At 43.5% G+C, this 57,671-nt stretch carries 47 protein-coding genes (1 of these 47 running past the window's edge); 8 read left to right on the forward strand and 39 right to left on the reverse strand.

Going from position 1 to position 57,671, the window contains the following annotated elements; genetic code table 11:
* From AB4Z45_RS21860 to AB4Z45_RS21870, 3 genes are all read right to left on the reverse strand, one after another.
* A partial coding sequence (locus AB4Z45_RS21860) for a manganese catalase family protein (RefSeq protein WP_441911530.1) occupies positions 1–362 on the reverse strand: 362 nt, incomplete at its 3' end.
* A 43-nt stretch (positions 363–405) separates the two neighbouring features.
* Positions 406–669 (reverse strand): spore coat protein CotJB, encoded by a 264-nt coding sequence (locus AB4Z45_RS21865; protein WP_144376813.1) that lies wholly within the window; start codon positions 667–669, stop codon positions 406–408.
* Positions 670–671: 2 nt separating this feature from the next.
* Positions 672–896 (reverse strand): spore coat associated protein CotJA, encoded by a 225-nt coding sequence (locus AB4Z45_RS21870; protein WP_076269558.1) that lies wholly within the window; start codon positions 894–896, stop codon positions 672–674.
* Positions 897–1,101: 205 nt separating this feature from the next.
* On the opposite strand from AB4Z45_RS21870, the gene AB4Z45_RS21875 reads away from it, so the two are divergent.
* Positions 1,102–1,977 (forward strand): arylamine N-acetyltransferase family protein, encoded by an 876-nt coding sequence (locus AB4Z45_RS21875; RefSeq protein WP_441911531.1) that lies wholly within the window; start codon positions 1,102–1,104, stop codon positions 1,975–1,977.
* Positions 1,978–2,078: 101 nt separating this feature from the next.
* Here the strand turns inward: AB4Z45_RS21875 and AB4Z45_RS21880 are convergent, their stop codons facing one another.
* The 9 genes from AB4Z45_RS21880 to AB4Z45_RS21920 form a co-directional block, all read right to left on the reverse strand.
* Positions 2,079–2,357, reverse strand: coding sequence for a DUF2277 domain-containing protein (locus tag AB4Z45_RS21880; RefSeq protein WP_441911532.1), 279 nt, complete (start codon positions 2,355–2,357; stop codon positions 2,079–2,081).
* Positions 2,358–2,469: 112 nt separating this feature from the next.
* Positions 2,470–3,360 (reverse strand): glycoside hydrolase family 43 protein, encoded by an 891-nt coding sequence (locus AB4Z45_RS21885; protein ID WP_441911534.1) that lies wholly within the window; start codon positions 3,358–3,360, stop codon positions 2,470–2,472.
* Between the two features lie 221 nt (positions 3,361–3,581).
* The gene (locus tag AB4Z45_RS21890; RefSeq protein WP_441911535.1) at positions 3,582–6,521 is read right to left on the reverse strand and encodes a GAP1-N2 domain-containing protein; all 2,940 of its coding nucleotides are present in this window, start codon (positions 6,519–6,521) and stop codon (positions 3,582–3,584) included.
* On the reverse strand, positions 6,521–7,780 hold the full coding sequence (locus AB4Z45_RS21895) for a TRAFAC clade GTPase domain-containing protein (protein ID WP_076269553.1): 1,260 nt from the start codon (positions 7,778–7,780) through the stop codon (positions 6,521–6,523). Before AB4Z45_RS21895 ends, AB4Z45_RS21890 begins: the two co-directional genes overlap by 1 nt.
* A gap of 14 nt (positions 7,781–7,794) precedes the next feature.
* Complete coding sequence (locus AB4Z45_RS21900; protein WP_441911536.1) at positions 7,795–8,430, reverse strand: beta-mannanase; 636 nt, start codon at positions 8,428–8,430, stop codon at positions 7,795–7,797.
* A gap of 23 nt (positions 8,431–8,453) precedes the next feature.
* The gene (locus tag AB4Z45_RS21905; RefSeq protein ID WP_339208231.1) at positions 8,454–9,740 is read right to left on the reverse strand and encodes a VWA domain-containing protein; all 1,287 of its coding nucleotides are present in this window, start codon (positions 9,738–9,740) and stop codon (positions 8,454–8,456) included.
* Positions 9,741–9,797: 57 nt separating this feature from the next.
* Entirely contained in the window at positions 9,798–12,221 is a 2,424-nt protein-coding gene (locus AB4Z45_RS21910; RefSeq protein WP_441911537.1) for a transcription initiation factor TFIID, read from the reverse strand.
* A 2-nt stretch (positions 12,222–12,223) separates the two neighbouring features.
* Positions 12,224–15,613: a tubulin-like doman-containing protein gene (locus AB4Z45_RS21915; RefSeq protein ID WP_441911538.1), complete on the reverse strand. Its 3,390-nt coding sequence runs from the start codon at positions 15,611–15,613 to the stop codon at positions 12,224–12,226.
* Between the two features lie 24 nt (positions 15,614–15,637).
* Positions 15,638–17,413 carry a vWA domain-containing protein gene (locus AB4Z45_RS21920; RefSeq protein ID WP_441911540.1) on the reverse strand — a complete coding sequence of 592 codons (1,776 nt, stop codon included), beginning with the start codon at positions 17,411–17,413 and terminating at the stop codon, positions 15,638–15,640.
* 153 nt (positions 17,414–17,566) lie between these two features.
* Between AB4Z45_RS21920 and AB4Z45_RS21925 the strand changes: the two genes are divergently transcribed.
* The gene (locus tag AB4Z45_RS21925) at positions 17,567–17,722 is read left to right on the forward strand and encodes a hypothetical protein (protein WP_179089849.1); all 156 of its coding nucleotides are present in this window, start codon (positions 17,567–17,569) and stop codon (positions 17,720–17,722) included.
* On the forward strand, positions 17,719–18,672 hold the full coding sequence (locus AB4Z45_RS21930) for a hypothetical protein (protein WP_441911542.1): 954 nt from the start codon (positions 17,719–17,721) through the stop codon (positions 18,670–18,672). The genes AB4Z45_RS21925 and AB4Z45_RS21930 overlap by 4 nt, the downstream gene beginning before the upstream one ends.
* A 283-nt stretch (positions 18,673–18,955) precedes the next feature.
* On the opposite strand, the gene AB4Z45_RS21935 is transcribed toward AB4Z45_RS21930, so the two are convergent.
* The 7 genes from AB4Z45_RS21935 to AB4Z45_RS21965 all read right to left on the reverse strand — a co-directional run bounded on the left by AB4Z45_RS21935 (position 18,956) and on the right by AB4Z45_RS21965 (position 29,608).
* Positions 18,956–20,290, reverse strand: a complete 1,335-nt coding sequence (locus AB4Z45_RS21935; RefSeq protein ID WP_441911543.1) for a multi antimicrobial extrusion protein MatE — start codon at positions 20,288–20,290, stop codon at positions 18,956–18,958.
* Positions 20,291–20,635: 345 nt separating this feature from the next.
* Positions 20,636–22,051, reverse strand: coding sequence for an alpha-L-fucosidase (locus tag AB4Z45_RS21940; RefSeq protein WP_441911545.1), 1,416 nt, complete (start codon positions 22,049–22,051; stop codon positions 20,636–20,638).
* 27 nt (positions 22,052–22,078) lie between these two features.
* Positions 22,079–23,788, reverse strand: a complete 1,710-nt coding sequence (locus tag AB4Z45_RS21945; RefSeq protein WP_441911546.1) for an ABC transporter substrate-binding protein — start codon at positions 23,786–23,788, stop codon at positions 22,079–22,081.
* 120 nt (positions 23,789–23,908) lie between these two features.
* The gene (locus tag AB4Z45_RS21950) at positions 23,909–24,808 is read right to left on the reverse strand and encodes a carbohydrate ABC transporter permease (RefSeq protein WP_076269537.1); all 900 of its coding nucleotides are present in this window, start codon (positions 24,806–24,808) and stop codon (positions 23,909–23,911) included.
* A gap of 21 nt (positions 24,809–24,829) precedes the next feature.
* Positions 24,830–25,714 carry an ABC transporter permease gene (locus AB4Z45_RS21955; protein WP_441911637.1) on the reverse strand — a complete coding sequence of 295 codons (885 nt, stop codon included), beginning with the start codon at positions 25,712–25,714 and terminating at the stop codon, positions 24,830–24,832.
* 317 nt (positions 25,715–26,031) lie between these two features.
* Complete coding sequence (locus AB4Z45_RS21960) at positions 26,032–28,269, reverse strand: helix-turn-helix domain-containing protein (RefSeq protein WP_441911548.1); 2,238 nt, start codon at positions 28,267–28,269, stop codon at positions 26,032–26,034.
* 616 nt (positions 28,270–28,885) lie between these two features.
* Entirely contained in the window at positions 28,886–29,608 is a 723-nt protein-coding gene (locus AB4Z45_RS21965; protein WP_076269536.1) for a ThuA domain-containing protein, read from the reverse strand.
* A gap of 195 nt (positions 29,609–29,803) precedes the next feature.
* On the opposite strand from AB4Z45_RS21965, the gene AB4Z45_RS21970 reads away from it, so the two are divergent.
* The gene (locus AB4Z45_RS21970; protein ID WP_441911549.1) at positions 29,804–30,742 is read left to right on the forward strand and encodes an AraC family transcriptional regulator; all 939 of its coding nucleotides are present in this window, start codon (positions 29,804–29,806) and stop codon (positions 30,740–30,742) included.
* Between the two features lie 58 nt (positions 30,743–30,800).
* Here AB4Z45_RS21970 and glgD read toward each other — a convergent pair whose 3' ends face one another.
* The 3 genes from glgD to AB4Z45_RS21985 all read right to left on the reverse strand — a co-directional run bounded on the left by glgD (position 30,801) and on the right by AB4Z45_RS21985 (position 34,297).
* Positions 30,801–31,913, reverse strand: a complete 1,113-nt coding sequence (gene glgD, locus AB4Z45_RS21975; RefSeq protein WP_076269534.1) for a glucose-1-phosphate adenylyltransferase subunit GlgD — start codon at positions 31,911–31,913, stop codon at positions 30,801–30,803.
* 11 nt (positions 31,914–31,924) lie between these two features.
* The gene (locus AB4Z45_RS21980; protein ID WP_441911550.1) at positions 31,925–33,073 is read right to left on the reverse strand and encodes a glucose-1-phosphate adenylyltransferase; all 1,149 of its coding nucleotides are present in this window, start codon (positions 33,071–33,073) and stop codon (positions 31,925–31,927) included.
* A gap of 408 nt (positions 33,074–33,481) precedes the next feature.
* Positions 33,482–34,297 (reverse strand): alkaline phosphatase family protein, encoded by an 816-nt coding sequence (locus AB4Z45_RS21985; RefSeq protein ID WP_441911551.1) that lies wholly within the window; start codon positions 34,295–34,297, stop codon positions 33,482–33,484.
* Between the two features lie 271 nt (positions 34,298–34,568).
* Between AB4Z45_RS21985 and AB4Z45_RS21990 the strand changes: the two genes are divergently transcribed.
* Positions 34,569–35,183: a methyltransferase domain-containing protein gene (locus AB4Z45_RS21990; protein ID WP_441911553.1), complete on the forward strand. Its 615-nt coding sequence runs from the start codon at positions 34,569–34,571 to the stop codon at positions 35,181–35,183.
* A 100-nt stretch (positions 35,184–35,283) separates the two neighbouring features.
* On the opposite strand, the gene AB4Z45_RS21995 is transcribed toward AB4Z45_RS21990, so the two are convergent.
* Positions 35,284–36,678: an alanine/glycine:cation symporter family protein gene (locus tag AB4Z45_RS21995; protein ID WP_441911555.1), complete on the reverse strand. Its 1,395-nt coding sequence runs from the start codon at positions 36,676–36,678 to the stop codon at positions 35,284–35,286.
* A gap of 235 nt (positions 36,679–36,913) precedes the next feature.
* Entirely contained in the window at positions 36,914–37,402 is a 489-nt protein-coding gene (locus tag AB4Z45_RS22000; protein WP_441911557.1) for a hypothetical protein, read from the reverse strand.
* 159 nt (positions 37,403–37,561) lie between these two features.
* Between AB4Z45_RS22000 and AB4Z45_RS22005 the strand changes: the two genes are divergently transcribed.
* Complete coding sequence (locus AB4Z45_RS22005; RefSeq protein WP_441911559.1) at positions 37,562–37,888, forward strand: antibiotic biosynthesis monooxygenase family protein; 327 nt, start codon at positions 37,562–37,564, stop codon at positions 37,886–37,888.
* 97 nt (positions 37,889–37,985) lie between these two features.
* Here AB4Z45_RS22005 and AB4Z45_RS22010 read toward each other — a convergent pair whose 3' ends face one another.
* Positions 37,986–38,696: a response regulator transcription factor gene (locus AB4Z45_RS22010; RefSeq protein WP_441911560.1), complete on the reverse strand. Its 711-nt coding sequence runs from the start codon at positions 38,694–38,696 to the stop codon at positions 37,986–37,988.
* Between the two features lie 15 nt (positions 38,697–38,711).
* A complete protein-coding gene (locus tag AB4Z45_RS22015) occupies positions 38,712–39,860 on the reverse strand; it encodes a sensor histidine kinase (RefSeq protein ID WP_441911561.1) in 1,149 nt (382 codons plus the stop codon).
* A gap of 335 nt (positions 39,861–40,195) precedes the next feature.
* Between AB4Z45_RS22015 and AB4Z45_RS22020 the strand changes: the two genes are divergently transcribed.
* Positions 40,196–40,528 carry a response regulator transcription factor gene (locus AB4Z45_RS22020; protein WP_441911563.1) on the forward strand — a complete coding sequence of 111 codons (333 nt, stop codon included), beginning with the start codon at positions 40,196–40,198 and terminating at the stop codon, positions 40,526–40,528.
* A 107-nt stretch (positions 40,529–40,635) separates the two neighbouring features.
* Here AB4Z45_RS22020 and AB4Z45_RS22025 read toward each other — a convergent pair whose 3' ends face one another.
* The 5 genes from AB4Z45_RS22025 to AB4Z45_RS22045 form a co-directional block, all read right to left on the reverse strand.
* Positions 40,636–42,507, reverse strand: coding sequence for a flagellin N-terminal helical domain-containing protein (locus AB4Z45_RS22025; RefSeq protein WP_441911564.1), 1,872 nt, complete (start codon positions 42,505–42,507; stop codon positions 40,636–40,638).
* A 251-nt stretch (positions 42,508–42,758) separates the two neighbouring features.
* A complete protein-coding gene (locus AB4Z45_RS22030) occupies positions 42,759–43,727 on the reverse strand; it encodes a proline dehydrogenase family protein (protein ID WP_441911566.1) in 969 nt (322 codons plus the stop codon).
* Positions 43,728–43,809: 82 nt separating this feature from the next.
* On the reverse strand, positions 43,810–44,616 hold the full coding sequence (locus AB4Z45_RS22035) for an AraC family transcriptional regulator (protein ID WP_441911568.1): 807 nt from the start codon (positions 44,614–44,616) through the stop codon (positions 43,810–43,812).
* Positions 44,617–44,739: 123 nt separating this feature from the next.
* On the reverse strand, positions 44,740–45,069 hold the full coding sequence (locus AB4Z45_RS22040) for a carboxymuconolactone decarboxylase family protein (protein WP_441911570.1): 330 nt from the start codon (positions 45,067–45,069) through the stop codon (positions 44,740–44,742).
* Between the two features lie 2 nt (positions 45,070–45,071).
* Positions 45,072–45,482, reverse strand: a complete 411-nt coding sequence (locus AB4Z45_RS22045; protein WP_441911572.1) for a tautomerase family protein — start codon at positions 45,480–45,482, stop codon at positions 45,072–45,074.
* Positions 45,483–45,592: 110 nt separating this feature from the next.
* On the opposite strand from AB4Z45_RS22045, the gene AB4Z45_RS22050 reads away from it, so the two are divergent.
* Positions 45,593–46,480 (forward strand): LysR family transcriptional regulator, encoded by an 888-nt coding sequence (locus AB4Z45_RS22050; RefSeq protein WP_441911573.1) that lies wholly within the window; start codon positions 45,593–45,595, stop codon positions 46,478–46,480.
* A gap of 605 nt (positions 46,481–47,085) precedes the next feature.
* Here the strand turns inward: AB4Z45_RS22050 and AB4Z45_RS22055 are convergent.
* From AB4Z45_RS22055 to AB4Z45_RS22090, 8 genes are all read right to left on the reverse strand, one after another.
* On the reverse strand, positions 47,086–48,903 hold the full coding sequence (locus tag AB4Z45_RS22055; protein ID WP_441911575.1) for a glycoside hydrolase family 35 protein: 1,818 nt from the start codon (positions 48,901–48,903) through the stop codon (positions 47,086–47,088).
* A gap of 45 nt (positions 48,904–48,948) precedes the next feature.
* Complete coding sequence (locus AB4Z45_RS22060; protein WP_441911577.1) at positions 48,949–50,190, reverse strand: alpha-L-fucosidase; 1,242 nt, start codon at positions 50,188–50,190, stop codon at positions 48,949–48,951.
* Between the two features lie 123 nt (positions 50,191–50,313).
* A complete protein-coding gene (locus tag AB4Z45_RS22065) occupies positions 50,314–51,699 on the reverse strand; it encodes an ABC transporter substrate-binding protein (protein WP_441911579.1) in 1,386 nt (461 codons plus the stop codon).
* 122 nt (positions 51,700–51,821) lie between these two features.
* Positions 51,822–52,610 carry a carbohydrate ABC transporter permease gene (locus AB4Z45_RS22070; RefSeq protein WP_076269617.1) on the reverse strand — a complete coding sequence of 263 codons (789 nt, stop codon included), beginning with the start codon at positions 52,608–52,610 and terminating at the stop codon, positions 51,822–51,824.
* A 63-nt stretch (positions 52,611–52,673) separates the two neighbouring features.
* Complete coding sequence (locus AB4Z45_RS22075) at positions 52,674–53,612, reverse strand: carbohydrate ABC transporter permease (RefSeq protein ID WP_441911581.1); 939 nt, start codon at positions 53,610–53,612, stop codon at positions 52,674–52,676.
* Positions 53,613–53,820: 208 nt separating this feature from the next.
* On the reverse strand, positions 53,821–55,416 hold the full coding sequence (locus AB4Z45_RS22080; RefSeq protein WP_441911639.1) for a response regulator transcription factor: 1,596 nt from the start codon (positions 55,414–55,416) through the stop codon (positions 53,821–53,823).
* Between the two features lie 7 nt (positions 55,417–55,423).
* Positions 55,424–57,139 carry a sensor histidine kinase gene (locus tag AB4Z45_RS22085; protein ID WP_441911583.1) on the reverse strand — a complete coding sequence of 572 codons (1,716 nt, stop codon included), beginning with the start codon at positions 57,137–57,139 and terminating at the stop codon, positions 55,424–55,426.
* Between the two features lie 78 nt (positions 57,140–57,217).
* Positions 57,218–57,671, reverse strand: the 3' portion of a protein-coding gene (locus tag AB4Z45_RS22090) for an alginate lyase family protein (protein WP_441911585.1). Its footprint extends 1,709 nt past the window's final position; 454 of the gene's 2,163 nt are visible here — the last part of the coding sequence; the start codon falls outside the window, past its right edge — the gene reads right to left on this strand; its stop codon occupies positions 57,218–57,220.

Raw genomic sequence — 57,671 nt, forward strand, 5'->3', positions numbered from 1 at the left:
TTCGCTTGAATATAGGTAGCCGTAAACGGTACGCCTCCCGCGTTCTCATAAAACAAAGCACTGTCGTGGGCCACATAATGAGCACCTAGACCAGCAGCCTTTAACTGCTCAGGCGTTGCATCTTTTGTCAATTTATATATCATTGTAGCAATCATTTCCAAGTGTGCAAATTCCTCAGTGCCTATATCTGTTAGCAATCCAATGACTTTATCCGGAATCGTGTACCTCTGGTTTAAATACCGAAGCGCTGCTGCAAGCTCACCGTCAGCACCGCCATATTGCTCCATTAGAAACTTAGCCATCATTGGATCGCATTTATTTACGCGAACGGGATATTGCAGTTTTTTCTCATAAACCCACATGTACGGTGCCTCCTCTAGTTTTCCTACTAGCCCTATCCACTATTTATACCTGCCACGGCCATGGTGTATCATTCCATGACCAAGGGTTGGTGGAGAAGCTTTGGCCAAAATGCTTTAAAGGCCCGTACTTCGATTCATACTGCTGTACAATAGGCAATCTTAGCTGTGCGAACTGATTGTATTGATGTATGGCATTGGAATCTGTAGGATGAGTATCCAAATATAAATTCAGCTCCACGAGTACAAAATCTACCGCCTGCAAATCATGCAGCAGCTTGTAATACTCTTCATCAAGTATGATCGCCACCGTCAATCACCTTCTTCCTGTCTGTCGTTTTTCGGATCATATGGGCTATACAACATAGGCCAGAGTGTACCATATCTCAATGCTTCATGAGGTGAAAACTGAGGTAAATTGGGCGGTTGAAAGGTAATAAATAATTGAGGCGGCGTGCTGAAGCTTTTTACTTTTATAGGCGGGCAGGGATCTAAAGGGCTAATAAACGGCTTATAATAACGCACCTGATTATTCACGCAGATGTCTCCTCTCGGTATGCTCTTCAAAAAAGTATATGTATAAGGGCTTGGTCATCATGACTAACCATTCATTGAATGACGCTGTACCGGTACAGTCTTTGCATTTCAACATTGTTCTCTAGATCTTTCTCGTTTAGGATGTGATAAAGGCAATTAAATAAAGAAGCTCAAAACCATGTTTGAGCCATAGAGGTGAATCGTTATGGAACCGTTGACGAAAGAAGAAATAAAAGCTTATTTAAGCAGGCTTGGCATCTCAGAAATTCAGGAGCCAACCAAGGCATTTCTATTTGAGCTTCATAGAGCCCATGTAAGAGTTTTTTCTTGGCAAACCATTGATGTTTTTGCAGGTAAGCCCGCAGGGATTCACATCAAACAATCCGTCCCGCTCCTTATCCATGGCAGAAGCGGATATTGTTTTCATTTAAATGGCGCATTTAGCCATCTTCTGCGTTCATTAGGCTACAAGGTTTCATTCCACCGGGCTGGCGTACAGCCACTAGGTGCCGAGCCTCGTATCAACTCGTTTCACCTTGGACTAACCGCTCACTTGTTGAACGAAAACAACGAAGAAGAGAAATGGATTATTGATGTTGGATTAGGCGATATGCCTTTTGAGCCGCTGCCTCTTCTTGCTGGAACGTATAACCAAAACCCTTTTATTTATAAAGTAACAGAATCTCTTGTTGTTCCAAATGGATGGCGCTTAGAGCATGATCCATCTGCGTCATTTGTTGGCGTGGATTATGATTCTACCGTTTTGGCGGATATGACAGAGTTTGAGCCCAAGCATGAGCATTACAGCCGCTCCGCAGAATCTCCATGGATCAATATGTTTTTAATTCGAAATAGACATGCTGGCGGAAGCAATGAAATAAGGGGCTGCATTTGGAATGAACGAGGAACTGACGGTGTGAGGCAGACAGAATTAGTGAGTCAATTCCAGTGGCTCGAGGTGTTGGGTGAGGTTTTTGAAGAAAAACTCGTCAACTACAGCCGTCAAGAGCGGGATGAACTATGGAAAAGAATACAGCTTGCTCATGAACAATGGAAAATAGCAAAAGCCTCATCATCATAACAAAAAAGGCTTTTACTATCTCCTTATATGTGTCCTAATCAAATAAACCTCAGAGAATTCTGAGGTTCATTTGACTATAAGTGGTATAAGAACTCCAACCGCTAAGCTTCCGCCGTACTGAATCTTTTGGCATTTCTTGCGCGGGCACGCTCGATTTCGACCTCTCGATCACGCGGCTCAGCTTGGGTAACTAGCGTGTCGAGCAATTTCTGAGCAGCCGCAGCCACCTCTTGGATCGCAACATTGAATGCTTCTTCATTGGCTTTCGATGGCGACTGATATCCCGATAGCTTTCGAACAAACTGGAGCGAAGCGGCAGCTACTTCCTCTTCTGTTGCCGGTGGATCGAAGTTAAATAACGTTTTAATATTTCGGCACATCACGCTCTTCCTTTCAACATTTTATTTTGCCTGACATCTCTAGTTGCAAGCAAATACAAGCCTTTTAACTTCGATAATAGCTCTTCTATATAAACTTTTCAAGCGATAACAACTACCAAGCATTTGTCATAACTATCGGTTTTATCTCCCCGTCAGCAATAATCATTTTATCTATACAGAGCATACGATTACCCGCTTCAGGGTCACCAATAATACGGCGATGATAAACAATGAGCCATTCATCACTCTCAGGCAAATGAAGGAACCCATGATGTCCTGGCCCTTCCGCAATTGGCTCTTGTCGCTCAAGCACGATGCCCTTATTTTCGAATGGACCCAAAGGATTCTCACTCACGCCATACGCAACGCAATAAGAACCGTTCACCCAGTCTCCTTGCGACCACATGAGGTAATACAGTCCATCCTTCTTTATCATACAAGGTCCTTCAACATAACCATCAGGCGTAATGGAGAGAAAGGTTTCTCCATTTTCAAGTGGAATGAACCCCGTCATGTCATCATTCATTTTCGCTACATTGCAATGACGCCAGCCGCCATAATATAAATAGATCGTACCATCATCATCCTTGAACAAATGAGCATCAATCGGCTGAGCGGAATGAATGAATCGATCAATGAGCGGTTTTCCCAGATATCCTCTGAATGGTCCTTCAGGACGGTCAGATACGGCTATCTCCAAACCGCCGATTTCATCGTTGCTTTGGATATCGTTTGTTGCAAAAACCAAATAATATTTTCCTCGTTTCCGGATAATCGTAGGTGCCCAAACCGCTCTCCACATCCATGGAAAGTCTAACATTTCAATAATGCTCTCATGCTTCTCCCAATGGATCAGATCGCTTGAGCTGAACGCATCCAAATTCAATTGCTTCGTATATTCCGTAATGGACCTGGTCGCATAAATCCAATGCTTGCCTTCATACGTTCTCGCTTCAGGATCAGCATACCAGCCTGGGACTATCGGATTATTAATACCTTTCATCGAAAAACAGCTCCTTGTTCGTGTTGTAGTACCGATATTGTAAAATATTGCAGACCCTATGTCTCTATCATAAATTCAACTTTCCTATCCACTTTTATGACATTAATCATTTTCATCATTTTAATAGCCGATTAGCTAAAAAGAAAAAAAGGGTCGTCCCAGCAGTAGTAAAACTACTAACGGAACAACCCTTTCCTATTCTTATAAAAACGTTGCTTTGTTTATGGCGCAACAACACGCAGAACGGAAATCTCATACTTCGATTCACCGACTGTGACAATGCTTTTCTCCGGTATATCAACCTGCTTACCGAGGTTAACTACAACCCGGTTCGTATAGTCTGCTTCATTTATTGCAGTATTGCTCGGTTGCTCCGTCTGAGAATCGGTAGCTGTCGGCAGTGAATCAGTTTCAGCCGGCGTTGGCGTCGGCGCTGGCTTATCGGATTCTTTGGCAATCGAATCCGTTGTTTCCGACGTCTGTGACGAGCTTTCAACTTGATTCCCTTCCGTGCTGCTATTCCCTGTATCCGCTTTGCAATCAGATGCAACTTCAAGTGTGGCGTACGCAACCGCTTCTGCACCCGGCGTTTCTACCGTCAATGAGCTAGGCTTAAACAGTCCGCAGGCTGCTGCTTCCTTAAATGCGAAGACGAGGGTGGTGGCAGCCTTCTTCCCCTCTGTTGCAGCATTTTGCTCTACGTATACGATTGTATCCGGCTGGGTAATGCTCGGTTCAGGAGTCGTTTCAGGCAAAACAGCACCACCAGGCTTCACATCATCCTTGCCGCCAAAGGCAAACATAATGCCGGCTACAATTAGTACAATACCTATAGCTGATAACGATGTTATAAACGTCGATTTACGATTCCTGCGAAAAAATTTAGTCAGCGGTGAGGATAACTCGCGCTCCGCCTGTTTATATACACCTTTAAGAATAGGGCCTGCTTTGTCAAAATGCTGCTTCCAATTGGCTCGTTTCTTAAATGCATCCCGGTCATGTTTTGTGAAATAGCTGACTACTGCAGTTACATAGGCAGGGACAAAACCTCTCGAGCGCATGAAACTAGGATGTTTTTCTGCCCATCGGAAGAACAGGTATACCGTATCTTTTTGAGCCGCATTTTGCTGCAAATAGTTAAGGAGCGCGGCATAATCCACTGATTCCATATCCGAACTGCGAAGAAACAATAGCACGAGACGCGGAAACTCAGCTAACTCCAGCTGATTGGCAAGCAATCGGCGACCAACGAGCTGCACCCGGTCAATCTCTGCTGGGGATAGATTTTCGAATAAATCTACCGTTGGCTCCGGGAATGCGAAGCATTCGTAAAGCGCCTGCAGCTCAAGCGCTGCTGATTTCTGCCTCGGATCGTTCAGCTGTCCATTCCATTTTTTCAGCTGCTCCTTTGATTTGAGAAACTCGCCCAGCATGAGCTGATCCTTCGTCAATCTTTCCATATCAAGTTCAATTAACATTGCTCGATAAGCCGCAAGCTCGAGCTCCGTACAAAACTCTACCGCATCATGAGATGGCAGCTGTTTTCGCACGCCAAACTTGCCTTCACTTGCTAAGCTGCGCAATTGCTCAAGCGCTTTGCTCGTCGCTGGCAGCGAGTGGCGCTCCCGTTTCAGCTTCTCGATGAGCTGCTGGCGGACCAGCACAAAAAAGTCTTCATCACCGTACAGCTTAGGATGAGCATTGCCCCACTGCTCAATGAGCTGCAGAACACTTTTGGCTCCAGCAGCTGCTTTAAGCTTTTGCCCGAGGAATGGAATAAATAAGTTTGCACTTAGCTTCGCATCTACTAAGACTCTTGTGAAAAAAGCTATGCTAAAGGCAGGATTGCTTTCAATTGCTGCATAGAAGGAAGCCGCCGCGTCTTGCTCACTCTGCTTTCTTGCATTTAGCAATGCTAAAATGAAAAAGGAAACCAGCTTATTTTCGATATGTTTGCCTTCAATTTGATAGTATTGCGTAAACGCATCTACAATGAAGGTTTCCGGCACTACTCCTTGCCTAGCACGGTCAAACTCAAAATCAAATCGAGACAGAAATAAATCATTCAAGCGCATCTTGGCATCCAATGCGCCGGATGGCTGCAAATAATCCATCAAGCTCCGCATTACCGCGCTTTTATGCGATTCATATAACTTTTCGTTGCCTTCCTCGATTTGGTAAACGACGCATAGCTCATGATAACTGACTGCTGCGAGTTCGCGCTCCTCCCCCATATCTGCCAGCATCAGCTCAGCGAATTGAAAGAAGCTATCCGTACGGTCAGGACGATCCAAGTTATCCCATGCAAAATCCAAAAAAGGCTGATCTATACCGTCCAGATCAACATTCATCATTCGGTCGTTGCCGAAATCAAACGTAAAATCCTTCTCGATGCTGCGATCCCCATGGCGGAGGCTTCCTTGCTCTACGAACGTAAGATGAACCGATTTGCGGCTTACAGGCTCTTTCGCATAGGTGATGAAACCAAGCTGTTTGCGGAAGGCGTAGGGTAAACTCGCATATAGCACACCAAGCAGCTGTTTTGCCTTGTCCGGCAGCTGTTTGATTGGTACATCAAGTGAAACATAGATCTTTTTCTTACCCCCGACTGCTGCCATTACCGCATAGAGCAGCTGTTTAAACGATTTTTCTGAAATGTTCAGCAAAGAAAGGATGGAACGTGCAGACGGCTTAATCGCTGCAACACTTTGAATCGGAAGCTCTAGCAGCTCTGCTATTTCCGTACCGCTGTCAATATTATATTGATCTGCGAAAGCGGCTTGCAGCCAGTTCATATAATCACTTGCAGGCTTGCTGCTATGACCGCTTGGAATAATAAAGTTATGCGTAAAAAACGCGCTGCGCAGACCCGTGAAGTCGGCTGCCTGATAAACGCTTCTGCCAAGCAGCACATCGCCATTATCCAAATGAAGCAAGTGCATCGTCTCTGGATACGCGGAACCGTCCTTCTCACCGCGGGTAGCCAGCTCAGTCGGGGCATCATAAACACAAAACGGATGAAGCACTTTTTTGACAAATGATGCTTCCAAACCGCTTGATTTGGCGATCGTGTCATAACCTTCCGTGGATCTGAAAATGCCGCGTCTTTCCCGTGCATACATCTGCTGCTGAATCATCCTGCTGGGCGTAGAATCGCGCACTATTCTCTTCTCCCCTCAATGAAGTTCAGCTTATAAAGCAGCCAAATGAAGGGCTCGTCTACCCGAATGGGACTGACGACGGTTTGCAGCTTCTGATCGACGGGATTGCTGCCGAGTGCGGAAACCGCATAATAAGCCGTATCCTTAAAATAAACATCCATCGTACCTTTAAAGGGACGATCAACCTTCTCGATGAAACGGCGGATTTCTCCATCAATATTTTCAAACTCGGTCAGGTTAAAATAATTGCGATGCACCATGTTGTTGAAAATATTGCTGTTCGATTTAATATATTCACCATCTTCATCCTTTAGCGAATGAAGCATATCGCTCTTCGTTAAAACGACGGCAGTCGGAATATCCGTTTTGTTGTTTTCCTGATAAGCAATAAAGTCGCCAAACATCGTCAGAACAACGTCGCGCGGCTCGTCGTATTGGGAAACCCAAACACCTGGCTTATCGCCCAGATTCATTCTAATTTTCTCGCGAATGGAGCGAATTTGCAGCGGATCTACCATCAGCAAAATGCCTGCTGAATTTTTGATATGCTGACCATGCAAACCAAGATAATCCTGCTCTACCATACCCTCGCCAGCGACATCAAAAAATACGAGTGTGAGCGGTGGCTTCGATTCATCTTTAAAAACAAATTGAAAAATAAAAGGCTCCTGCATCTTTTCCTTTTGGGTAGACGCAAGCAGATCGCCGCGCTCAAACAGCGGCTCCTCGTAATAGGTTCGGAATTTCCGGCTAATTTCAGCGTTAAGCGGCATGCAGGCTGCATTAAAATGGTCCGCTGTCGTGTTCTGCAGCGTATGTATCAACGCGGTCATATACACCGACTTGCCTACTTGTGAAGCGCCAATGATTGAAATAATATTGCTCGGCACCTTGCCTGCCGTTACTGGAATTTCGTTGTGGCATTTTGGACAAAGTCTTCTGCGTGTCAGCTCGCCATAGCGGTCATTTATTCCAATCAATACATGGTCTGAGTAAATCCGATGCTCTTCAGGCACGTCGTTTGGATAGAGCACCGCTTCCATATCGTGTACAGAATCAAGGCCAAAACGCTCACGATACTTATTCAGCTCATCATCTTCTCCAAGCGCATAATCCTCATCATCCTCACGGGAATGCGAAGCGCGGAACACAACCTCATCCGGTGTAAATTTACTAAAACAATAGGGGCAAACAATATCATAAAACAAAGGCCTTTGCTTTGCTTCCGGCTTTTTCTTGAAAAGATCGAAAATACCCATGCGATCTTCCTCCTTTATACTGAAATCAATTCGTACATCTGTCCAGACGTTCGGCCATCCGTGAAAAACAATCGTATAAAATCCTGTTTGCCAACCTCAATGGCAGGCAAAACGGTTTTTCCAGCTGCGAAAGGCGCAACGAACGGATACAGCATGCCGTCTTCTTTATTCGCAGGGTAGCTGCCCTGCTTTTTCACATAACAAAGTACGTCTTTCCCAATCGGTACCTCTGTTGAAACTTGAATTTGAATCGTTTTGAACTTTCTGAACAAACCGCTCTTATTTGTAATCGAATAATGAATTTTAGCTCGGCCAGCACTTATTTCAATGCTGTTCTCGTGATTAGGCTGAAGGATGAGCTGAGGACCGCCGCTCCTTTCCAGTGCGGCATATACCGTAAAGACAAAACGTCCGATGCCCTCTAATCGGCTATGATAGCCATTATTCGCTTTATATTCTGCCTTCGTGTACAACTTGACAGTTCCTATATCCACGGGGCTTTCCGCCGCCTGCTCAGCCGGCGTTTTCCCAATGTAGACCGCTTCTATACCGCCCGGCCAAATCCAGCGCAGCGTGCAGCGGTCCTCCTCGAGCACGCGAGTTAAACCGCTGATGATCGGAGAACCATCCTCTGCATCGATAAACCGCATTTTATATCCGCCTCCCGCATCGTTTAAAATCCATGACTGCGGCTGTCCTTCGTCCGTTCGCCTAACGCCTTAGTGGACTGATCTCTATTGCTGTTTTTTCTGCCGCCATCATAACGGTTTGTACTGTTATTATCCCTTATCGGAACAACAAGTGTGAAAATGCTAATAATGGCTGCCAGCACAAGAACAGCGAATAGACGTGATAAACCGTCAGAGAGCATATCCCCGGACAAGCCGGAGTCCAAAATGAAGCCTGCCAGCAAACCGCCTACAATACCGCCCGCCCCAAAGCTTAATGCCAAAAACCGGTTGTCGAAAAACAATCCAAGCGACATCCCTAAAGCTGCACCGATAATGGCTAATGATAAAATACGAAGCAGTGTATACAGCGTACTGTCCGCAAGCGATCCCGTTCTTTCGGTTAAGAGCGTCCGATTATCGATTGTATTGTAAATATTTTGGAATACGAGCGCCAGTCCGTTCGCTTCCGACACATCATAATAGCTACCATTGGTGGAATCGGCTATTTGCTGCAGCAAGGCAGAGCCTTTGGAATCTGCAACGCTAAGGCCTACCGTATTAATAACAATTTGCTGCTCTTGGAATTGTGCAATTTGCTTATTGATATCGGATTCGCTGAAACCGTCCGACAATAGAATGACCATTGTCCCGCGCCCAGCCTTTTCCTTATCCTTAATCGTCTTCATTGCTTCGCCAAGCGCTAGACTAAAATTTGTACCGCCGTCCGTCGGCTCAAGTGAGTCGATTGCGGCATTTACTTTATCTTTCTCTTCCTGTGTGCTTACTTTAACAAAGGGCTGTATCAATTGTGCAGTATTGTGAAATGCAACCACCGCCACACGCTTATCGCTTTCCATGTTTTGAATCAATTGCTTCGCAGCCGAATAACGCTCGTTATCAGGATCGGTCTCCAGCATGCTTCCTGAATTATCGATGACAAGCACAATATCCTTTACCTGCTTCGCACCGCCAAAATGTGCGCCGTAAATAAATTGCAGCAATCCGCCGACTGCAAACAGCAGAACTAGCGTCGCCGGTACGAGCAGCTGCCACGATAATCCGGTATAACGCTGACGCCACGAAGTTCCGTTCAAACGAGGCGATATCATTTCAGCAATCAGGCAGGCCAGTCCAATGCATAAAGCAAGAACGCCAAAGTATAGCCCAACGACGGCAAAGCGCGGCCAGATTTCCGACAGCGCCCCCAGTATGATTTCCCCGATGACGAATCCTACTGCACCTCCTATCAAGCTGAACAGTAAGAGAAGCCCATTTATTTTTCGTTGCATAATAACAGCACCCTTTCTACTTGCTAGTGGACCGCAGCAATTGTTGATGTATATCGGTCAGCGAAGATCAGGCAGCAGGGCAGGATCAAGCGTGTGAAATTCGTACCCATTTTGCAAATAGGTCTCATAATACACTTTGCCGTTTCGATAATACATCAAATCTTCTAAATGAAAGCCGCCCATAATATTCAACTTTTCTACACCGCTGCTGCGCTTCTCATGTACACACCCCAGCTTGTAAATGCGCGAAGATTCGTCAACGCCAAGTGCATATCGGATAAACTCACTCTCGCGATCTCCGAACAAATACTTTTCCTCATAACGATGCTCATGTGTATAGTCGAGAAGACGAATATGAACGACTGCATGCTCTTCCAGAGTCCGGTATAATCGGTTGAATAGCTCGTCCCTTGATAAAGCTTTACGATTGCTGTATGCAACGGATACATTTGCACGCAGCAGCAGCTCCTCCTCGAAGGTCTGTGCAAAAGGCTCTGCTGTCAAAATGTACTTTCGGCAAATCTCCATTAATCGCTCCAGAAACGCGGAATCTCCCTGCTGCAGGAGCTCCGTCATATTGCCGAGAAACCGTTCCTCAAAAAATATGAATGCGCCGCGTTTCTCTTCAATATCCTTCATGACAGCCGCAGTCACTCGCTCATAATACTCGAAGATGTTCTGTCCGATATAATCATCCGCTGAACGGATACTGTGCTGAGCCGCCGCATTCAGCGTTTCCTCTAGCAGCGCCATCTGTTCTACGCGAATACGGTATTTCTCATGAAGACGCTCCAGCTCAGCAGCAAATTTGCGGTACAAAGCAAGCTCAGTCTCAAGTCGTAAAAGCTGCCATTCCAGCCGGTACACCGCATCAAAAAAAGCGCGTATAAAGGATCGAACATTTTGCTTGTCCATAAATGGAAGACGCTGAAATTTCAAATCATCCACACGTTGTTCGCGGATTCGACCCAGCTCATCCTGAGCAATATCAATCTCTCTGACCAAATCGCGCATTCGAGCGCGAACAGCTGTCATGACGCTGTCAGCCTCATTTTTCTCGTCTGTCCATTTGGCAACCTGGAAGAAGCTAAACAATGGCTGATCTTTCATATTACGGTTTACAATGGCTCGCAGCTCATCTGAAGCCTTCACATAACCTAAGTTCACCTCAGCTGAACTAGTGAAATGCTTACGGAAGAAGATGGTGCAGCCATCTCCGAACAAGGCTTCCTCTGCCTCGCGCAGCGACATGCGCCGCAGTTGATCATAACGAATGTTGTTCGTCAGAAGACCCGACATATCGATGAGACTGTCCTCGCTTGGCATCAGATCGAGCATTCTAGTGTCCATCGCAGCTGCATCCAGCCCGAAGAAGGACAGCTTTTCCTTGCTGCTCTGCAGGTCAGCAATTTCCAGCCGCTCTTTTATTTGTTTAAAGAAATGATAGAGGACGGTTAACGCAATCGAATGATTCGGTCGTTTCACCTTGGACAAGCCCGCTGACACGAACCCCTGTCTTCCGGATTCCGTCATGAGACTGTTTTTGAAAGAAGAGTTGTTGTAGCTTACGTCACTCGATTGTACCTGTGTTTCCTTTCTCCTCCTGTTTTTCAACAGCAAAATATTGCAAATGATTTCATAGTTATCCTGCATCCCGTTAAGCGTTGTAATTCCCCGCTCATTGCGATCAGATAATACATAAACAAGATCAAATAATGGCGATGCCTTGTGTGTGACCGGAATAGATAATCCATCACCCGTCACCTGAAGCCTCGCCGAAAAAGAATAATCCGGCCGCTGCATTCCATCCAGCTCGCGCAGGAAGCTGATTCCCGCTGCGCTTGCCAAACCAAACGTCTCTGATTGCTCACGTTCATTAATTAAAGCGTATAAATCCATTTGAACGGATTTAAACAGCTGCAAAAAAATCGATTGAGCAAGCAGCGATATTTCTGGAACAAGCACGTTTAAGGGATCATCAACCCTTGTAATGACAGCAAGATGAAGGCGATCGAAAGATGCGTACAATCGGCCGTAATCAGCAATTGTATCGCTAACCTGACGCAGCGCCCGGTTGAGATCCGCTAGATGGCGCCCTTCCTTATGAAATGCGGTGCCTATATCTTTGCGTTTAGTGCGATTATCCGTTTTGCCATCTACAACATCCGTAAGCGCTACCCTCGTCACCTTCGGGACAGATCGATTACGATTTGCCCCATGGTAAGACGATGCTTTATAACCTGCACTTCCAGAGGCAGCATTTGCTTCACTCGACGAGACATGGAAATAAATAACGCCGGCATTGTTGTCCCATTTCAGTTCATTGGATTGAATCATAGGTTCAATCGCATGTCCTGCCTCATCTCCGATATATAGAAATACGGTTGGATAGTGAATGCTGCTTTGATCATCCTCAAGGCCGCTAAGCTTCTGCTCAGCAGCCGAATAGTCGCTTGCATATAAATCCAACAATTCTCTCATCGTTATTTCAACTTTCTACGAATATCGTTAAGTTTAGTAGACATTTCCCGGTAGAACCGGTGCATTTCCTCTCCATTTGCCAGCTCAACCTTCTCGTATTCGAGACGCTCGCGTGCATCAAGGAATGTGCCGAACAGCTCCTCCAGCTTGGCTAACAGCTTTGAAGTATCCTCCGTTGCAGTCAGCTCCGTGACTCTGCGCTCCGCTTTGCGTCTAAGAACGCTGCGGTTTTTCTCATCCAGCTGACGGAAGCTCTCAAACACCTCAAACTCGACATAGCTGCTGCTTTTCATTAAATTGGCGAAAGGCGGCCATGCTTCTTCCTCTGGCTCGCGATCATAAACATACAGGGCACCTTTCTTGCAAATGGTCTCTGTGTATAGCGCCTCGATAAACTGATCCAGCAATTTCTCATCATCTTGGTGCTGCATAAGCAGCTGCTCAAGCTCGACTAATTTTACAGAGATGGATTCATACTTCGCCAATTCCTCACGAACCCGTCTTAGCTGCTCCGGCGAACGAATGAGATTTTCTTGTGCAAGCTCCTCTGTAAAGCTGCCGAAAATATCCTTTGTCGATTCAAGCTCCAGCCCCTCGGATAAAAGGCGCTTCAGCTCATTTACTGCTCGCTTAACTTCACCTAAATTCGGCTTCGCGCTATCAAGCTGCATATTGAACGGTTTTAACGCATCCGACAACTGGAATGGCTTCGTGAAGCGAACGGAGTAACGGCTGCTCGTGTTATTGTCTATGCCCTTCTCTTCAATAATACGGAAGCTCTCGGCTTTGACAAACTCAGCACGAACCCTCGCATTATAGCTTCTCACACGTGGGTTGACGTATGTGTCGCCCCATGATTTCTCTGGAATCGGCGAAGGCAAATAGGTCCAGTTGACACGATCAGTCTGCACCAAATGACGGCCGATGCCTTCCTTATCGAGAATCGTCCGTTCATAGCTTTCTTCATAAACCTTCAGCGGCGTATAAACAAACAAAGGCACACCATTTCTCGTATTCAGCCAAAAAATCCGGTTTTTCACTTCACTTTCCTTTATCGTAAAGTGGGATTTGCCTATCGAGTTATTTTGATAGTTCCTAATCCCTCTCAAAATGCTCGGCGCCTGCACAGGCACGGACACAAACCCCCATGAAGGGACATGCAAATTGCCTGAGCTGTTGCTGAGATGGAATACGGGCACAGCTTCCTCATCAAGCTTGCTAGCGATATGACGCTCAACAAACTTCTCAATCGATTCATCGTTCCCGTATTTCATAACTAGGAATTCTTCCATTGATTTCGTAATTAAATCGCCGAATTTATTCGTCAAAAACTCTGAAATCGAGCTGACGATATCTATTTCCTGCTCTTTTACCCAAAGATTCGAATGGTCTAGAAGCTCCTGCGTAAAGTCGCGGATCAGATCATCGCCGTCCTTCTTATCCATTAAACGGCTGATAACGTCGGAGATGTCTGGAACGCCTACGATATTCCAATAATAAGTTTTGTTTCCTTTATGATCCGCTTGTTCCTCGCCGCTTGTCAGAATTTCACCATTTTTGGCAAAGATCGAATTAAGCACATTCAAAATTTCAGTAAATACGTTATAAATGCGGTTATTCTCGTTGTTCAGCAGCTGGTGGAGATCCTCATAAAATTCAATCAATTGCTCCATTCGCTCAACGTCAGCAAGCAGCCAGTACTCATTTATTTTTGCTTCAATATAGTTGTTTTTCTTCTTATCCTTGGATACGAACGCGCTCTTCGCATCGCCCATACGCTCATTGGCTTGCTCTCTAGCTGCTTCGATCTCTTTAGGAAGACGTGACAGACCCTCACGAAGCGTCTCAATATAAGAGAGCAGCATCTTCAGCAAGCAGAAGCCTTTCTCAGTATGCAGGAGACGGGATACATAAAATGGCCCTTGCTCTGGATGGAGAAATGTACGACGAATTTGATCGGTAAATTGTCCAACAATTTCGCCTGGCAGCTGTTTTTTGGCCTTAATATATTCCTCGCGCGCACGAGCCAAAAAGTTTTGCTCCAGCTCCGTATCCATGTTCACGGCTTGCATTTTCACCACGTTATTGTAGCTGAGGCGCTCGCTGTTCTCGAAGCCCGGCAGCGGCTCGGGAACTCGTGAGTCAAAGGTTTTCATCATCGTTTCGAGATCAATGCCAAGCTTGCGGGCAAATTTCTCTACATCGTCCTGACTTGGCGCCTTTTCAAACATCTTGTCCATTTTGTTGAAAAGCCGGTAAGCCAAATAAGTCGTCATTTCCTCGATTGGCAGTACCGCTGAAGAAGCTCCGATAATGTTGTAATCGTAGTTAGCCGGGTACATTTTGTTCATTTGAGCAATATTGGTCCGAATGTTGCTAATATAATCGTGAATAGCGAATTCCTCGCCGGATTGTTTTTCCTCGCTGGAAATAAAGTTCGTAATATTCTCTGCCGTTACATTCATGCAATAATCATAAGCATTTTCAAGCAGCTTGCCCTCAGCGTTTGTAGCCGAGATGAGATGGCATAAATTAAACGGCGGGAGCGGCGAATTAACGTTTAGTATATTGCCATATTGCTGCGTAAACCGTTCACCACGGCTATCCACATTCATCCAATAGTCCAGTTCCTTCAGTGCAGCATAGCCATTTTTCTTAATGTACTCACGCGTATGGTCGCTCAAGCTTTTGCTTGCAAGGTTAATATCCGGCGTAAACAAATAACCAAGCGTATTAACGCGGTCGATGCCGGCTGATCCATGATCACGCTCTATAATTCCTCGAACGATATATGAGATATCGAGGAAGCAGCCGCTTCCTGTTCCGCCAGACAAGCCGGTTAGCAGAAACACCATCAGCTTTTTGTTCGTCCCGACGGATAACGTCTTAATTTTTTTGTCGATGCTCTGCACCACTTGATTGATCTTCGTAAACAGCAGAAGCCGACCTGCTTGACGAACGCCAGCTGCACCATTCATGCCATCAGTTATGCTCAGCTCTGGCGACAGCCAGTCCGTGATGTACGGCTCCAAAATGCTGCGATTTTGCAGCAGTCCTCCAACCTCGGCATTAGATAGCAGCACAAATTCATTAATAGGATCAAGACCGATCCCTTTATACTTTTTATTGCGATCCTGTTCATTCGTTTCAAAAGCAAGAAATTCAACATTATCAGGCTTCTCGCGTTTTCTTTTGGAAACGGGGTCCTCAGGAAGCTTAAAGCGGCGATTGATCTGGTATTTTAGGCGCAGAAGCGCATCAATACCGGTACCGCCAAGTCCAATGATCAGAATGGGGTTATCGATGGTGTCTACCCGAATTTTCTCGCTGACAATACCTCCGCCAAGCGAAACGTCAAGCTGCTGTATGTGTTCTCTTACGATCGGTTTCATTTTTCATTACCTCCAGGGCTCTATTTATACGAGATATTCAATGAATATCGTTTTGTCTATTTGTTTCAATGAAACCGTAATGCGGTCTCCGCTTTTCATTTCGAGTGCACGCGTCGCATCCACTGCTCGTCCGGATTTCTCAATCGTGCAGGAGGAACCATTTTGCAGAACGATACGATCATTGCTTCCCGGCTTGAAAATGACCTTGTCGGTTTCCTTCAGCTCAGGCGCTAGCTGCAACAGCTGGTGAAGCTGCAATTTGCCTTTGAAGGCTGTCAGCTTCTTGTACTGCGGCGACGTTTTGTCACCTGTATTCTCATCTCGAATTTCAATGACGAGTTGGCCAACAAACCCACGGTTCGCTTGTTTCAGCACTCTTAATATAAAGTAAGCTGCTGCGAGCAATGCCGCTAGACCTATAACGCCAATTACAACAGGTACAACCGGGAACGGCTTCTCTTCTTTATCTGGCTCAGGCTTTGGCGTCTGACCCGTTGTCCCTGCTTTTGCCGAAATATTAACCGCATCGGTCTCTCGGAAAAAGCTTTTCTCTTTGGCCTTCACTATAATCTCATAGTCATGCTTATCAGGTATTTTGTAGGAGCCTGCAAAATGGTCGCCAGCATTCTCCATCGGTATTTCCTCGGTTTTGCCCGTGTCTAAGTCTTTAACGAGTAAAACCGCGCTCATGTTGCTGTACTGGGAGGTGTCTTCCAATTTTTTTCCGTCGCTTACGAGATAAGAATTGATCGTCACCTTGTCGCCCTTGGAATAGGTCGTAGAGGCTAGTGGATCCATAGCAAGACTTAAGTCATAGTTGAAAATAAGATTAATGTCGATTTTATCGCGATTCACGCCTTTGATTTGAAGTGTCCAATCGCCTTCCGACGGCTTTAACAGCTTCAGCAAGGAATAGCTCTTCGAGCTCGATAGCAAGACGCCATCCGAAGGAATAGAAACAGCGTTGCCAGATGGATCTACGAGCTTCGCCTCAACCGGCTTGCTCGACATAATCGAAATATTTGCTTCTAGTACATTCGAGTTGGGAACTGAAATTTTCACATCCTGATAGCTGCCGTTTGCCGTCAAAGAATCAACCGGTACGACGTTCAGCTCCAGATGGCTGGCAAAAATTTCACTCAAAATTCGCGGCAAATCGTCAGCCGAATCGGTCGCGAATGATTTCCCGCCGGTCACTTCCGATAGCTTAGCAAGCGCAGATTCATTGAGTTTCCCATTTGCATTTAGGCCAATCGTATAAATCGGAACGCCTTTATCATTCGCTTCTTTAAGCGCCTTGTCCATGTCCGCGTCGGACTGCGCCTGCGTTCTGCCGGATGCCTTATTAAAATCGTTATTGCCGTCAGCTAGCAAAATAATCATCGGCTCGTGATCTTGGTCGGCACCATCGTCCAAAATCTGCACCGCTTCCTTTACTCCGACAGAAACATCGGTATAAGCCCCGCGATTTAACTGGTCGATGAAGCTCTTCAGCTTCTCTTTATCCGAAGCAGACTGAATTTCCAGCAGTGCCTTCTCGCGTTGAATTTCATCGGTATAAGCCACAATGCCAACACGGTCGCCTTGTGTCGGCAGCATATCAATGAACATCTTCATGGCTTCATTTCCAATTTTCCCCGGATCGCTTGTGCTCATTGAATTGCTGACATCCAGTACAAGAACTGCATCAATTTGCGAGTCGCCTTGCGCTGCATGCGCGGTTTGTAAGCTGCTGAACGGCAGCAGCAAAATAGCTGAAACCATAATTAGCTGACATGATAAACGTTTTAATCTATTCATTTTGCTGTACTCCTTTGTAATGGGACAAACGGTTCTTCTTCGCTAGTCCAATAGTCACTGTTAGTCACTGCTACCAGTATGATGATATACTACAAAATAAGTATACCTGATAGATTTTGTTAAATCACTTTTATTGTAAGAAAGGAATAGGATATGGTTACCTACGTTTGTCTTGGACTATTGTTTCTTTTTGTCATCATCAAAGCAATGAGCTATCGTGCACAGCGGAGACGGGCGCCTTCTCCAGAACAGCTGAGCAAGCTTGTCCTTTCCATACTAAAAAGCAGCGGGCAGCGTGATCGCGAATGATGAAGAAGCTGCCGGTACTACTTAACCCTTATATTAAAACACGCTATCCTTATAATAAACTTAAAATTTGCCGAAGATGCAACCACTTTACAGTACTCGGTGATGCGCAGTGCCCCGTGTGCGGCAAATTTGCCCTGAAAAATGTTGAAGCTCAGGCAGCCTATAAGCTGAAGCTTAAGATGTGGAAAGAGCGGTTTTTTGCATTGTTTATTATCATTGTCGGATTTGCAATGAGCGAATCAGCAATGCATTCCACTTTGATTGTTGCTGGAGGAATGCTGCTAGTCGCTCTATTATGGACGTTGCAGAAGCGGTCGACCCCTGCACTTTTGCTCCTGCAGCTGCAAAAAATATTTCAAAAAGAGGCATATACCCTCTCTGCAGGTCTAGTAAATGACCGAGAAACAGCTATTCAAGTGTTCCATAACGGCGATAAACCGCTTGCGTTTGAAATGCTGCGTGAAATTGGCGCGCTCGTCCATACCGACCAGCTTCGACTGGAGCAAATTTTACTGCTTCAATCCTTTGTTTTGCGCAAGGATATGGATCTGATGCTGGACCCCTTGTTAATGGACCATTTTAATCCCGATCTCGTTGAATATATTGGCGAGCTTGCCAAAATCAGAAGAGATTTGCTGAAAGAAAATACATTCCGTTATGTACTGCTTCATGAGGCGCAGATTTTGAAAATGGAGCATGGCGAGAGCATTCTCGTTGGTGTTGCCGGTGCGGCAGTTAGGATGAAGCGATACATCACGCTCTATCCCTATTTGCTGATGCGCTATGCACGAAAGCTTCCTAAAGACCGTTTCTTGCGGCTTTATCAAATGCTTCAAAGCAGTCCGCACGCAGGAGCCAGCCCTTTATATCAAGAAGTAATGGAAATCTATAATGAACGTTACAAATGGGACGAGGATTTCAAGCGTACGAGCAAGGAAACAGACCTGTAAGCAGATCGAAACGAAATGATCAAATTAGAGAAATAATGAATAAAGGCAAACAGTCACTTTAACAAAAGTGATCGTTTGCCTTTTTTATGTGAATGAATGATTAGAGTCTTTAGGCAAAAATCAAAGCTTGTTCTCAGCTATGCTCAGACACTGTTTTCTTTAAAGGAATAACCATACTCCAAGTGTTCCCTTCAAAATCCCAAGGCTACAGCAAAGCCATATTCCTTCCATGATCATTCTCCTCGTCGATTAATGAGTCGATTTCGAATATTGCAGGGTGAATCTATCCACGTTTACCCATTGGCACAGGATCAGGCTGTTTAACAAATTTCAGCGCCAGCGCTACGAAGAGGAGCTCTGCCGTCATGCCGATCGATTGTGCCCATGCCCCAATCGTCCCGTTCCATTCTGGCGCGAGCCCAATGCCGATTAGAAGTGTGATGAAGGTAAAGCTGAGATTGGCAATTTGAGAACCAAAGATCAGCTTCGTTTGCCCTCTCACAAACACGAGTCCATTCATGACATCGAGCCAAGGCATAACGAGCGCGAACAACACAAAGGCTTGCAGCACTCGTATGCTCTCAGCTTGCAGCCGTCCATGAACGCCGATCACATGCTCTAGTAAAAATACGCCTGCGGGTGTATATGCTATCAATCCCATTAATATAGCAGGAATAAAACCTAGCATTAAAATAAACTTTCGGACAGCTAAAGGATCGACACGATAAAAGTTAATCACAATTTGATGAAAATAACTGAAAAAGCTGCTGAGAAGCATAACTAGACTAGCCGCAATAGCAAACGATGAAATGGCTAGCTGCGCATCCCATGTTTTCCCCAGCATCGCATTAATCGCCGGTCCGATCCATACGGATATAAACGAGGATAACAGTAAGGGCCGGTAAAAAGAAAATACATGATGCTTGTTTTCAACAGGGTGATTGTCCAGCTTTTCGGGCATTTTGCGCACCAGTAAACGTCCTTCTGAATAGCTGACAGCCGCTTCGATTATCATGCCGAATAAGAAAATAATCGCTCCAACAACCCCGCTGGTAACGCCTGTATGTATAAAATAAAGCGAAAGCGCATACATTCCTGCCAATCTAATCGCCATGCCAATGGTTAACCATTTCGTCCGCAGATTGTAAATAATGACACCATGGTAGAGACAACGAATGCCAGAGAACAAGCTTACGAACATCAGTACCTTGTACACACGAATAACATCATGGACATTGTCTTCACTTACCCCGAACACTCCCTTGAAAATAAGCGTTCCAACCGGGGTATAGCTGATTATAAAACCTAATAGCATAATGCTGGCAAACACAAGCTGTGCCACGGTAAGCGTCGATTTAAACGAGCGTTTGTCGCGAACGAGTGTGGAGCAGGTTTGCCGCAGCAGCACGGCTGGCCTCTCTGTAATAGCAAGCAAGCTCATCGCAATGGCATAGCTGGCTATGATGCTCTCAGGGTTAGCCGCTCGGCTTAAGGTACTGTTGATAATGACATGTGAAATCGTAACTAAGCTTGCCGAAATGCCTAACGGGAGAAAGAAAGACCAAAGCTTTTTCATACTCACTGCTTGCTTCTGTGGCTCTGATAATGATAGGTTCATAGCTGCTTCTCCTTGCCATATCGTAAAAAAGTGTAGGCGTCCTCCTCCCGGAAAAGATACCGAGAAGCCGCCGCCGAACGTATTTGAACTTTCAAACGTCTCAAGAGCAGATTCCGTTATCGTCATCGAATCATGTTTGATTCATGTGAAACGCACTTTTTAAGTATAACTGGTATTTCTTCCCGATTCACCTTCTTTTTTGGTTGCAAGGATTCATTTGTTGTTTTCATATACGATAAATATATTTCTTTTATCCTTTTCCACAAGAGAAAAGCATGTTGCTGAGTGCAACATGCTTAAGCTTAATATCTTGAACATTCTATTCCTATGCTATAGCAGACGACCTCAAGTTATTTTCCTCAACATCCGAAACACATGCGCAATTGGTGCAGGTCCCTTCATGGCAGCTTCAGGCAGATGCACGGAAATCCCTTCTTTCTCATGTGTCCAGTTCAGCTTCCCTTCCATTCCAAGCAGCTCAATCGACTCCAGCAAGCCTTCATAAGGAATAAAGACCGTCTCTGAAACTACGGTATCAGCTGATGGATAGTGGTTGGCACAATAAACATAATCTCCTTTTTGCGTAAAAGCTTGACTGCCTGTATAGTAAGGCGCGCAAATGCGAGTACCATAAATCGCTTCGCCGTTCACCTTCAGCCAAGCGCCAAGTTCCTTCATGCGCTGGATAGCTCCTTCGGGAAGCCTGCCATCAGGCTGCGGAGCTACATTTAACGCAAGATTGCCGCCCTTAGCTACAACCTCAAGCAAAATCTTCACAATTTGGCGCGTCGGTTTGTATTTATCTTCATATCGGAAAGAGAAGGACGTCCCCATCGTAATGCAGCTCTCCCAAGGGATGTTCATCGCCTCGGTCGGAATGGTCTGCTCAGGGGTAACATAGTTTTCATACGGTCCGCCTACCGTGCGATCTGCTGAGAGCAGCCATGGCTGCTGCTCCCTTGCCTTCTCCACAATCTCGCCAAGGCGAATGTCCTGACCGCTCCGAAGCGGCTTTACCCAGCCGGCGTCAAGCCATAGCACATCTATTCGACCATACTGCGTCAATAACTCCGTAATCTGCTCGTGTGTAAATGCGACAAACTTGTTCCACAGCTCTGGATGCTCCTGCGGGTCGTAGGTAGGCCCACGCCGCGTATTGGTAAGGCTGCGTTCCATATCCGGAGCCCAGTAATAAGGCGTATGCCAATCTGCTTTCGAGAAATAGGCGGCGATAGACAACCCTTTCGCGCGGAATGCATCAAATACATGACGGCAAATATCGGCATATTTATGGGTATGAAACGGTGTCTGTTCATCAGTGATGCGATAATCCGTCGTTTTTGTGTCCCACATGCAATATCCATCATGATGCTTCGTCGTAAAAATGAGGTATTTGAAGCCTCCTTCCTCCGCTAGATCTGCCCATACGTCTGGCTGAAAGCGAATTGGATTAAACGTCTTATTTAAATCAAAATATTGCTGCTTGAATGTTTCGCCATCCTTCTCCCAGTCAATGCCTTCACGCGACCAATCCTGATCCTCGTCGCTTAGCGCCCAAGACTCTACTACTCCTAGCTGGGAATAAGGTCCCCAGTGCATCATAAGTGCGAGCTTCTGATCCTTAAACCATTCCAATCGCTCAAGCGTAACTGGATTATCAGGCCGTATCCAATCACGCTCGCTGCTAAAATTATGCACACCTTCATGAAGCTCTTGCTCTTCTGTTTCTTCTAGCACGTTATCACTGGATAGTTCGCTCATTGCTGCAAAGCCTCCTCCATTCGGTTACTAAGAATTGCCCAATGCATTTTGATAAATTTCAATGTATTTGCCAAGCTGCAAGCCGTCAAAGCCTTTTACATAAGCATCCCATTCCTTGCTGATGTCTTTGGAGCCCGTAATAAACTGTGCCATATTGGATTTGGTATAATCAATAATCGTTGTTTTGAGCTGAGCAGCGATTTCCGCATCATCCTGCGCAATGAATACGCCGTTTGGATACATTTCTTTGGAATGGAATGATTCATATTTTTTCGATTCCGTATTCAAACGTGTTCCGTATCCACCGTCTGCTAGCGGGTCCTGAATAGCCATCCAAGAGGAACGGTATGCATAGGTACGAAGTGAAGGGCCAATTTGCTCCCAGCCATCGTTATGCGTTTGCTTGCTCTCCCGTTGAATATAAGCATACTTAGCCTGCTTGCCATCAATATCTAATTCGCCGTCCTCTGCCTTGCGCCAGCCTTGACCTTCAGGGCCATTCTCTTGCAGCACAATTGCTTCCTCCGTGTACAAATAATCGGCAAGTCTGATCGCAGCGATCTGCTGATCTGCGGTCGCCTTATTCGTAATTGCAAATTGCGATTTGCTAATGCCTGCGAAATTAAGCGTCTGCTGTACGCCACTTGGTCCTTTCAGCGGAGGCAGCGTCACATAATCCTTGTGCCTAGGCTGTGTTTCCGACATATTATAGCCATAGCTTATCAGCGCGGTTGTCACAGCTCCCATAATGTTATCCGGCTCGCGGTTCGCCAGCTGTTGAATCGCATCCGCATTTTGCGTGAAGGCTGCCGGGTCGATCAACCCTTCCTTGTACAGCTTGTTCAAGTATTCAAGCCCTTGCTTCCATTCATCCTTGTTAGCTACAAAGTCGACTTTGTTATCTTTAACTGATAAGAAGGTACCAGCATTTTTCTCGGTATAATCATCTACTATAAACGCATTCATCAAGAAAGCGGACACGTTGCCAGCCCACATTTCATCGGACCCTGTAAGCGGAAGCTCATCCTTCTTTCCGTTTCCGTTCGGATCTTGTTCCTTAAATGCCTTCATGACCTGATAGAACTCCTCCGTTGTTGTAGGCAGCTGGAGCCCAAGCTTGTCAAGCCAAGCCTTGTTGATCCAAAGCTTCAAAGCATTATCGCAGTGGTAGCATTCATTGATTTGCGGCAGCGCATAGATGTTTCCATCTGGAGCTGTAATTGACGACTTCATATATGGAATATCTGCTAGAGCTTTTTTTATATTAGGAGCGTACTTATCGATTAATTCATTCAAAGGAAGGAATACGCCTTGTTTCCCATACTTCATTTGCTCTTCTCTTGTCAGATTAGCTTGCAAAATGACTTCCGGATAATCACCGCTTGCGAGCATCAGCTGTTTGCGGTCCTCAAGCGCATTGCTTGGAACGAGATCCCATGCAATCTTAATGTTCGTTTTTTCCTCCAAAAACTTCGTGTACGTATTCGTCTCCATGTTCTCGATCGTAGGAAGCTGAGGAGCAAACATCTTAAGCGTCATCTGCTTATTCACAATGGGATACGTACCTACAGCTGTAAAAAGATCCTCTTGCACAGCATTTGTTTCTTTTTGCCTTGTTTCCTCTGTTTTGCCATTGCCGGATTTCCCCGTATCCTTGCTGCAAGCAGCTAGAACAATAACACAACTAAGTACGACACACATTAAGATTGCACTGGATTTTTTCCATCCTTTTCTCATAAAACCGACTCCTCCTTGTGATACCCTAGTCACTCCTAGCAGCATGCTGTAACGTTTGTTATTGAATGATTGCCTCGGCCCCAAAGGCAACCCATCCCCCCTCCAAAAGAATCCTCCTACTCACCCCTTCAAGGAACCGATCATGACGCCTTTCACAAAATATTTCTGAACAAAAGGATAGATGATGAGTACAGGTCCGCTTGCAACAACAATCAATGAATATTTCAATAAATCCTTTAGTCCCTGCTGAGCAAGCATCTGATTCGCATTGGAGATCATCGACGCATCCACCGTATTTAAAATTAGAATATTACGCAATACGATTTGCAGGGGAAACAATTCCTGGGATCGCAGAAATATGAGTGCATCAAAATACGCATTCCAATGTCCTACCGCATACATCAGCATCATAACGGCTAAGATTGGCTTCGAGAGCGGGAGTACGATGCTGAAAATAAACCGAATGTCGCTGCAGCCATCGAGGTCCGCCGCCTCGGACAGCTCCTCAGGAATACTGGTCTGGAAGAAGGTTCGTGCTATGATGACTTGAAATACGGCAAGAGCTCCCGGCAAAATCATAGCCCATCTTGTATCCAGCAGATGCAGTTGTTTGACGACCAAATAATACGGAATCAGCCCGCCCTCAAACATCATCGTGATAACAAGAAGAACCATGAAAAAATTTCTTCCATAAAACGTTTTCCTCGCTAACGGATAAGCAAGCATGACCGTCAGAATAACATTAATGATCGTCCCGACTGCCGTATAGAACAATGAATTCATAAATCCAGTGCCGATCTGCGGATTGTTGAATACCGCCTTGTAGCCATCGAGCGTGAAATGGACCGGGAACAGCCATACCTTGCCGGAAACGACAGCCTGCGGCGAACTAAAGGAAGAGCTTAAAATATAGAGAAGCGGCAGAAGCACCACTAATAGAACCACAGTCAGAAAAGCATAAATGAATGCCATGAATAATCGATCACCGTTTGATTCTCGAATGGTAATGTTTTTTTTCATAAAGTCTCCCTTCTGCCTCAATTACCACAGACTATTATTTGAAATTTTTCTAGCGATATAGTTGACGACAATCAGCAATGTTAAATTAATAACGGAGTTGAAAACTCCGATCGCTGCTGAGAAGCTGAAGCTCGAACCCAACAAGCCCACTTTATACACATAAGTAGAAATGACTTCAGAGGTCGCTAGGTTAAGCGGATTTTGCATCAAGTAAATCTTCTCAAAACCGAGCTTCATCAGATTGCCTAGATTAAGAATAAGAAGAATGACGGATACCGGAATCAAACTTGGGATATCGACATTAATAATTTTTTGTATTCTCGATGCCCCATCAACCCTTGCCGCTTCATACAGCTCAGGATTGACGCCAGCTAATGCCGCAATATAGATAATGGCTCCGTAACCGGTATGCTGCCATACATCCGACCAGACATAGATGGATTTGAATAATGAAGGAATACCCATAAAGTTTGTGTTTTCTACGCCAAGCATTTGGAACAATTTGCTGACAATCCCTACGTTTGGGGTCAAGTTGACAATTAAGATCGAAACCATAATAACCGTTGATATAAAGTAAGGTGCATAAGAAACCAGCTGTACACTTTTCTTGAATAGTCCATTGCGCACTTCATTAAGCGCAAGCGCAAGGATGATTGGGGCTGGAAAGCCGACTAACAAGCCATAGAAGCTAATGCCAAGCGTATTTTTCATATAAAGCCAAAAATTTGGAGATTCGAAAAACTGCTTGAAATATTTTAGCCCGATCCACTCGCTTCCAAAGATACCCTTAATGACGTTGTAATCTTTGAACGCGATCACGATGCCCGCCATGGGGACATATTTGAATATAATGAGATAAGCAATCGGCAATAAAATGACCAAATACAATTGCCAGTGGCGAGCCATTTTGCGTAGAGGCCCATACCTTCTTGCTGGGTGTGCAAAGGCCTGCGGAACGGAATGCCATTCATGATTAAGTTTGGACAAGGGCTAGCCTCCTTTAACATTCTCATTTTTGGTTGCGCTTTCATGTGATCATTTTATAAGCTGCCCTCACTATGCAACAAGATACATTAATTGCGCGCTTAACCTTTTTCGCATCGCTGCTCCATAAGAAACGGCAGCACCTTATACTAACGGTGCTGCCGTCCCTATAGCATCCATTTTTCGATAAAAGAACTAACATAATTCTTGCGCTTAACGATTTTCAACTCCATGAATATTCAGCCATTTTGCTGCTTCAGCGTCTCTGAACGGTATTCACCTGGCGAGCATCCAACCACTTTCTTGAACACTCTCGTAAACGAAATCGCGCTTGTGTAACCAACCTCTTCCGCAATATCCTGAACCGTCCTCCGTGTCTCTTTCAAAAGCCGCTTCGCTTCATTCAGCCGAATATCAATTAAGAAATCAATGAACTTCTGGCCTGTTGTTTCTTTGAACAGCTTGCTCACATATTTGGCATTCATATCATATTTCTCGCTTAAATATTCRAGCGACATATTCGGATTTACATATTCCTCTTCAATAACTCTCCGCATCTCCTGAATAATGCCGGCATGCTGACCGCTATATCGCATATCTGCAAGCGTATGCTCAAGCTCTGTCATTTTACCGATGATCGCCTCGTGCATATTTTCCAGAGAATGGCAGTTATCCAATTTCCCCGTTAGAACCGGCAGTGCTTCGCTTTCCCATACGAGATTAAATTCCTTGCCGAGACCAGACAGCTCGCGTCCCAAACTATAAAGCAAGTAATTAATAACATTCATAATCTCGTCCTTAGTGAGCAAGCCTTGCTTCATCTGGCTGAACAAATCGTCTAATTCTGCTCTCCAGCTCGCTTCTGATTTGCGGAAGGCATAAACAGCAGATCTAATCATCCCAAGATAAGCGTATACTTCAACTTGGCCTTGACTCATCATATCCTCGCGTGTAATAAGGCGATTTTCGCCAAGCACCATTTTGTAATTAAGTGCTTCCAAAGCCTGTTGAAACGACTTTGCGATTTCGGAATGCTGCAAGGCTGGATCACCGATTCCTATACTAATTGTGAACTTCATATTTTGTTCAATCCAAGCCCGAATGCTGTCACAAAGCTGAACTAGCATGGCAGCATGAGCATTCCCGCTCTCAAATAAAATAACACTGAGACGAGAAGAGGCTGTCCATTCTGCCCAGCATGCGTATCCGAAGCGTGACGACTGCTCATAAGTAATGCTTCGCAGAGCGAATTTCAACAAATTTTGATCGTTTCGCGAATAACTGCTGCAAAACTCTCCGTACTTATCCAGTTCCATGACAATAAGCGTATGGCGATCCGCAGGCGCGGGAAGCTGCAGCCGCTGCGCTTCGCGCTGCCATTCCAGAGGCGTCAGCTCCGCTCCAGCTTCAATAAGCTGATGGAATAGATTACGTGTCCGTAAATGAAGATCTTCCTTATACTGCTGCTGATATTGCCTTGCCTGCTCCGTTAAATTATCAAGTGCTGATTCGATAAAGACAAACTCGTTAATCCTGCCAGATCCAATGTTTTTTCCACTTTCTGCCAGCGCTAATTTATATCCGCTAAAGCGTGACACAATCTGTTCTACCGGCTTCGCATTTCGCCTTGATATATAAATCATCCATACGAGACCTGCAATGATCATCAGGAGCCCGATCACAAACCATACATTATAAAGCAACGATACCGTTTGAATAAATGTACCTTGCACAAAACCGCTAATATAAGACCAATTCGAATAACTCGATTTATAATTTGCATAAACGCGCATAGAATCTACAGGTTCTGCCTCATTGAGCAATTCATTGCCTGCCCCGTCTTTGATGCGAATGAAGCTGACTTCCGAGTTGTAAAGCTCATGAACTAAACGCTCCAAAGAATCCGTTGCGACATTGACAACAATCATTCCTTTTTCACCCGTCATGAATGGAGCACCTCTCACGAGGCTGACGACATCCTTGCTCTCCAATACCGTGAATTGCTTAAATGTCCGCTTATCCGTCCATTTCTGAGAGATCGTATTGCGATATTGCTCGATAAAAGCTTTATCTGGATAGGTGTCGATATGTCCGCCCGTCGCATTACTCAGCACAACCTGATCTTCATAGCGAACCAGATAGACAGAATCAATGAGTGGATAATAAGAAATCATATCGTTCATTTTCATGACGGCGCTAATGTTAATATATGGGTCGCCATTCTCGTTGCTATTGAAAAAATCGATAAGTGACTTGTTGTTAATCGATTCCTTCATCACCATGTTATCTATCGCTCGCAAGGACGTGTCGATTAACCTCATCGCTTGCAAAGACAACATGCTGTTAGCATTAATAGCTTCTTTCCGACCCTGCTCACTTATTAATTGAAAAAACACAAAAAAAGTGAAGGTAACTACGATAATAAATATCGGCATATAGGAAAGCAGCAGCCGATTAAACCACGATTTGCTCATCATTAGCCCTCACCCTTTTCTCTGATGATTAGCGCCGTTTTCTTATTTATGAACAGCCGCCCTTTACTTGAAGTTTCTAAGCCAAGCAACGAACACATTAACTTTCTCTGCAAAAGCACACTGTCATTATTTCCCGGGTGATGTAAACCAAATAAACCCCGATACCGTTTCCGTATCGAGGCATGGCAGCCTCTTCAGCAGCTATGTCCTCTTCTCATGTGCAGGCCGTGCGAGTTTGGTTTTATTTATCTTAGGCGGTTGCGCTGGTAAGATCAATAAACCGTTTTCAACTTCCTGCATCATTTTCGCCAAAACAGCCGCTTGCCAACACGATTAACGCTGCTTTCTTTGCAATCGGCCATAGGATTAAAAAGCACCATATCAAAAAGCACGAAGACGGCTTAGATATAGTGCAAGCTTATTATATTGTTCTTGCGACAAGGATTTCATCTATGCAATCGGGCAGGCAAGCCCGAGCGATCGCTCCATTTAGTATGGTGGATTATACCCCATTTGCCAATGCACTATTTTGACTAAATGTAACGGTTCAAAATAGTGCTCAAAACAAAATAACGCTTGGGATTAAACTCCCAAGCGTTACATTACTTTTTTTATAATTTTATTTTACCGAAATTTTTTCAAGTGGCTGTGCATTTCCATAAACCGGACGATTGCGGTCTACCGGCTGTGCCCATTTCACGGCATTCGTAATGACGCGTTGAATGTCTTTGTTATGGTACGTTGGATACGTTTCATGTCCCGGTCTAAAGTAAAATACTTTGCCGTTTCCACGTGTAAACGTGCAGCCGCTGCGGAACACTTCTCCGCCCTCAAACCAGCTTGTGAATATTAGCTCGTCTGGAGCAGGAATGTCAAAATGCTCGCCGTACATTTCTTCTTTTTCCAGCTCGATATACTCTCCAAGGCCTGCAGCAATCGGATGGCTTGGCGCTACAACCCAAAGGCGTTCCTTCTCATCCGCTTCACGCCATTTCAAGTCACAGCTTGTACCCATTAATGCTTTAAAGATTTTGGAGAAATGACCGGAGTGAAGAACAATCAAGCCCATTCCATCCAGCACGCGCTGCTGTACTTTTTGAACGATTTCATCCTTTACGTCTCCATGCGCAAGATGTCCCCACCAAATGAGTACATCTGTATTGTTTAATACCTCATCCGTTAATCCATGCTCTGGCTCATCTAGTGTAGCCGTTCCTGCATCGTAGCCAGCTTCAGTTAGAAAGGCTGCAATTGCACCGTGAATACCTTGTGGATAAATTCCAGCTACAACCGGATTTAATTGCTCATGACGATTTTCATTCCATACCGTTACCTTTGCCATTATATGAACACTCCTTATTCATTCAGTTAATCTTAGTATAAAAAATTTGCCCCATTAAGGTAATACTTAAACATGCTGATTTTATATTCAAAAGTGTCTTCCTTTTCTGGATGTACTGAAAAGACAGCTAATAATGACGCGTTTATTGATTCAACATTTCCAAAAGTGGTATACTCCAAAATGGAGGTGATGCATATGACTATCATAAAAACCGCCATTGATACGCATTCCGAAGCGATCAACGAAGAAGTCATTTATCAAAATCCGCTATTGTTTCTTAAAATTTGGGAGATTTACTCGGAAGCTGACTATTTCAGCACGCTTGAAAAACATCCATGGCACTATCATAAAGAAGTAGAATTCCTCGCTATTATTGAAGGTCATTTAGGTGTGCAAAGCAAGCACGGCTATGTCGTCCTCGGACCAGGCGATGTTATGATGCTAGGCGCCTCCCAGCCGCATCGCTCCCACAAGCCGCTTTCGGAAGTACAGCACTATGTTGTGTTTCAGATTGATTTGGGCAAACATTTTGACCAGAGTACAATGCCTTATTTGAATTGCTTCTCCGAGCTGACAGAGCCGCTCGATAAGCTTAATTATATTTTTGACATGAACGAAACAGCCAAGCAAGAAACCCATGCCTTTATTTTGGAAATATTCAAAGAGTCGCAAACGAGGATGAGAGGCTACGAGATTGCTATCAGCTCAATTATAAAAAGGTTGCTGCTTCTGCTGCTTAGAAGCGACAGCCGAAACCTGCTGAACGATACAGAGGAAATTGAACTCAATCGTTTACGACCCGTTCTCGATTATGTGGACACCCATTTAAGCAGCAAGCTGTCCGTAGAGGATGCTAGTTCATTGCTTAATTTGAGCTACCACTATTTCATTAAATATTTCAAAAAAACGATGGGCGTCTCTTTCGTTGAATACGTCAACTATAAACGAATTAAACGATCCGAGCTGCTGCTGCTGACAAGTGAGCTAAGCATCATGGATGTCAGCTACGAGGTCGGCATTACGAACATGGCCCAGTTCTATAAGCTCTTTAAACGGCAAAATCAGTGCTCACCACGAGAATACAAGCTGCGCATGCGCAGCGAATCCAGAGTTGCGATGGAAGGCATGCAGTAAATTAAAATACAAAACGACCGCTCTCCCGTAAAAAAACGAGAAGCGGTCGCTGAATGCTTTAAATTATGCTTTTCTTTGAGAAAACGGTAGGTGACATTTCCTCTCCTGCCAGCTTATTTCCCCGCGTGACATGTACCTCTTTATCGAGAATAACGTGATCAAGGCTAGAATCCTCATCAATCACACATTTCTGCATCACGATACTATTTCGAACAACGGCCCCTTTCCCGATTCGAACGCCTCGGAATAAGATACTGTTTTCCACAGTTCCCTCAATAATACAACCATTAGCCACCTGTGAATTTTTAACGACTGCACTACTCGCGTATCTTGCAGGCGGTTCATCCTTGATTTTGGTGTAAATAACACCCGGCTCGTAAAATAGAGATTTCCATACCTCAGGATTCAACAGCTCTTTGCTGTGCTTAAAATAATTTTGAACGGAATTAATGACGGCCAAATATCCTTTATATTCGTAGCCATACACTTTTAACTCGTTCAGATTTCGAATAATGACATGCCGGACAAGGTCATAGTAGTTTTGATTCACGCTTTTTTTGACCAGATTAATAAGCAGCTCTTTCTTAATGATGATCATCCGCATATAGGCTTTGTTGCTTTCCTTGTTCTGGCGATTTTCTGTCATACGGACGACTCGCCCATCCTGAGCCAAGTCAAGCGTAATGAGGTTAGAGAAATCGTCACGATCAACGTCCATTTCCTTGTAGATGACGGTAATATCTGCATTTGTGCGCTTATGATTCTCTACAGCTTCCGTATAGTTGATATTGCAAATCATATGACTGCTTGAAACGATGACGTACTCCTCCGTGCTGCGGGCAAAATATTCGAGAGAACCGTAAAAATTTTGCAAATCGCCGTTAAAGCCGGGAACATTGCTATTGTTAGGGGGCAAAATAAACAATCCTCTGTATTTCCGATCCAAATCCCACTCTTTCCCAGAGCCCAAATGGTCAATGATGGAACGGTAATTGTTATGAGCGAGTACTGCCACATTGTTAATTCCGGAATTCACCATATTCGATAATACAAAATCAATCAATCGATATCTGCCGCCGAAAGGTACCGTCGCAGTCGCTCTTGAGTAGGTCAGTTCATGCAAGAGCGGCTGGTTGATGCTGAGATTGATGACGCCAAGAACATTATTCATCGCATTCACTCCTATATCAATTGAGAAGAAATGACCATGTTTTCACCGATTAGAGTAATTTCAGCCGCATCACCCGCGCTTCCTACAATCGCGCCATCTTGAATGACAGTGCCCGAGCCGATGATCGCTTTATGAATCGTGACATTGTTCCCAATTTTTGCGTCCGGCATAATGACCGAGTCTTTGATGAGGCTGCCTTCCCCAACTTGAACACCGTAAAAGAGTACGGAATGATCGACTTCCCCAAAAACCATACATCCTTCATTCACTAAGGAGCCTGTCACTTTGCCGGTAGATGCGATATGATGAGGAGGCTTGTTAGGATTTTTAGCATAAATTCGCCACTTCGCGTCATGAAGCGTAAACGGTGGATTTTCAAGAAGAAGGTCCATATGTGCTTCCCATAGACTTTCAACGGTTCCAACATCCTTCCAATAGCCGCTAAAACGATAGGCAAAAATAGAATGGCTGCTGTAGAGCATCGATGGAATAATGTCTTTGCCAAAGTCATTGCTTGATCCAGGGTCCTGCGCATCTGCAATTAATTTCTTTTTTAATACATCCCAAGTAAAAATATATATGCCCATGGAGGCGAGATTATTTTTGGGCAGCTTCGGTTTTTCCTCAAATTCAATAATTCGGTCTTCATGATCCACATCCATAATGCCGAATCGGCTTGCTTCATGTAATGGGACTTCAATTACGGCGATCGTAGCATCCGCTTTCCTTGCCTTGTGCTGCTCGAGCATGAGGGAGTAATCCATTTTGTATACGTGATCACCGGAAATAACTAAAACATATTCAGGATCATATTGTTCGAGATAATGAATATTTTGATAGATCGCATGCGCCGTCCCTTTATACCAGCTGCCGCCTCGTTGCTCCATAAATGGAGGAAGCACGGTAACCCCGCCATTTTTTCGATCCAAATCCCATGAGCTGCCTATTCCTATGTAAGAGTTCAGTACCATCGGTTGATACTGAGTCAGTACCCCAACCGTATGAATACCTGAGTTGCTGCAATTGCTTAACGTGAAATCGATGATCCGATACTTGCCGCCGAAAGGCACAGCTGGCTTTGCTAGCTTAGACGTGAGATGGCTTAATCTTTTTCCTTCACCGCCTGCAAGCAGCATCGCTACACATTCTTTTTTTTGCATTCGGCCCACTCCCCATCGTTAAAAAATTGGATACTTCAAAACGTTTTTTGAATTTTCTGATAATTATAAACACACCTCCTCATTACTATATGTATTCACAAATTTATTTAAAATGTAAGCGTATACAATGTTGTAAAAATTATATTACCTCCTCGTTAGAAGGAAGTCAACAGCAGTTAATTATTATTTTAAATGACTTATTTTTGCAATTTTCGCAGTACTAATGTGCATATTGTATGCCCCTGTTTATGTTGTCAAATTCACTCGCAAAGCCACCTATTTTAGCGAAAATAGCTCATCTTTTATTACGAATTTAGTAGTGATTTATCTATGTCCTCAAAAAAACAGCTCGTTCCTTAGTTAAGGACGCGCTGTTTTTTGTTAACCTCAGCTTTTGAATAAAAAAGATCAAGGATTAAAAAGGCCTTCAGGCAGCTTGGCATCCCAGCTTCTTGCATTCAGCTCTAGTGCGTGGAGAACAACTGCCGCCGTATCTGTAATCATGAGCTCACCTTGAAGAGTGGCATTATGTTTAATTCCAGGGCCAGCACAGCCCCAGAAGATCGTTTTGTCCAGTGGGTGATCGCTGCCATGCTGATAAGCCTGCTCTCCGCCGCCCCCATGATCGGAAACGACAATAATCAAGCTGTCCCTCAGAAGTCCCGTCTCTTCAATGGCTTGTAATATGATTCCTGTACTTTCATCCGTCTCTTCTATGGCAAGCAGCTGTTCAGCTGTATTGAATCCATGCTGGTGCCCCGCTCCATCGGGCAAGTCTAAGCCGATAAACATCAGCAACACATCGGGATTCCCCTTAATATATTCAGCAGCCGCAAGCGAAAGCTCACGGTCATTCATCGATACTTTATGCACATCGATTGTCGATTCGATAATGCCATCATTAATTGGATTCCAGACGCTGAACGCCGCCATTTTGGCATCTGGAATACTATCCCTTACAATTCGGAAAATCGAAGGATATTGCGATTGCTCGGGAAACGTATGTTCACTGGCGATATCATTCGTAAGACCATGTTTTTCAGGGCCTACTCCGTGAAGAAGCGATCCCCAGCATTGCGCACTAATCGTTGGTGAGACCGTTTGAGCGTCAAATGTGAATGTACCTGTACGAATTAATCGATCCAAATGAGGGGTATGCGCATCTTTCACAAAATTCCCTGCTCCATCCCAGCCTATAATGAACACCCGTGCTATTTTCTCCATTCATCATTTCTCCTCTACTATATGAATTAAGTGCTGCCCCAATCCGACTCATGCTTTCCATGCTTATCATACTCACCAACCTTTACGAAGTCAACATAAAAACAACTAATAACAACTAAAAACATATTTTTAGTTGTTATCCTTATTATTTTTTAGAGTATTTTGTTGGTTTCTATGATAAGGACTTGGCTTCGGTTCACTTAAAAGCTGTTATACATATAATGGTGGATGCCAAGCAAATGGATGAAATAAAAGGAGGCTAATAATCAACATGACCGAAGAACAAAAGACGCCATTTGACTATAAAACGTATTGGGACAACAATTACTCCCAAGGCGGCACATCAGGCAGCGGCTCTTACGGTGTGCTGGCGGACTTTAAAGCGGAGGTAATTAATTCTTTTATAAGCGAACACGGGATTCAAAAGGTAATCGAATTCGGATGCGGGGATGGAAACCAAATATCGTTAATGAGCTATGAACAGTATTTAGGTTTGGACGTAGCCAACTCCTCCATCGATATTTGCGCGCAAAGATTTGCCGGTGATCGCTCCAAAAGCTTTCTCGCCTACAACCCTCGACACTTCGTTAACCATGGTTATCTAACATGCGAGCTCGTCGTTTGTTTAGACGTTCTTTACCATATTACGGATGACCATGATTTCAACAAAACGTTAAACGACATTTTCTCATGTGAGGCGGAGTATGTCATTTTATATACACGAATTACAAGCGCCGACGAGCCAAACGTCGTGCCGACGATTCGAGATCGGGATATTCTAAATTATTTGAAAGCCTATAGCAACTACAAAGTTGAGCGTATTATCGAACAAAAACATAAGCATTTATCATCTGCGAGCTTCATCATATTGCAAAGAGAAAAGTGATTCATGATGACCATAAATACAAAAAGGAGTGCCCTACAAGTCATTACTTCTGACCTGTAGGACACTCCTTTTATTTATCTTTGTGCATCATTTGCGGGTCTCAGTCATCCCAGCATTCCACGTCTTCCAAGCCTTTGACACTGCTCTTCACAAATTGCGGATCACGCCCTGCCTTCTTCTGCTGCATATAATTCCGCAGTACATCAAAGGCGATTCGTGATAAAAGAGTAATGGCGATGAGATTGACCACCACCATCAGTCCCATGAACAAATCGGCTAAATCCCAGACAAGCTGCACTTTGGCAACCGACCCGAAAATGACCATCGCCAGCACACAAATGCGGTACAACCATAACCAGACCTTACTGGTGTTGAGAAACTCAATATTCGTTTCCCCATAATAATAATTGCCCATCAATGTGCTGAACGCGAACAGAAAAACCATGATCGCTAGGAAGCCCGATGCCCATGAACCCATATGTACGCTCAGAGCTGCTTGCGTGAGTTCAATTCCGCCTAGTCCCTGCTGTTCATACACGCCTGACAGCAAAATAATAAATGCTGTACTCGTACAAATGACTAAGGTGTCAAACAGAACACCAAGCGCTTGGATCAAGCCTTGCTTCGCCGGATGGCTGGTCGTTGCGGTAGCTGCAGCATTGGGTGCACTGCCCATCCCTGCTTCGTTAGAAAATAACCCCCGTTTTACGCCATGCATAAGCGCTGCGCCAAGTGATCCGCCGGCTACTTGTTCTATTCCAAACGCATTTTTTACAATTAAAGCAAGCACAGCTGGCATATCTGCAATATTTATCACAACAATCGTAAGAGCAACCCCAATATACAAAACCGCCAGCACAACCACAATATATTCGGATAGCTTGGCGATCCGCTTAACACCGCCAATAATGATAACAGCAAATATCGCTGTCATAATCAATCCCACTGCCAGTCGATTGGTGCCAAAAGAGTTCTCAAAAGCAATCGTAATCGTGTTCGACTGCACAGCATTAAATACGAGCCCGAAGGACAACGTAATTAAGATCGCAAATAAGGCACCCATCCACCGCTTTTTTAAACCCGCTTGCATATAATAAGCGGGGCCCCCGCGGAAGCTCTCTCCGTCCTTAATCTTGTAAACCTGAGCAAGCGTACTTTCTACAAAACTCGAGGCTGAACCAATGATGGCGATGATCCACATCCAGAACACAGCCCCTGGTCCACCTAACGCAATCGCGATAGCGATTCCGGTAATATTCCCTGTTCCTACGCGAGCTGCCATACTAATGCAAAACGCCTGAAATGGTGAAATGCTGCCGCGCGGACCGCTTGTAGACTCAAACAGCAGACGGAACATTTCCTTTAACATACGCAATTGCAGTACATTTGACCGCAGAGTGAAGTAAAGGCCAATTGCAATAAGCATAACAATCAACAGCTTCGACCATAAAAATTCATTCACAATACCAATTAAATCTTGAATCATTTGCTCCATTTGTTTCCCTCTCGATGTCGTTCTAAGAATCCGTTCATCGTTATACTTCCCAAGGCAAGGAATTAATAACAATGTAATTTCATCTATTGATGTGATTGCTCGAATACTCATCTGTGTAGGAAATATGTAACCTTTTACTAACATCATTCTAATATTCGGAAGAGACTATGATAGCACAATCGATATGTTTTTCAAAATACACATATTAGAAATATTGCTTTATTAACGCAGCGGATCACTTATTATATCTTTCTGGATACAATTCACGGTTCAATTGATTAGTTGCTTCAATAAAGCTCTTAAGCAGTTCTTCTCCAGATTCCGTTCCCTCAGCTGCTTTTTCGAAATGTGCGATCAACTTCCCCTTCTCCTCTAACTCATGCAGTACTTTTTGAATTAACGGGTCCGTTGAGTCTTTCTTTTTATTGTATGCGGTACTTTCAATCACATATAAGTCTTTATACCCTGCAAGATGGCTATCAAACAGTTCACGAGAACTTGTCGGGTTCATTTCTTCTTGTGCCTGTGCCAGTTTGCTTGCCAACTCTTTTTGTTTATGTTCATTCTGTTGTTTATTTTCAGAGAGAACAACTGTATAATTATTTTCTTTACGTTGTTCCGCCGCTGCAACTTCACTATTGTCCCAATTAGCCCGCATAACAAAGCTGCTGACTACAGCAAAACATCCCATCGCAAACACGAGCTGAGCTTTCTTTTTTAACAATTTACTCACTCCTATAGTAAAAAGTAATGGTGACAACGTTACACAAAGCTTTAATCTATATTTTAGAAATTACACTTTATATGTAAATCATGACGAGAAATAGGTTGAAATTGTTCCAGTCCTGTTGATTTAAGATGAAAAAATTCAAGGAGGCAAATCATGAGTGAAATTGCGAAAACGCCACAACCGCCTTATTATGCAGTTATCTTTACATCAGAACGAACCACTATTGAGAACCAATATAAAGAAATGGCGGATGAAATGGTAAAGCTTGCATCTGTTCAGCCAGGGTATCTTGGTGTAGAAAGTGCAAGAGAAGGGCTAGGCATTACCGTTTCTTATTGGGATTCTCTTGAAGCGATACAAAAATGGAAACAAAATGAACGGCATTTGGTCGCACAGCAACAAGGAATAGCGGATTGGTATAGCAGCTACAAAACAAGAGTTTGCAAGGTCGAACGGGATTATGGTTTCGAAAAAAACTAAACAAATAAGCATGGCGCCGCATCATAATATACTTCGTACGACTACGCAAAAAAAGCTGATTTCGAGTTATCCCAAAATCAGCTTTTTCGGCAATCGACTAGGTAGAACTCGGGGGTGATGATGTTCCCGAAGAATGATGAAGATATGCGATTGCTTCCGTTCGGCTGGAAACCTTCAGTTTTTTGTAAATTGCACTCAAATAATTTTTTACTGTACCCGTCGTTAAAAACAATTCAGAAGCAATAGCTTGATTCGACTTCCCTAGTTTCAATTGCATTACAATATTTCGTTCCTGTGCAGAAAGACCATTCAGCACGTCATCAGGCTGCTCGATTGAATAAGGCTCGGAAATTTCTTTTGGTGATCCTTGTTCATGCTGTTCTGGAAAGTTAATAGCCTGTACAAGACGTTTCTGAATGCGACTGGGATAATTGATTCTTCCTTCTAAACAATCCTGAATCGTAGAGAGAAGCTTCTTAGTCTCAACCCCTTTAACTAAAAAACCGTTAGCTCCATGCCGAATCGCTTCCCATATGTATTCTTCATCCTCGAACGTTGTCAGAACGAGCACTTTCGTATCGGGAAACTCCGTTTTGATTCGTTTTGTTGCTTCCAAACCATCCAACTTCGGCATATGGATGTCCATCAAAACCAGCTCAGGACGGTGCAATCGTACTTGCGCTATCGTTGCCAACCCATCACCCGTTGTAGCTGCAACTAAATATTCTTCCTCCATACTTAAAATAGCTGCCAAACCATCGCGAATTAAGGGCTGATCGTCTGCTATCACAATCGTTCTTTTAGACAATTTGCTCCCTCCGCTCTATCGTTTCGTCTGAATAGGTATGCTTATGTCTAGTGCTACACCAACGGCAGCACGCTCGTTCAAAATCGTTAATTCTCCGCCAATTTCCTTTACTCTCTCATTCATCGCTTTCAAACCAAAACCATGAACAAATTGCGAAGGAACTTTTCCATTATTGGATAAAATAAACCGGATCTGCCCATCACGATGAGTTAGCGAAAACTCAAAATGGGTACTGCAACCATGCCGAATTCCATTAGTAAGGCCTTCTTGCAATGCCCGATAAATCGTTATTTCGACTATTGGCAGCAGTTCAGGCAATGCTGCATCAATCTCGCATGTAATTTCCACCTGAGTTTGTCTCTTCGTTTCATCGATCAGCTTAATAAGCTCAGGTATAAAAGGTTGATCTAGAACATGTTCATGCAGCAGCTGTACCGAGCTTCGCACATCATCCAAACCATTGTGAATATATTCTTTCGTTCTATTGATCATATCTTTTGCAATCGCAAAATTGTTTTTCTCAATCGCATGTGCTGCTGTTTGCAGGCCGGCTAACGCTGATGTCAACGTGTGTCCGACTGAATCATGAATTTCACGGGATATTCTAGTCCGCTCTTGTAATTGTGTTTTCTTTGCTAACTCAATGGATGCGATTCGCAGCTGTTCATTGTCTTTGGCCAGCTGATTTTTTTGCTGAAAAGCAATTTTTGCAAGGAGGCTTATCCCAAAAATTGCAAAGTAGTCGATGATACGAGGCAACATATAAGCTATTTCTTTAAAGGGCGGGAATTGGCGATAAACCAAAAGTCCTAGTACAAAACTGAGATAGCTCATCGTAGTAAAGATAATCGAAAGGTTTCTGCTGTGATAAAAGCTAAATTCTCCAACGAGAATTAAAATATAAATTTGTGCAAAAAAGCTGTCCGACCCTATTGATATAACAGATGCCAAGATTAATTGAATAGATAAGCTCAATATGCCTATCCATCCTTCTAGGTTAATCTTTAGGATGTAATTTCGAATGAAGACGATCGTTATATACGTACATACCAGCAATAAAAGTAAAGCAGATAGCTTGCTCGTATGTAACAATAAGCAAACCGTCGCTCCTATCACAATGATGAACAATATGTGAGTCAATTTGTTATTTAATTGTACATCCATAGTATTGCCCCCGAGTGGGATGATAGATTTACCATTTATTTTATCATAAACATGACTTAAGTCATATGTTCGAGGCAAAAGCAGTCGAAAAATGACGAAAAAGCGATTTTCTAATGATCTTCTTCATCTAGAATAAGCCTTTCGTATTATCTATAATGAGAAAAGTTGGATAAACAATTAGGAGTGGCCATGTTTTTTTCTGCAGGTGAGAGTAAAAAAGTTCAAGGGAGACTTGTAGAAATGCTTTTGATCGTATGGAACGCAATCGGTTGTTTGCTTCTCATTTTAAGTGTGTTTTTCTCCATCCGCTTAATGCTAGAAGGTAAGCATAAACAGTGAAACTCTCCTATGAAGTGAAGAAACCGTCACATGAAGCGATATTTAAAAATATGTACGATATAGAAAATGAAGATGTTAGCGATTTTCTAATTCGAAGGTTAGATTTTGTTATGCAAAGCTTTGCAGCTCGTTATCGGCTGACACAGCGTGAATCAGAAATTCTCATCCTTTCCGTTGTTTATGGTTTTACTAATCGCGAGATCTCCGAAAAATGCGTGATCAGTGAAAAGACGGTCAAAAATCATCTATCAAATCTAATGAACAAAATTGGCGCTCGATCCATGCGAAAACTATTTTCACTGCTGCTCTTCCATGCCTTATCCTCTTAAAAGCAATCCTCCTGCCATGCGGCAGCCATTTAACTCCACAACAACCAATAGCGAAAATTCAGATGCCCTAACAACATGAAAAACCTACCATAAAGGTAGGTTTCGTGTTACTGGAACAAATGTAAAATTGCCTGTGGATTCTGATTAGCCTGAGCAAGCATAGCTTGTGCTGTTTGATTCAGAATACGCGATTTGGTTAAATCCATCATCTCTTTTGCCATATCAGCATCACGTATTCGTGATTCTGATGCGGTTAAATTTTCAGCATAATTTCCTATGTTGTTCGCTGTGTGTTCTAAACGATTTTGCAATGCTCCATAAATCGTTCTATAGTTTGTAACTCTTGTTATGGCATGATCTGCTTGAGCTAGCGATTCACTAGGTATGGCCGGCGGTAAAATAGACATATTGGCAATACCCAATCCTTCCAGCTTCACATTGAAAAGGGGAATAATCATCGTTTGATTTTCATTTGCCCCGATTTGAATATCAAGTCGAGGAGGAATATAGTCTACATCCTTTATATCAGTAGTAACTGTTTCAATAATAGAATCAATTTGACTTGTCGTTTTATACGTTACGAGGTAAACATCTTTCTTAAAATTAAAATGATTTAGCACAATGCCAAATTCCAAAACAGCGCCATCATCAAGATCCGTCGTTTCCCATGATGGAGTAATAACATTGGGGCCAGAGCTTGACGATTGCAAAATATCGCTTCCCGTTGTTAATGTATTAGGCTTAACGTAGCTTCCGCCATTCAAGAACGAAAAATCGTAATTCACAAGATCGTTTGATAGTTCAAACACAGTCCCTGAATTCGGTATCTCCGTTTGATCAGCAGTAACGCCTGTGGGAACTCCGCTGGAGGACGAAATGTTATATGTTCCGTTGTATTCCGGCTTAAAACCAGCACTAAATTTGATTTGTTTATCATCTACACCGGAATTATTTTTAATTTTAAACTCTGCTTTAAAAGACGACCCGTCCGTCGACATAATCTTTTCGATTTCAATACCATCTTTTTCATAAACGGCTGTAATCGCACTCGAGGTTATAGCCGAGCTCGTTAAAGTAAAGTTATCAAGAGTATGAGAGATACCGTCTATTTCAACAGTTATGAACCGATCTTCAAATCCGCCAAAATCGGGATACTGTCCGGCTGTAGTTCCACTTGGAATAAGCTCAGTCTGAAAAAACACATTATTAATAGAGAAATGCTTAATATCAAGCTCTTTATATCTAGGATCGCTGACTAGTTCTCTTCCATAATAATAGGTACCTGTAGTTGTTGTCTCTGTATGGATATGTTCATTTTTTTCATAATTGTTATACCCCTCACGTCCATCAGGTGAAGTAATAGGTGTGACTGAAGCGCTAAAATTGTTAACGTTACCGATCGTTGTATTTGTATTCGAAGATTGAGCGGTTACGGGAACCTCAGTCATACCAATAGGAAAAAAGGATGTTGTCCGTTCATTAATTATAGTCGTTGGAGGAAACGGTCCAGATGTATTTACTTTAATCGTATGACTTGAACGGTCGGCTAATATTTGAAAGTCATCTCGTCCCAAAAGATTAATGGTATTGAATTCCGTTTGGGTAGCAATTTTATTTATTTCTTCTTTAAGCTGTTGAATTTCTTGGTCAATTTTCTGCTTGTCTTCAAACGTATTCGTGTCATTCATACCTTGAATAATCAATTCTCTTTGTCGTTGAATAATATCCGTTATTTCCTGGTATCCGCTTTCAGCAGTCTGAATAAGTGATATCCCATTTTGAACGTTTTTATGTGCTTGATCTAACCCTCTGATTTGAGCTCTCATCTTCTCTGAAATGGCTAGTCCTGCTGCATCATTAGCTGCACGATTAATGCGAAGACCCGAAGACAGCTTTTCCGTTGCTTTAGACGTTTGAATATTATTTTTCTTTAAACTATTATGAGCATTAATTGCAGATGGATTATTATTAATTATCATTATGACTTCTCCAGTTCATTTTTCAATTGGAAGTTTAATTAATTTACGGTTAAAACATAGACTTCGGAACTACTTATAACTACAATTCTAGACCAATGTACCCAAAACCTCCCAAACAATAAAATAAATTTGCTTAGATGCTCATTTTTCTATAAATAAGCAAAAAAACAAAAAAACGCTCGAAAATTCAAGCGTTTTACGATCATTTTTATAGTTGCTCTCTCTTGAAAGCATCACACCACTAAGTTCCTTCACTCATACGACTGCACAGGCTTGACTCCCTCATGGCTTACCGTATCTATGACAGCTTGAAAAAGATTCGGCGGGTACTCCGCAATGCGGTGGCACAAGTACAAATACCATTCATGTCCATAAGTAAGATAAATCCTGATCGGATGTCCTGCTGCTTTCAGCTTGCTGCTCAAATCTGGACGAATGCCATACAGCATTTCAAACTCAGCATTAGAGCTTGATCCCACTCCTTGATTAAGAAGTTGTTCAATAATAGACTCATCATGGGTAGCGATCGATACACGATGTCCTTGGCGGAGCGCGCTCTGAGCAAGTTCAACATAACGATCATTTAGCGCAGGAGAACGAGGTAACGAGTATTCACTGGATTCTTGATACGCGCCTTTGACGATGCGGATACGGCTAGGTGAGGATATAGCTGCCAGATCCTGTGGTGTTCTTTTCAAATGCGCCTGTAACGTAATGCCGACATTCGGATAAATAGAAGCAACTTGCTCAAATATAGTCAGTATTCTGTCTGTCTTTGAGGACTCTTCCATACTAATGAATAGTTCAACGCCAGCTTTCTGCGCCTGCCCAGCTAAATTCATAAGATTCGAATAAGCAAGCTCCGTATCCAGCGAGAGCCCTATATGTGATAGATCAAATGATACTCGTGCGGAGAGCTCATTTTGCCGAGCTTCATGGATGAGCGCCAACATTTCTGTAACTGCTGCCTCACATTTAGCGACATCAGCAGTATTCTCGCCGATATACTCGAGTGATACCGCGTATCCTTTGGCGGAAAGCTCGCTTGCTGCTTCAACTCCATCTTGCCTTGCTTCACCCGTTACATACCGCGCAGCAGCACCTCGCAGCATTTGGTTCAGCTGTGGCGTTTGCTCCACATATGACTTTAGGTCAGGACGACGAGCGATAGATTTGAGCGCAGCTGTAAATTGTTTTTCTAAGTCTGATCTGTTATGCATAATGGTTCTACCACTCCTTCATTCAAGTAAATCTAAGTTTACAAGCTAGACAGGAAGCGGTATTGTATAAAATTGCTCCATTTCAAATAGACAAAGCATATTTTTGCGGCGTTGCCCCTACGATTTTGACAAATGCTTTGGAAAAGTGACTCTGGTCATAAAAGCCCACTTCTGCTGCAATTTCGGATATTGGTCGCTGCTTGGTCAATTCCAGTTTTGCATGATTGATTCTCAGCAAAATCTGATAAGCGTGCGGAGGCAGATGGCTCCATTTCTTAAATAGACGAACAAGATGAAATCTGCTAATACCCGCTTCATTCTCCAGCTGCTCCAACGTAACATTTTCGTCAAAATGCGCATGCAGGTACTCTTTTATCAGTTTGACGTACTTTTGATCCTGTTTACGCTGTGATTCATGTTCAAGATCTTCCGTATTCTGACTCACGAGTGATTGTACCAGCTCAATTAAAGCCGTTTCGACCTCAAGCGGAGTTCCTTTGCTTATAAGTGCCTCCATCGTCCGGTTTATTTGCAATCGACAAGCATTATTTTTACCCTCTTCCAGCAAGTACGGGATATCCAGCTGGCCAAGCTCTGTATGATCAAGGCCTTTAAACCATTCGGGCTTGATGAAAAGCATCTTGTACTGCCACTCCATATCATTAAGAGGATGACAAGCATGCATCATTTTTGGCGGAAAACTAATGACCCTTCCCGCTTCAACCTGAAGCAGCGTTCCATCGCACCATGCGCTCGTTTCACCCTCATCTATAAGTCCAATCGAATATTCCTCATGAAAATGCTTTTGATAGGCAAGATCGCTCCTCATACATCGCTTTGCTTCCAAAAAAGGCAGCGAATCCTCGCGGTAAAAGGTCACAGTTGACATGCTTGTGTCCTCCTCTTAGGCTTCAACTTAACTATTCAGTAAGCTTTAGTATATCATGATTCTAGTGAACTAATGGACATCCATATACACAAAAAAACACGCCCGAATTGGCGTGTTCCATCTTCATGTGTTCACCTCGAATACTTCCTTCGCAACTTGAATCGCCGACGCAGCTCGCGGCCATCCAGCGTAAAACGCCAGATGGGTCAACGCTTCGATCAACTCTTCTTCGTTCAGACCGTTCTCTTTTGCAAGGCGGAGATGATAAGAAAGCTGTTCTGTAAGTCCTCCAGCGACTAGCGCCGATATCGTAAGGAGACTGCGTTCCCGAAGCGATAATTGTTCTCTTCTCCACACGTCCCCGAAGAGAACTTCTTCCGAATATCGCACGAAAGCAGGTGCAATATCCCCAAACGATTCTCGGGCAGTTGATTTGAATTTTCGATGCTTCATTCTTATGCCTCCCCCTTGTTGTCTGGACGTTCGATCATTTGTGCAACGCCGTTACCGAATGACCAGTCCTCAAATTCCGTATCGACCAGTACGACGAAAACGTCTTCTTTCCTCATGTTAAGCGTATTTGATAATAGCTCGGCTAACTTTGCGTAAAAGCTTTTTTTCTGCTCGATGCTTCTTCCGGATTTGAGCGTAATTTGAATATAGAGCAGCCCGTCACTTCGCTCTATATTTAAGTAATTCCGGCTAAAATAAAACTCGCTTTCTTTGTGTGAATGGAAAACTTGAAAGCAATCATCCTCCGGTACGTTAAAATGCTGAATTAATGCATTCATAATCGCTTGGCTTATGATGGGCAATTGCTCTTTCCCATATTGGTTTTCCATGTAACTTACTCTGATGAATGGCATTTTTATATCACTCCTTCAATGAGATACCCCCATTTTACTCCCCACGTATTTATTTGTATAATTGAATAAAATGATATTTCAATTCAATTATACCGATGGAGATATGTGCTATGGACTTAAAGGAACTCATTACGTTTCGAACCATTATTCAAGAAGGAAACTTCACCAAAGCGGCCGCTAAATTGAATTACGCGCAGTCTACGATTACGAATCAAGTCCAGCGGCTGGAGAAGGAATTGGGCATTCAGCTATTTAAGCGCGGATGGGATGCAGAGTTAACCGCTTCTGGACAAATTTTTGCCGTGGAAATTGACAAGCTCATTCAACACTGGAACCATGTAACTGAGCAAGCAAAAGCTTTGCAAAGAGAGGAGATCGGCTCCCTGCGCGTCGGAGGGTTAGCATCGATATTCGAGAATGTGCTGCCCAGCTCTCTGCGACAATTTCAGGAACTTAAACCAAAAGTATCATGTCACTTTGTCAGTGGGAACACCGACTCCTTGTCACGAGCGGTACTCCAGAACCAACTGGACTTTGCCATATGCGGAGAGCCTGCCGAGTTTTCTTCATTTAGCTTTGAGCCTCTATATAATGAGAATATTTCCTTCATTGTAGCAAACAACCATCCCTTGGCTGAAAGAAACGGAATAATATCCTTTGAAGAACTGCTTAACTATCAGATGATCATTGGAGGAAATACCTGCTTGTATTATCTGCGGTTAGCTAAGCAATATTCCCATTACACCGAAACCCCTTTTCTATATACGGTGAATCAAATTTCGGCTATTCCTGGGTTTGTTCAGCGAATACCTTCCGTTGGAGCCGTTCTAGATTCAACAGCGTTACCCACGAATGTTGTGAAAATACACGTTGAACTGAAAGATTCTGCCATTCCAGTTGGTCTGCTGCAATTACGTAACACGGAGTATAATTCGTCATCCAAATATCTTTTCATGCAATATGTAAAAGAGGAACTGCGGCGAAATGAAGTGTATTGAGCTTTCGTTTAGCACCAAAAATAAGGTCAACCAGAAGCTATGATGGCATCTTTCTCTTTTGGGTCTGTTGATGCTCACTTAAGCAAATGGCGGACAAGTGAATTTTGACGTATAATCGAGGCGGGTTATGGAGCTAAACACACATAGGTTCTTACAGTGTGCGAAACGGCTAGGTTTGTGGTCTGTAAGCACATATATGCGCTTATAGAGTTGCTGAAGCATATGGTCATGGTGGGAAATGGAGCAATAAGCACACATAGGTTCTTACAATGTGCGAAACGGCTAGGTTTATGGTCTGTAAGAACATATATGCGCTTACAGGGTTGCTGAGGCGTATGGTCAAGGCTGGAAATGGAGCAATAAGCACGCATAGGTTCTTACAGCGTGCGAAACGGCTAGGTTTGTGGTCTGTAAGAACATATATGCGCTTATAGAGTTGCTGAGGCGTATGGTCGAGGCGGGAAATGGAGCAATAAACACACATAGGCATAGGTTATTACAGTGTGCGAAACGGCTAGGATTGTTGGAGGGTGCCCCTGAAGCTTATTGCTTTTGAAACACCCTCTGATTTACTTCATTGCTAAAGCCTAGGGATAAAGCTCGATTTAGGTTGTCTGCTCATCTTGCACAAAATTTAACACCCGGTCATCCACCGCTGCGGAATCCCCTAGATCAGGCTGATCGCTAAGTGTGATTACAGGCTCAGTCAAGAAGCCATGCAGCTCAAAAAGCACAATCTCGTTGCGTCCCTTCCGCAGCAAAGGCCCTGGAATATAAAGCGCACGCTGAGGTCCAATCTCCCAGTACCGTCCCAGATTAAAGCCATTAATCCATGCTACGCCTTTATTCCAACCATCAAATCTTAAAAAAGTGTCCCCGATCTCTTCTACCTCAAAGGAACCTTTGTAAAATGCCGGAGTTTCTACTTGCAATTCATGAGCATTCGTTCTCTCGTAGCGGACAGATGATAGAGAATCAGGACAAAGGGGAAGCGTCCGAATCGTCCAATTGTATAGAAATTGATTATCAAGGAGCACTCCTTCGGTAATCCCCTTAGGATCACGAAGTCGAGGACCGTAATTGATTCGCCCCATGTTCTCGACAAGGATATCGAGTCTTGCCCCATTTTCCGGAATGCTAATATCTAAGGGCTTAGGGTCCCAGCGCTCCACCACACCTAATAACTTGCCATCTAGAAATACTTGCGCTCGGTCACGAACCTCTTGAATAAGCAGCTTCTGCCCAGATCGAGGTCCTTTTACCCATGTCGAATACAAAATAAAACCGTACGCCTGATCGAATTTCTCCATAGGCTGTATGAATGTCGATTTTACCGGCTCTGATACTTGGTCCAAATTATCAAGCAGTGTCGCGCTCTCTGACAGTGTCACTTTGCCGTATGAATATTTAGGAATCGGCTGCGGCATGTCACCACCTGGCTCGATGCCGTGCTTAGCAAACACGCTGCGAACCGCTTCATACTTGCTCGTCACATCCCCCCACTCACTCAGCGGTGCATCATAATCATAGCTAGTTACCGTAGGCTCATACGTTTTAATATGATTGGCGCCATTATAAAATCCAAAATTCGTTCCGCCATGGAACATATAAAGATTAACCGATGAACCACTATCCAATATTTTATCCAGTTCGTCGGCCACTTCAGCTGCAGCCCGAACATGGTGAGGCTCCATCCAATGATCGAACCATCCATTCCAAAACTCCATAACCATAAGCGGTTCTGTTTCTCTATACTCCCGATACTTTCCGAACGATCCCGCAACTCGCGATCCAAAATTCACTGTTGCATGAACACCCTCTATTGTGCCGCCGAGCAGCATCTCGTCAGTAGGTCCGTCAGAAGTGAAGAGCAGCACGTCTATCCCTCTTTGTACAAGCCCATCTCGAATATAGGTCAAATAGGAGGTATCATTGCCGTAGCTGCCATATTCATTTTCCACCTGAACCGCAAGAATCGGGCCACCCTTCGTAGAGAGCAGTGGAACAAGCTTAGGAATTAATACATCGTAATAGCGATCTACCTTCGCCAAATAGGCACTATCCGAGCAGCGAAGCTGCATATCGCTCTCTTTCAATAGCCATGCCGGCAATCCTCCAAATTCCCACTCCGCACAAATAAATGGGCTGGGACGAACAATCACGTGCAAGCCCAGTTGTCCCGCAAGCTCAATAAACTGGACGATGTCTGCCATTCCTTCAAATTGAAATTGACCTTCCTGCGGCTCATGCACATTCCAAGCAACATAAGTTTCAACTGTATTAAATCCACATGCCTGCAATTTCTGCAAACGATCCATCCAATACTCTGGCACGACACGGAAATAGTGTATGGCACCCGACACGATACGGTAAGGCTCCCCATGCAAGTAATACTGCCCATCTCTAATCTCCAATTGACTCATGGTTTCCTCTCCCAATCTTAATAGTTTCCAATGCTAACATCGAATCTAATTGCTATTAAACACGGCAAAACGTTTTATTATTGGCCGCTCTACCGACTCAAGTACAGTTAAACGTATTCTGTCTGTGGAAATAGGTTGGAAGAAATCTATTTTTTTGTGCCCAATTGCGCTCCCACGGATTATCTCTATCCATTCATTTCCAGATTGAGCCTCAATCTTATAGTCCCGTACCCGTTCTCCATAAGCGATATCTTCCATTGTGATGATATGGTCGATGATAAGTTTCCGAGGCAACACAAGCTCGATAACCTCTCCCTCGCCAAACAGCTCGGCAAGTGGATGATCAAACCTGCGACGAACCTCGTTTCCAAACGAAATAACTCGGTTCACATCTGCTTCCGGCATAAGTCCCCGGTTATCTGGGGTTACATTCAAAAGCAGTGTTGCACCATGACCAACCGACCGATAATAGATGTCCATTAATTGCTCCAAGGAAAGAAGCAGATGCTCCTCCTCAGGATGCCAGAACCATCGGTCCTTCCGAATAGGGACATCGCATTCTGCCGGTACCCAGCGAGGTGTTTCTGGCAGCCATTTCAGATCCCCTTCACTAAACATGCTAACCCGAGCAGATTCAGCAGTATTCCAGCAAGGATAAGGGGCAAGACCATCCTCATTCCCTACCCATCGGATCGTCGGCGCTCCCATATTAAACACCATGGCATCGGGCTGATGCTGCTTGATTAGGTTCATGATTCGTTTCCAGTCATACTCTCTTCCTTCGGAGCCCGCTCCGTCGAACCAGATCTCAACGAGTGGACCATAACCCGTTAGCAATTCCTCCAGCTGACTAGCGTAGAAGAGATCATACGCTTCTGGATCGGAATAACATGGTTCATGTCTATCCCAAGGTGATAAATAAAGGCCAAAGCCAATTCCTTCTTCAAGGCAGGCATCTGCACAATCCCTTACGATATCGCCTTTGCCCTCTCTCCAAGGACTAGAGGCAACCGAATAGTCTGTCGTTGCGGTCGGCCAAAGACAGAAGCCGTCATGATGTTTTGCCGTAAGGACGAAGTATCGGAATCCAGCAGCCTTTGCCATACGCACCCACTGGCGGGCATCAAGCTGGGCTGGATTAAATAAAGAAGGCGAGTCATTCCCATCGCCCCATTCCTGATCACAAAACGTATTCATTCCAAAGTGACAGAACATTCCGAGTTCAAGATCCTGCCAACGACGCTGCTGCTCGGTTGGCACTGATAATGATGATGATAAGTTAGCCATGCTGCATCTCCCTTTCCTTGCACTCCTAAGTTGCCATTGATCCGAGACAAGAAAAAGGAGCTTTGCAGCAGCCATGTCTAGACTGCTCAAAGCTCCTCAATTTCGGTTTCAATTCACTTAACTTTATTTTGTTTCTTTCTCATCAATGATTCTCGTCGCTTCTTTTACCATCCATGCTTGTACATCGTCAATGGAATCGCTGCTAAGCATGAACTTGCTAAAGCCATCTCCGATAACTTTCGTCAAATCAGCAGTACTTGTCGTTACCACTTGTGAAGCATCCAAATATTTAATTTCAGGGCCAAATAATGTGTTTTTAAGCGATTCAACATCATATTTATCAGCGTTTGCACCGATCAAACGATCAAGTACGACGTTTTGGTCTGATTTTTTCCAGCCAGAGAATTCGTTTCTTGATTCCGAATCAGTTGTTGTCATAAAGCGCATTAATTTGAACGAAGCTTCTTTATGCTTGGAAGTCGCACCCATTACTAGATGTCCGCCACCTACAAAGTACTTGCCACCTTCATAATCTTTTGGCTGCGCATTCGCAGGAGGAAGCGGAACTGGAGCAAATGCCGTTTTGAAATCATGCGGATATTGCTCTGTATTTCCTGGGTCAGGAATCATAAAGCTTCCGGAAAGAATCATCGCAGCACTTTCACTGAAAAATTCAGTACGATAGTTAAGCTTCGATGCAAGAACATCCGCATAAGGCTTAGCCGATTTATCAACCGTTTCCATGTCTTTGCGCAGCTGGAAGAAGTATTTATAAGTTGGATCAGCCAAGATCGTCGTTCCATCATCATAACGGAAAGGATCTTTCATCACCGTTTGCGCTGGAGCATTCATATACAATTCCCATGTATGGAAGTACGAACCGTACTGTTTATCCACGCCTTCGCCTTTGGTCAGCTTCTTGGAATAATCGCGGAAGTCATCCCATGTCCAACCGTATGTCGGCACTGGCAAGCCTGCTGCATCTAGGGCATCCTTATTCAATAGAATGAACTGGTAACCTGTAGACATCTGCATGCCGTAAGTTTTGTCGCCCACTTTTGGATTAACAAAATATTCATCCGCAGCAACAAGATTATTTGCAGCATAATATTCATCCAGCGGAGCTAGCGCGCCTCTAGTTGCTCTTTCAATAACCGCTGACGCGCTCGGAACGTTTACAACGTCGACCGCTTCACCTGAAGAAATTAGAAAATCAAGTTTTTTCAACATTTCCAAGGAATTACCCGGAACAAGAATGACATGCTCAACTTTAATATCCGGATTTTCTTTCTCAAATTCTTGCAGCATAGCTTTTGTACCAACCTCTTGAGCTGCACTGTCAAAATTGTAATACTTAATGGTCACTTGCTTGTCCGCCGCACTCTCAGACCCGGTAGCGTTTGAGCTTTTAGGCGAATTAGAATTACCTCCACATGCGCTTAGCACTGCAAAAGCCGCCAACAAAAGACAGATTGAAACTAAAAACTTGCGTTTACCCTTATGATTCATTTTTTTGCCCCCTATTTAATAGCTGACTCATCTTCTTTCATCATCAGTATAAAGATTGGACGATTCATAGAAGAGTATAATTTTGAGGTAAAATGATTACTTTTTTGACTTTTTTTCAAATATCACCCTTTGACTCCGCCAAGGGCAATTCCGTTAATGACTTGCTTCTGCAATATAATAAATATAATTAATAAAGGGATAATAGCTGACAGCGCGGCCATCATCATAATGGCATCATTCGTTGTATAATCATCCCTGAACAGGCTCATACCAAGCGGGATCGTATACAAATCTTTGGATTGCAGGAAAATAAGCGGATTCTGATAATCATTCCATGACCATATGAACTTTATAATAGCGACGGTAGCAAGCACCGGTTGGCAAAGCGGAATGATAATCGAGCGGAAAATCCTTAAATGGCCAGCTCCATCAATTCTCGCAGCTTCCATATACTCATCGCTGATGCCCGCCATGAACTGACGAAGCAGGAATGTGAAATAAATAGAAAACATCCCCATAAAAATAAGCGCAAAGTGACTATCATAAATACCTAGCCAGCGAACCAGCATAAACCGAGGAATTAGAGTGGCCTGATCCGGTATAATCATGAACGAAATCAGAGCCATAAATACAAGGCCTCTTCCTCTAAACCGGAGTTTGGTAAATGCAAAAGCTGCCATAGTGGAAAAGAGCAATGTGAGACAAGTGACAATTAAAGCTATTTTAATAGAATTGAAATAAATATGAAGAAAGTTTACATTTCCCATCCAAACTGCTTTAAAATTGTACAACACATTAATATTTTTAGGAATCCACTCAATGGGAAAACGCATAACATCCTTTTCAAATTTAAACGCTGATGAAATCATCCATATGAATGGAACTAAGAAGAAAATAGATATGGCACCCATGATAATGGTAACAATTATTTTTGATATATTTTTTCTTATGATAAGCAAGCTGACCCCTCCCCCTTATAATGATTCTTCATTTCTGAATTTCCAGGTGACCGCAGTAATGACAGCAATAATCGCAAATAGCAGCCATGAGATTGAAGCCGCGTACCCCATGTTATAATTCACGAATCCTTCCTCATAAATCCGGAATACGATGACTGTAGAAGAATTGTCTGGTCCCCCAGCTGTCAAATAAGAGATAATATCAAATACTTTAAAAGAACCAATCAACATCGTAATAAACAAGAAGAACGTTGTCGGACGAAGCAATGGAACCGTGATTTTGAGAAACTTGGTCATTGAAGTCGCACCGTCGATATCCGCCGCTTCATATAGTTCATTCGAAATACTTGTAAGACCGGCCAAATAAATAATAATCGTATAACCAAGCCCTGCCCAAGAAGTGATGATCGCAATGGCGATAAGTGAAGTTTTTGGGTCCACCAGCCACTTAGGCGGGTTGGAAACGCCTAGATCCATCAAAAACTGATTAATCGGTCCTAGTGAAGGATGGAACAATGCGCTCCACACTGCTGCTACAGCAATAATGGATGAAATATAGGGAATGAAAAACACAACCTTAAAGTAATCCTTCCAAAACACCTTATTGTGAATGAGAACAGCGAGTACCAGCGATATAGCAATTGGAACCGGCACCGTTAGCACGGTATAAAGCAGATTGTTTTTCAACGCTTTAATGATGGTTGGATCATGAAACATTTTAATATAATTGTCGATACCGTTAAACTTAATGCCCCCTAGGCCTGATAACAGGTCCCACGAAGTAAAGCTCAAATAAAGAGAAAACCCAAGTGCAAATACATTCAGCAATAACATACCTATGATTTCTGGGGCAAGAAACAGCCAGCCGATTAATGCTTCTTTCCGCCTCGGAGTCCAAAATTTTCTTGGCTTCTGTAGAATTTCAGGGTTTGTGATTGGTTTAGCAGCTTCCATTTCGTATCACCTCAACATTTATTAAGTTGATACTAATGATAATAGAAATCCATAGGACAAGAACGATGGATTATGACTTCGTAGGAGCAATATTTTGACTTTCCAAATGGGTTATATTCGGCGAAAACACCTTAAGAGTTATGAACAATGGGAACGACAAAAAAACCTGTACCCCGGCATTATCGGAGGACAGGTTTCGATTGTGGCTTCATCTTACATAAGTGTTAATCGTATAATTGGCTTTATATTCACTTGGAGTCATGCCTATATACTTCTTGAACACTTTTGAAAAATAAGTTCTATCCGAATATCCCAGTCCCATAGCTAAAGATTCGATGCTTTGGTTGGACGTTTTCAGCATTTTAGCAGCAATTTTCATTTTATACTGGTGGACAAAATCCGTGAAATTCACACCCGTCAGTCGTTTGAAATAGCGGGAGAAGTAGCTTGAATTCAAATACAAATGACGCGCCATGTCAATTGAGGTAATATTTTCGGATAAATTTTTATCTAAATATTGTTGAATCACCTGCAGTTTTGGCTCCTGGATCACAGGTTCTAATCCCTTCTGCCGGTTTTTCGCAATGTGAATAAGCTTTCTCTCAATCAGTCCTGTTACATCGAGCAAAGTCCTTGCAGAAGACAGGTATATATAAATCCCCTCATCCGACTTCCATCTTGAGAACATTAAATCAATGCTGCGAATGAGTGTTGATAAATCCTGAACCAACTCACTTGGCTCGACTCTATTCTCTTCTGCATTTTTTCCAATATTCGTGACGATATTATGGATACTGTCAAAGTCGCCTTTCATAATCGCACGCTCAATATCTGATTTATAACAATCTAGAAACCCTAGCGGATAGGATAAAAACATGTTCTGTAAGAAAACATTCATATTTGCAACCGTAAACTCACTGCTTTTGTAAAACTCATTTTTATATTGAATCACCTGCTGATAGACGGCTCCAATGGATTGCAGCTCCATCTTATCTGTCACGGTGACTATATTAAGCTGCAATTTCAGAAACTGTAGACAAAGAGCCTGCAGCTCCTGCATGTATTTTTGAAAATAAGGATAGGCATTGTTCGCCAAATTATTTCGGTAATTATACAAAATAACTAAATTTTCTTTTTCCAAAAATGGCGTAATTCCATCATACGAACCAGACAGCTCCACCGCGATATTGTGGATCGCATAAAAAATTAACGAAATATTGTTCTGAACGTAAAGCGATTCGTAAGTTGAGAAATTGATATGGACGACACCCATCATAAAGAAGGGGTATCCCCATGAGATGCCTAGCTGAGCTGCATACCCCACAGTTGATGTGGGATTAACACCATCAATAACTCTTTGAAACAAGCCTTGCTTGAACAGCTCACTGTTATAGTTCGATACTTCATTGTCGATCTTTGTGACTTTCATTTTGAGCAATTGTATCGATTTTCCTAAGCTTTGCTCAAGCTGCTCCGCCGTTAATTGATCTTTAAGAAGATAATCATCCGCATTCAGCTTTACTGCCTGCTGTGCGTAATGAAAATCCTCGTGGCAAGTCAAAAATATGACTCTAATATCCGGTTTCATCCGGCGGAAAATAGCTGCTAGCTCAATACCGCTTTTTTGCGGCAGTCCAATGTCAGTGATGACGATATCAGGCGATGTTTCTTCATACATATGCAATGCCTTTGCACTTGAATAGGTAGCCCCCACTACGTGCAGCTGGAGTGACTCCCAATCGATCATTTGCTGCAAAACCCGAATCATAGGGACGTCATCATCAATTAACATGACTTTATACATCACCGTTTCACCCCTCCGAAGAATAAACATGTCGTTCAATAACAGGAAGATGAAGGAAGGCTGTTACCCCGCCCTGTGCATTTTCATATAGAGCTAACGCCGCCGCTTGACCAAATGTTAATCTTGACCTTTGAATCACATTAATCAAGCCGACCCTTTGATAAGAAGAGGACTGCTCTGAGCCGACTGAATGCAGATGATGGTTCAGTGCAGCTAACTGTTCTTCCTCTATTCCGCTTCCGTTATCCTCTATTTCAATGATAATTCCGTTCTCTACTCTTCTTGCTTGGATCGAAATTTTGGCAGCAGGATTGTCTACCAAACCATGTACAATCGCATTTTCAATTAAAGGCTGCAGCATCAGCTTCGGAATTAATAATTGTTCCAGCCCTGGTTCAAGCTCAACCGTAAGCTCAAGAACCATTTCATTTCTGATCTTCATAATATCGATGTAATGCCCGAGCAGCACGCACTCATTCTTCAATGAGGTCGGTTCATTTACCTTCAGATAGGCTCTTAGCAAGCTCATTAATGAATCGATGCTTTTGCTATGCAGAAGGTCCTTCTGCAGGATAAGGCTGCACTTGATAGAGTTTAAAGTATTGATTAGAAAATGCGGCCGAATTTGCATGAACAAAGCCTCGAGCTCCATTACTCTCTTCAGCTCCTGTTCATGCTCAATATCATGGATAAGCCCCTTGAGCTGCTCCATCATCGTGTTCAACGAATGACCAAGCTCAGCGATATCGTCTTTGCCTTTCACTTCAAGCTTCACATCAAGGTTTCCCATCCCAAATTGCCTGACCGCACGCTGCAATTTTTGAATAGGCCTGTGCAATCTCCTTGCAATAAACATAGAAGAGATGGAAAAAATAATAAAGAGGAAAATAACGCCTCCAATACCCAAATAGAAGGTTCTTGAAATTTCCCCCGTAAAGGTTTCCTTGTTCGCTTCATAAACAAGCGTCCAGTCCGTTTTGTCTAACGTGACTTCAGAACGGAGAATATCTCTGCTTGCTGCTGCATCGTGCGACAGAAGCTCCGTGCTACCAGCAATAAGAGTTCCCTCTGCATCAAATAGCGCTACTTTACCAAACTCAATGGGCTTCAGAACTTTCTCAAAGTATGACTCTGAAATACCAATAATCAGAACCGATAGATAGCGTTTGTCATCATTATCATGAATCACTCTTGCCATATAATAGGTCCCTTCCTTATCGGACTCTTCTTTTACCATACCGAGCCGTTGCAGGGTTTCAGGCCTTTTGAGATCAATTTTTTCATATAAATCGTCTAGGTTTCTATTAACTAAATTCAAATCATCCTCATTCGAAGAAATAATAAAGCCTTTTCTATTGACCAAATACATTCGAATGTTATTATTTAAGGGCTTTGATGTAATGAGAGAAAATACTCCCCTTATGTTCGTAAAATTTGTGTAATCCGCATACGTATTCAACCGTTCTGTATCCGCGAATTTTTTCAAATCTGACCGGACATTCGTATCATTAACGATGAAATGCGATGCAAATATAACATCATCAATCGTTGTTCCAATCTCTTCGATCATGACATTCAAGAAGTTGTCATTGCTCAGTTGAAGCTTCTCAACCATCGTCTCTTTAATGAGCACAAATGAGATGACAGATACGGTAATGATAGGAACAATAATAAATAGGAGAAATGACAGCTGAATTTTTTGATAATAGCTCAACCTAGACATATTTACCGCGCCTCTTTCAAGTTGCTTTCATGACTATTGCAGCAGGGTAGCTTATCGCCATTTTTCGCGTTTCAGGCTTTATTTTATAACGGTAATCTCCTTGACCTTATCTTTCAAGGATATCAACACCACTTCGCCAAAAATCTGTGTGCCGTCAACCATGTATGAATCAATATGAGAGGATGGAGCCCTATGGCATACAACAATGATATATTGCTCTGTTGAATGCGGAATCACAATCCGGCATGCTTCTACGCTCTTGTCCTCTGCCAACTCACCAGTATATAGGTAGACTGGAACTTTTTCAACGATAGGAATGCTTGTTTCTCCCGTGCGTAAAGGGTAAAGAACCTGCATCATCGATGTCGTACCTGAACCAGTTCTCTCGTAGGTCACATATTGGTTAGGCTCCACTAGATTATACTCATAAGAAATAACACCCTCGCTCTGCTCAGCCTTAAGTCCAGCAGTCTGGATCGGAATAATGCAAAGATTTGCATCATTCTCGTTTGTCGTACGACAAATACCCGTC

The organism is Paenibacillus sp. MCAF9 (genome assembly GCF_052114265.1).
GTDB lineage: Bacteria > Bacillota > Bacilli > Paenibacillales > Paenibacillaceae > Pristimantibacillus.

Coding starts and splice junctions, on each gene's coding strand:
- AB4Z45_RS21915 (WP_441911538.1), bottom strand. CDS start 15,613: ATGAAACCGATCGTAAGAGAACACATACAGCAGCTTGACGTTTCGCTT.
- AB4Z45_RS22005 (WP_441911559.1), top strand. CDS start 37,562: ATGAGTGAAATTGCGAAAACGCCACAACCGCCTTATTATGCAGTTATC.
- AB4Z45_RS21920 (WP_441911540.1), bottom strand. CDS start 17,413: ATGAATAGATTAAAACGTTTATCATGTCAGCTAATTATGGTTTCAGCT.
- AB4Z45_RS21945 (WP_441911546.1), bottom strand. CDS start 23,788: ATGAGAAAAGGATGGAAAAAATCCAGTGCAATCTTAATGTGTGTCGTA.
- AB4Z45_RS21990 (WP_441911553.1), top strand. CDS start 34,569: ATGACCGAAGAACAAAAGACGCCATTTGACTATAAAACGTATTGGGAC.
- AB4Z45_RS21925 (WP_179089849.1), top strand. CDS start 17,567: ATGGTTACCTACGTTTGTCTTGGACTATTGTTTCTTTTTGTCATCATC.
- AB4Z45_RS21875 (WP_441911531.1), top strand. CDS start 1,102: ATGGAACCGTTGACGAAAGAAGAAATAAAAGCTTATTTAAGCAGGCTT.
- AB4Z45_RS22045 (WP_441911572.1), bottom strand. CDS start 45,482: ATGCCATTCATCAGAGTAAGTTACATGGAAAACCAATATGGGAAAGAG.
- AB4Z45_RS22075 (WP_441911581.1), bottom strand. CDS start 53,612: ATGGAAGCTGCTAAACCAATCACAAACCCTGAAATTCTACAGAAGCCA.
- AB4Z45_RS21895 (WP_076269553.1), bottom strand. CDS start 7,780: ATGGGTATTTTCGATCTTTTCAAGAAAAAGCCGGAAGCAAAGCAAAGG.
- AB4Z45_RS21935 (WP_441911543.1), bottom strand. CDS start 20,290: ATGAACCTATCATTATCAGAGCCACAGAAGCAAGCAGTGAGTATGAAA.
- AB4Z45_RS22025 (WP_441911564.1), bottom strand. CDS start 42,507: ATGATAATTAATAATAATCCATCTGCAATTAATGCTCATAATAGTTTA.
- AB4Z45_RS22085 (WP_441911583.1), bottom strand. CDS start 57,139: ATGTCTAGGTTGAGCTATTATCAAAAAATTCAGCTGTCATTTCTCCTA.
- AB4Z45_RS21955 (WP_441911637.1), bottom strand. CDS start 25,714: ATGGCTCGCCACTGGCAATTGTATTTGGTCATTTTATTGCCGATTGCT.
- AB4Z45_RS21885 (WP_441911534.1), bottom strand. CDS start 3,360: ATGAAAGGTATTAATAATCCGATAGTCCCAGGCTGGTATGCTGATCCT.
- AB4Z45_RS21930 (WP_441911542.1), top strand. CDS start 17,719: ATGATGAAGAAGCTGCCGGTACTACTTAACCCTTATATTAAAACACGC.
- AB4Z45_RS22070 (WP_076269617.1), bottom strand. CDS start 52,610: ATGGGTGCCATATCTATTTTCTTCTTAGTTCCATTCATATGGATGATT.
- AB4Z45_RS22055 (WP_441911575.1), bottom strand. CDS start 48,903: ATGAGTCAATTGGAGATTAGAGATGGGCAGTATTACTTGCATGGGGAG.
- glgD (WP_076269534.1), bottom strand. CDS start 31,913: ATGAATAATGTTCTTGGCGTCATCAATCTCAGCATCAACCAGCCGCTC.
- AB4Z45_RS21880 (WP_441911532.1), bottom strand. CDS start 2,357: ATGTGCCGAAATATTAAAACGTTATTTAACTTCGATCCACCGGCAACA.
- AB4Z45_RS22050 (WP_441911573.1), top strand. CDS start 45,593: ATGGACTTAAAGGAACTCATTACGTTTCGAACCATTATTCAAGAAGGA.
- AB4Z45_RS21950 (WP_076269537.1), bottom strand. CDS start 24,808: ATGAAAAAAAACATTACCATTCGAGAATCAAACGGTGATCGATTATTC.
- AB4Z45_RS22060 (WP_441911577.1), bottom strand. CDS start 50,190: ATGGCTAACTTATCATCATCATTATCAGTGCCAACCGAGCAGCAGCGT.
- AB4Z45_RS22015 (WP_441911561.1), bottom strand. CDS start 39,860: ATGGATGTACAATTAAATAACAAATTGACTCACATATTGTTCATCATT.
- AB4Z45_RS21910 (WP_441911537.1), bottom strand. CDS start 12,221: ATGAGAGAATTGTTGGATTTATATGCAAGCGACTATTCGGCTGCTGAG.
- AB4Z45_RS21970 (WP_441911549.1), top strand. CDS start 29,804: ATGACTATCATAAAAACCGCCATTGATACGCATTCCGAAGCGATCAAC.
- AB4Z45_RS22030 (WP_441911566.1), bottom strand. CDS start 43,727: ATGCATAACAGATCAGACTTAGAAAAACAATTTACAGCTGCGCTCAAA.
- AB4Z45_RS21985 (WP_441911551.1), bottom strand. CDS start 34,297: ATGGAGAAAATAGCACGGGTGTTCATTATAGGCTGGGATGGAGCAGGG.
- AB4Z45_RS21980 (WP_441911550.1), bottom strand. CDS start 33,073: ATGCAAAAAAAAGAATGTGTAGCGATGCTGCTTGCAGGCGGTGAAGGA.
- AB4Z45_RS21900 (WP_441911536.1), bottom strand. CDS start 8,430: ATGCGGTTTATCGATGCAGAGGATGGTTCTCCGATCATCAGCGGTTTA.
- AB4Z45_RS22065 (WP_441911579.1), bottom strand. CDS start 51,699: ATGAATCATAAGGGTAAACGCAAGTTTTTAGTTTCAATCTGTCTTTTG.
- AB4Z45_RS22035 (WP_441911568.1), bottom strand. CDS start 44,616: ATGTCAACTGTGACCTTTTACCGCGAGGATTCGCTGCCTTTTTTGGAA.
- AB4Z45_RS21940 (WP_441911545.1), bottom strand. CDS start 22,051: ATGAGCGAACTATCCAGTGATAACGTGCTAGAAGAAACAGAAGAGCAA.
- AB4Z45_RS21965 (WP_076269536.1), bottom strand. CDS start 29,608: ATGGCAAAGGTAACGGTATGGAATGAAAATCGTCATGAGCAATTAAAT.
- AB4Z45_RS22040 (WP_441911570.1), bottom strand. CDS start 45,069: ATGAAGCATCGAAAATTCAAATCAACTGCCCGAGAATCGTTTGGGGAT.
- AB4Z45_RS22080 (WP_441911639.1), bottom strand. CDS start 55,416: ATGTATAAAGTCATGTTAATTGATGATGACGTCCCTATGATTCGGGTT.
- AB4Z45_RS21905 (WP_339208231.1), bottom strand. CDS start 9,740: ATGCAACGAAAAATAAATGGGCTTCTCTTACTGTTCAGCTTGATAGGA.
- AB4Z45_RS21995 (WP_441911555.1), bottom strand. CDS start 36,678: ATGGAGCAAATGATTCAAGATTTAATTGGTATTGTGAATGAATTTTTA.